The following is a 57,671-nucleotide window of genomic DNA, read 5'->3' as shown; positions in this document are numbered from 1 at the left end:
AACGACTTTCACCCGTCAATAACCTGATCGAAAAGATTCCTTCAGCACGATGCCTGCGGCCGCTTTCGGCGGTCCTTCGCGTACTTGAAGGCAGGTCCGATCGCCGAAATGGGGCGCGCGTCTCACCCGCAGTGCCCATTGAAGGTCTGGATTAGCGGGTTGTTCACGCCCGCGTCGGGACAATGATCCGGCAGGGGAAACAACAGAACGCGAGCAATCGCGGGAGTCCATTTGATGCATTTCTCAAAACCCTTGCTTGGGCTGGGGCTGCTGGCGGCTGTCCCCTTGAGCGCGGCCGCCGCAACTTACAACGTTGGTCCGGGGCGCACCTACACGCAGCTGACGACCCTCTTCAACAGCGTCAATCTTGCGCCGGGCGACATCGTCGAAGTGGACGGCAATGCGACCTATGCCGGCAATATCGTGGTGGGCAGCGACGACAGCGGTACCGAAGCCAGTCCGGTGACGATCAGGTGGCGCCGCGTCGCCGGGGCGACCCGACCCGTGCTGTCGGGGGGTAGCCATACCATCAAGTTCCAGCAGTCGAATCACGTCGTGTTCGAAGGCTTCGAGGTGACCGGCGGAACGAGTTCCTGCATTTTCAGCGAAGCCCACAACGCCACGGTGCGCGATGCATACGTGCATGACTGTCCCTCGCACGGCATCCTGGGCGCCGACCAGAACTCCGGGTCGTTCACGCTCGAATACAGCGAGATCGCCCGCTCGGGACAGGGCGACCGCCGGCATGCGATCTACATGCAGTCCGACGAGGTGGCCTATCCGGACACCGTGTTCAAGATGCGCTACAACTACGTGCACAGCGCCACCGGCGGCGTGCTGGTGCGTGTACGCCACCAGCGTGCCGAAATCCATTACAACTGGATCGAGGGATCGGACCTGCATGAAGTCGAGCTGATCGGACCCGACTGCGAGACGCAGAAGTCCGGCTGGACCGCGGATCTCCGGCGCGAAGATGCCGAACTCGTCGGCAACGTCATCATCCATCGCTCGACGAGCCGTTCGGGCAATGCGTTGCGCATCGGCGGCGATCTCAACGGACGCAACCAGGGCCGCACGCGCCTGGTGAACAACACCATCCTGATGGACCGTTCCGGCACGGCCAACGCCGTACTGGTCCAGCTGGGCCAGGGCTCGCTGGAGATGCACAACAACGTGATCTACCAGCCGGCAGCGGGCAGTGCGCCCAGCATCGTCCGCGAGAATCCCGCGAGCAATGTCGATACGCCCTACTGTGGCCCGCAGAGCAGGGAGCCTTGGTCGGATGGCCGCAAGGTCGCCGGCTCCAACAACTGGGTGCAGACAGCGGCGGCGATGGTGCCGACGGAGTGGACGGGTACCCTGCGGGGGAGCGACCCGATGTTCGTCGATCTGGCGCAGCGCAATCTCCGCCCTCGCGCGGGCAGCCCGCTGTTGAACACGGGCAACAACACCCCCGTCACGCCGGCTGCGTTCCCGTTCCCGTCGCCGCAATTGCTGCCGGCATTCGATCCGCCGTTGCGGACCAAGCTCGCGATCGGGGACGCGCACGCCCGTCTTCTGCTGGAGAACCGCATCGATGTCGGGGCATTCGAACAGTTCGACATTGACCAGGTCTCCGACCCGATCCGGGTGAATGGATCCCAACCGTTGATCCCTTCACGCCCCGCCGGAACGGCGGCACAGCCGGTGACCGCGTCGCAGCCGGCCGTTGCCGCGCCAGCGCCGGCCACGCTGCCGGCCGTCCGCGAGCGGCCGCGCTGGCGACAGGCGCCCGCAGCACGCTATAGAAGGGGCGTCGTTCTCCGCCGCTGACGCAGTGGGTCCGTTTTCCCCAGTTACGACCAGAGGCCGCCCTTCGGGGCGGCTTTTTTCTTGTTCCGCTGTCCGCCAGCGACGGAAAGTCACGTTCGAGGAGATGTGTCGGAGGTAAGAAGACGTGCCGGAGCCAGAGCGATGGTCTTCCCCGGAAGGGGATGGCCGCGTGGCGACGGAATGAAACGTATCGCGGTACGGGCCGGGGGTGCTGGCCGGTACGGCAGCAGGGGACGTCGATGAAGGCAACGCACAAGAGCCGCAAGGACCGGGTCATCCGGTTCCTGTGGTTGGGGGAAGTGGTCGTACTGTTCGCGGCCGTGATGGCAGCGGCGTGGATCCGCTTCCACACCGATCCGGAATACCAGGTGATGTTCCTGGAGCAAACGCCATGGCGGGCCGCACTGGTGGCTTTGGCGATCACCGGCTCCATGACCGCCTTCGGTCTTTACCAGACCCATGTCCGGCATACGCGCATGGACTTCGCGCTGCGCCTTGCGCTTTCGTTCGCGTTTGGCGGCATCGCGCTCGTCGTCCTGTACTACCTGGTGCCCCAGGCCTATCTCGGTCGCGGCGTGCTGGCCATTTCGTTGGGCATCGGGGTGGTCAGTATCGTGGTGGTGCGCATCGGGTGGGTGCGGGTGTTCCATTCGGACGTACTGAAGCAGCGCGTCCTGATTCTCGGCGCCGGCCGCAACGCGGACCTCATCAATTCCTGCATGCGTCGCCGCTCGGACCGTCGCACGTTCTCGGTGGTGGGATTCGTGCCGGTGCCGGGCCAGCCCGTGCATGTACAGGAGGACATGCTGGTCCACATGGGGGACGAAGGACTCCACGCCCTCACGGAACGCCTGCTGATCGATGAGTTGGTGATCGCACCCGATGAGCGTCGCGGCGGGCTGCCCATGGAGCAGATGCTCCAGTGCGTGCAGCAGGGAATTTCGGTGGTGGACCTGTCCAGCTTCTTCGAACGCGAAGCGGGCATGGTGCAACTCAATGCCGTGGATCCCTCGTGGCTCGTGTTCTCGGGCGGCTTCGACTACTCCACGCCACGACGCTTGAGCAAGCGCTTCTTCGATCTGCTCGCCGCAGGCGCGCTGCTGCTGGTCAGCTGGCCGCTGATGGTCCTCGTAGGCCTCGCTGTCTGGCTCGAGTCGGGCGGGCCTGTCTTCTACAGCCAGACGCGCGTGGGCGAGCGTGGGCGCCATTTCACGTTGACCAAGTTCCGCAGCATGCGGGTGGATGCCGAGAAAGGCGGTGTCGCGATCTGGGCGAGCAAGGATGACGACCGCAGCACGCGGGTAGGACGCTTCATCCGCAAGACGCGCCTGGACGAACTGCCGCAGCTCATCGCGGTGCTGCGTGGCGACATGAGCTTCGTGGGCCCGCGGCCCGAGCGTCCGCATTTCGTCGACATGCTCAACGATGAAGTGCGCTATTACGGTGTGCGGCACAGCGTCAAGCCTGGCCTGACCGGATGGGCGCAGCTGCGCTACCCCTATGGTGCTTCGGTGCGCGATGCGGAAGAGAAGCTCAAGTTCGATCTCTTCTACGTCAAGAACCATGGCCTGGTGTTCGACGTGATGATCCTGCTTCAGACCGTAGAGGTCGTGTTGTTCGGCCGCGGCGCGCGCTGAGGCCGCGCCATGCGGAAAGGGAATTCAACCGGCCGGGAGCAATCCGCGCAGGAAGCGTTTCAGGCCGAACGGCAACAGGGCCAGGATCTCGCGACGTTGTCCCCTGTCCCGGGAAAACCGCCAGGCGCGGTTGGCCAGCCTGGCGCCCGCAGCCCAGCGACGGCGTATCAGCATGCCGCGCGCATTGCGGAGATAGGTGCCGGCGAGCGCCGCGTCCAGTTCGCCGTCGTCGAGCGCGCCACGGGCACTGGCGACCGCGGCTTCGACCACGCGGACATAATCGTCGTACGTGCTGCTGGCTGCCGACAGGCCTTCGTGCCCGCGCATCGCGCGGACGAGGGCCTGTTCGACGACGCCGATCGGCCAGTGGCGTGCGACCCTGAGATGGAACTCGAGATCTTCGGCAGTGCGCAATGTCTCATCGAACCCGCCCAACTGGTCCACCACCTGCCGGCGGAGCATGACCGACGCCGGAACCAACGCCGGGTTGTGCAACAACCATCGCAGCGCCCAGCCATCCTCACGGATCACATCGCGGCGATGGAAGACGTCGATATGGCGGTAATCGCCATCGATGCGCTCGACGTCGCAGACGACCATGCCGAAGTCCGGCCTGGATTCGAGGAATGCCACCTGCAGTGCGGTCTTCTCCGGCAGCCACTCGTCGTCGCTGTCGAGCAGTGCGAGATAGCGGCCACGGGCGAGGCGGAGGCCATGGTTGCGCGCAGCCGAGACGCCGGCGTTGGATTGCCATACGTGCTTCACGCGCTCGCCGTAGCGCGCCTGCAGCATGTCGGCCGTGCCGTCGGTGGAGCCGTCGTCCACCACGATGATCTCGTCGATGCGGCGGGTCTGCGCGAGTACGGAATCGATGGCGCGCGGCAACAGGTCCCGGCGGTTGTACGTCGGTATAATCACTGAAACTTCGATGTCGGGCGCCATGCTGAAGGACGTCTCCAAGAAGCTGTTGTATACGAGCGGTCTGCTCGGCCTCTATCACCGGCTGCGCAATGCGGACAGCCTGACGGTGGTGATGTTCCATCGTACCTTGAGTCCGGACGATCCGCGCTGGGCGACCTGCGACCCGGACTACACGCTTGCCACACGCTGGCTTGAGCAGTCGTTGGCCTTCTTCCGCCGCCACTACAGCGTGGTGTCGCTGGAGCAGGTGCTGGCCTCGCGCAGGACGGGCGCAGCCCTGCCGCCGAGATCCCTGCTGATCACTTTCGACGACGGCTGGGCCGACAATGCCCACTACGCGCTCCCCGCGTTGAAGCGGGCTGGCTTGCCGGCGCTGCTGTTCGTGGTGGCCGATGCGGTGGGAACCCGGCAGCCTTTCTTCCAGGAACGCCTCATCGGCGCGTGGCGGCGCGGAGCGCTGGGGGTGCGCGAACTCGCGGCTGCGTTGCCGGCTGGCGAGGCGCCAGGGACCGAGGTCGATGAGACCATAGGCGCCCTGCGCGAAGTGATCGCGCGCCTCGAAGCATTGGAGGCGGATGTCCGCGCGCGCGTGCTGGCGCCTTTCATGGCGCGGCTCGATGATGGGCACCGCCACATGGTCACGGTCGAGGAACTGCATCAGCTTGAAGCCGGGGGCGTGGCCCTGGGCCTGCATGGCAAGACTCATGCACCAATGAAGCTGGCGGATGATCTGGACGCGGAACTTGCCGGTGCACGCGCATCGCTTGCCCGGCAGCTGGGGCAACCGCATGCCAATGCGGAGTCGATGTCGTTCCCGCATGGATCATTCGATGCCGCCATCGCGCAGCGCGCGCGCGAAGCCGGTTACGAGTTGCTGTTCACCAGCGTGCCGGTACTGAATCCCACGACGAAGGGAGTTGGCTGGCTGCTGGGCAGAACGGGCTTCGAAACCGATGCGGTCGTCGATGCCAAGGGGCGGTTCCGCGAAGATTGGCTGGCGCTGTACCTGTTCCGACGCCAGGCGCGTCGCCTGGCCTGAGGCTGCCACGCACGCGCGTCGCGTGCGTGTTATTCGTCTTCGTCCGCCGAGGTCAGGAACAGCGACGCGGCGGCTGCCGGTTCGCCTGACGAGCTCCAGCGCGTGAACACCGGTCTCCGTCCGCGCTCGACGAAATGCAGCGCCTGCCACCCCTCGCGTTGCGCGTCCGATGCGCACATCTCCACCGAGACAGCCGCGCAGCCCGACTTGCGTGCTGCACGAAGCAGCTCCCCCACATGCATCGCCGCCATGCCGTGGGCACCGTCGAGGGACCAGAAGTCGCGTACATGCAGCGTACCCTCGATGCGCTGCACGGCGAACCAGGCCTGCAGGGCACGGTCGCGTGCGCGCTTCACCAGCAGATAGCGGGTGGTCGCCAGCGGACACTCGTCGAAGCGCCAGCGCAGATGGCCGACATCGCGTACCGCCATGACATCGTCGCCCTTGTGGGAGTCCGCCCACACCGCATCGATGCGGGCATCGGCCTGGTCCGCCCATGCCGAGCGCAACGCCGGCCCGCGCAGGCGCGACCATGCATCGCGGAGCGCGACGACCCTGTCGGCGGCCCAGCCCGCAGGTGATGCGAGCCAGCCCGGAAGGCGACTGCGAAGATAGTGGGCATGGCGCAGCACGCGTGCGTAGCGCACCAGATGCGCGGACTGGGCATATCCGATCCGCTTGAACACCGGGGCGGCCTTGGGATTCGGGAAGCCGTAGAGAACATCGAGCGCTTCGTCCGCAGCCGCGATCAATCCCTGCTGCAACATCAGGGCAGGCCCCAACGAACGATGCTGGGGCAGCACGGCGAGGTCGACGAGTACGCCTGCACGCAGTTCGCGCCCCTGCCACACGAGGCGGCGCCTGCCAGCCGATGCCGTGCCCGCATGCGTCTGCGTCGGGACATCGAGCAGCAACTGCAGCAGCGGCTCGCCATGCGGGCAGCGCAGGTAGAACCACTCGTACTTCGCGGTCATCCGGGCGTCCTGGCCCAGGTTTCCCCGCCACAGCGCGAGCACCGTCTCGCGATCGCGCGCCGGGTGACCGGCCTGCACGAGGTACTGCGGGGCGGGGGGGGCGACGTTCATCGCTCAGCCGAGTTCCGGGACGTCGCCGGCCAGCACCGGCGCCATGTGCAGGTACTGCGTGGTGCGGCGCTTGTTGCGGATGTCGTCGTAGACGGCCTGCGCCTGCGCCGGCGTGATGCCCAGCGCGATGGCGAGTTCGCCCGCCGGCCTGTCATGGTTGAGGGCCCACAACGCCAGGTCCATCTGCTGGTAGGGCAGGGCGAAGTAGAACTCGTCCTGGCCCTGGCTCAGGCTGTAGGTGTCGGTGGTCGGTATGGCGGCGCAGACGCGCTCGGGCAGGCCGAGATGGCGTGCCATGCCGTACACCTGCGATTTGTAGAGGTGCGCGATCGGCTTGACGTCCGCCGAGCCGTCGCCGTTCTTGACGAAGAAGCCCTGGTCGTACTCCACGCGGTTGGGCGTGCCGACCACGCCGTAGTTGAGGCGGTCGGCATGGAAATACTCCAGGGTCTTGCGGATGCGCTGCTTGAAGTTGGTGGCAGCGACGATGGTCAGGTAGTCGGCCAGGGCGAGGTCGCGTTCGTGCAATACGCTGTCCGGCGACTGCGCCACCAGGCGGAAACGGTTGATGCGGCCTTCCGTGCCGCCGTCGATGACGATCTTGAACTTCCAGCCTTCGGCATACTCGGGCAGCGTGTTGCGAACGGCTTCGTCGCGCGCGCGGTAGCAGCCGATCGCTGCCAGCGCGGGCGCGATGTCCACCGTCTCGGTCCGCACGCCCAGGTGTTCGGCGAGGATGCGTGCGCGCGCGGCGCTGTCGTCGGAGGAATCACGCTCGGGCAGGATCAGCGTGAAGACGCGATCCGGTCCCAGGGCGCGCACGGCCAGCGCGGCGCTGACGGAGCTGTCGATGCCGCCCGAAATCGCGACCACCAGGCCGCGTCTGTGCAGCTGGCGCGCGGTGATCTCGCGCAGGCGTGCGGCGATGCGGTCGGCTTCGCTCTGGTAGTCGATGTCGAGGACATGGTGATCGAGCTGGCTCATGGCGTGGTGGTCTGCTCCGTCAGTTGGATGCGTCTGACCTTGCCGGATGCAGTCCGCGGCAGGGCTTCGACGAAGGTGATGTGTCGGGGAATCTTGTAGGCCGGCAGGCGTGCACGGCAGTGCGCCTTGATGCGGTCTTCTGCACGCGGGATGCACTCGTCCGCCACCACGAAGGCCTTGATGACCTGGCCCAGCGTATCGTCGTCCACGCCGACCACGGCCACTTCGCGGATGCCGGCAAGCTCCGCGATGACTTCTTCCACGTCGTTGGGGTGCACGCGGTGGGCGCCGGTCTTGATCATGTCGCTGCGCCGGCCCTGCAGGAACAGATAACCATCGGCGTCGACATGGCCGAGATCACCGGTATGCAGCCAGCCATCGCGCAGGACCGACGCGGTGCCGGCGGGGTGGTTCCAGTAGCCCTGCATGATGCCGGGACCGCGCACGCAGACTTCGCCTGCTTCGCCCGTCGCGGCAGGACTGCCGTCCTCGCGCAGGATGCGCCACTGCGTGTCCTGCACGGGGATGCCGACCGAGCCCCGCTTGTCGTCCAGACGTTCCGGCGGAAGCCAGCTGATCCGCGACGTGGCTTCGGTCTGGCCATACATCAGGAACAGGCGCGCATCCGGAAGCACCGCGCGGACGCGGTCGGCGACCGCAGGCGCCATCGCGCCTCCCGCCTGCGTCAGGTAGCGCAGCGAAGACAGGTCGTGGCTGCGGCGCTCCAGCATCTCCATCAACAGCACATAGGTGGACGGAACGCCGGAGAACCCGGTCGCGCGGTGGCGCTGCAGCGCGTCAAGCACCTGGATCGGGAACACCATGCCGGGGCCAAGCACGAGGCACGCACCGCTGGCCAGATGGGTATGCAGCACCGATGCGCCATAGGCGTAGTAGAACGGCAGCACGCTGACGATCACGTCTTCGCGCGTCAGGTCCAGGTAAGCGATGACGGCATCGGTATTGGCGGCGAGATTCGTATGGCTCAGCATCACGCCCTTGGGCTCGCCGGTCGTGCCCGAGGTGTAGAGCAGTTGCGCCAGCGTGTCGTCGGCATCGCGCTGCGGCCAGTCTTCGTCGCCCTTGACCGCGGGCAGGCCGCCGTCCGGCGCCAGCGCGATCGCCTGCGGCGCGGGTGTCGCGTCTTCCCATTGCGCGAAGGTCTGCTCCATGTCGCGATGCCCACTTTCATGCACCACGAAGCGCGCACCGCAGTGGCGCAGCCAGGGCATGAAGTCGCGCGAACGCGCCTGCGCATTCAGCGGTGCGGCGACGCCGCCGGCCAGCCAGATGCCATACAGGGCCACCGCGGCCTCGATCCTGTTCGGGAGCACCAGCGCCACGCGCTCGCCTGCCCGCAATCCGGCCTGGCGCAGGTGATGCGCGAAGCCGGAGGCCTGCGACCAGAACGTGCCGTAGTCGATCGTGCGCTCGCCCTCCATCATCGCGGTGCGCTGCGGCGTGGTACGGGCGATCCGCGCGAGTCGGGTGGCGAGGCGCTCCATGGCGACGGCGTGCGCGACGGGTCAGCCGGCCAGCTTGCGCGAGATGAACGCGTCGACGGTCTGGATGGAGTCGAAATTGGCGGGCGTCATCTCTTCCGCCGCGATCTGCAGCTTGAACGCGTCCTCCAGGAAGAACACCAGCTCGTGGATCCCCGTCGAGTCGATGATGCCGCCCTGGATCAGCGAATCCTGATCGCCCACGGCGGAAGGATCATCCGAGAAGAGAAAGTTCTGCAGGATGAAGGTTTTGATCTGCTGCTTCTGCGGCATGGTTTCCCCAACGCTTCTTGTTCCGTTGCTGCTCACATGAACGGCGGTTCCGCGTATCACCGGCCATCTGGACGGGGGGCTGGCGGACGATCCGCCGGTGCTACCATCGCGGCCCTGCAACCCTGCCGACAGGAGTCCACGATGCGTCTGTCCCTGTGTCTGCTGGTCCTGGCGCTGGCGGCGTGCCGCCAGGCCGATCCCGTCGCGGCGCCCGCCGCACCGCCCCGCTCGATGCAGGATCCGGTGCCAACGGCCTACGCGTCGGAGAAGCAGGATTTCGTGGTGTCGGAACAGGTCGTCGGCCTCGACCATCCCTGGTCGCTCGCCTTCCTGCCCGAGGGCGGCATGCTGGTCACCGAACGGGCAGGACGACTGCGCAGGATCGCCGCCGACGGCAGCGTGTCGGCACCCGTCACCGGGTTGCCGGAGATCTTCGTCGATGGACAGGCCGGTCTGCTGGACGTCGCCCTGTCGCCCGGTTACCCGCAGGACGGTTGGGTCTACCTGGCCTTCGCAGAGCCCAATTTCCGCGGCAACAAGGCGGGGACGGCGGTCGTGCGCGGCAAGCTGCAGGGCGATGCGCTGGTCGAGTCGAGCGTCGTGTACCGGCAGGAGCCCAAGCTCTCGCACGGCACCCACGTCGGTGCACGGCTGGTGTTCGACGACCAGGGCAACCTGTTCGTCACCCAGGGCGACAACCGCGTCGGTGCGGCCACGGCGCAGGAGCTGGACAAGCTGTCCGGCAAGATCGCGCGCATCCGTCCCGATGGCGCGGTGCCCGCGGACAATCCCTTCGTGTCGCGCGCAGGTGCCCGTGGCGAGATCTGGTCGTACGGCCATCGCAACGTGCAGGGTGCGGCCCTGCACCCGGTGACGCGCCAGTTGTGGGCCACCGAACATGGGCCCATGGGCGGCGATGAACTCAACCTGCCCAGGGCCGGCCTCAACTACGGCTGGCCCGTGATCACCCACGGCATCGATTACAGCGGCCGCCCCGTACCGGGTTCGCAGGGTACGGCGGCGCCGGGCATGGAGCAGCCCCATCATGTCTGGGCGAAATCGCCCGGGCTCAGCGGCATGGCGTTCTATACCGGCGACGCGTTGCCGGGCTGGAAGGGCAATCTGTTCCTGGGCGCGCTGGCGGCCAAGGCGCTGATCCGGCTGGAGCTGGAAGGCGACCGCGTGGTGCACGAAGAACGCCTGCTGACCGAACGCAACCAGCGCATCCGCGACGTGCGGCAGGGGCCGGATGGCGCACTTTACGTGCTGGTGGATGCACCGGCACCCGACGGCAAGCTGCTGCGTATCGCCCCCGCGCCTGCGACAACCGCGCCGGCACAGGCCGCGGCGCAGTAGCGCGCGACGGTCAGCCGGCCGCGCTCGCCGCCGGCTTGCGCGCGATGAAATCCACGCTGGTGATGCACAGCTGCTCGGCCGGTACGTGGGCGAACTGCGGGTGCACGGGCATGCCGGCAAGCTGGCGCATGCGTTCGGGCCGTGTCGTGGACGTGTCCAGTTCGATGTCGAACCCATGCCTGCGCGCGCCCTCCACGAACCAGTGCGCGCGCAGCCGGTTCTGGTAGAGAAAGGCGTTGTTCCAGCGTTGCCACTGGGTGTCGGAATACTTCAGGTAGTGCAACTGGTGGATGCTGCGGTCCACGTAGGCGTAGTGGTCGCCGCAATTGACCGAATGGAACATCAGGCCGTGCGGCGACAGGATGCGCATGGCTTCGGCGTACATCGCATCGATCACGTCCGGTGGCACGTGTTCGAGCACGCTGTTGGAGAACACCACATCGACATCGCCGTCCGGAAGCGCGGTACGGGTGGCGTCCGCCGGCGAGCGGTAATGGATCACGCCGCCGCTGGCGGCGTCGAGGTCGGCACCCGCGCGCAGGCGTTCGAGCAGCTGTCGATGGCGTTGTTCGACGTCCGCGAGCGGAACCCCGGCAGCGGTGGCGATGCGATCGAGGAAACGGCCGAGCACGTCCGCGCAGCGCAACGTCAGGTCCATGCGCAGGTGCGGATTGAGATCGTACGTGGTCACCCGCGCGGCACCTGCCAGGTAGCAGGCGAACGGGAATGTCGGATACCACCCGGTACCGATCTCGAAGCAGCGGACGCCGGGCAGCACGATGCCGGCGCCGCGCAGGTGGCCGATCATGATTTCCCAGTCGTCCACCTTGGTCGCGAGTTCACCGTCGAAATCGCGCAGGCCGCCGAAGCGGCGCTGCAGGTGGAAGTGCAGCCCATGCCCACCGGGCAGCGCGCCGAGAACTTTCTGGATGGTGCCCTTGACCCGCCAATCCATGCCTTGATCCCCTCGAGATGTCCGAGTGTGCGTCCTACGCGACCGCGCCGGAAGGGTGTGCCGCCGGAGTGGGCGACAAGCGCGCCTCGACGGTCTGCCGATGCACCAGCATCGTGGAAAGGATGCCCACGAACGCCTGGTTGTCGGCGAAGCCCGTCGCCCGTCCCAGCCGGCACTTCTCCACCAGCCGCGATACCGGCGCGGGGTCGAAATAACCGGCATCGCGGATCGCATCGGGCGACAGCAGGTCGGCGACGTAGTCCAGCGGCTTGCCATCGAAGAAGAAGCTCTGGCTGTCCGGTGCACGGTACGGCTGCTTGGTCCGCTTCACGATGTCCGCTGGCAGCAGTTCCGCCAGGGCGCGCCGCAGCAGGTACTTTTCGGTCATGCCGCGGATCTTGAAGCTGGGCGGCAGGCGGTTGGCGAACTCGATGACGCGATGGTCGAGGTAGGGGAAACGCCCTTCGATCGAGTTCGCCATCGCCACCCGGTCGCCCTGCGACGACAGCAGGTAGCCGGCCAGCAGCGACTTGGCTTCCACGTACTGGTCGCGTGCGAGATCGTTCCATCGCGCCATCTCCGGCGGCAGCGTGTGCTCGTAGGCGTCCAGCGGATCCCAGTGGGCGGCCATGGTCCGCAGTTCCGGCGCCAGGAAGGCGAAGGCACGCTGCGAGGTGGTCCAGCGCGGGACATGCGCGAAGATCGGCCGGTGCAGGTGCTCCATGCCCTGGCCGAAGAACGACTGCGCGAACGCCGGGCTGCTCACCGGCGAGTTCTGCAGGTAGCCGTAGAGCTTTTCCAGCAGGCGCGGGCGCAGGCGGGAGTCGGGCTGGCGCGCCCAGAAGCGCCGCACCTTGGCTTCCTTGAACAGGTCGTAGCCGCCGAACACTTCGTCGGCACCTTCGCCGGTCAGCACGACCTTGTAGCCGTGCTGGCGCACGCTGCCGGCCAGCAGCATCAACGGGACGGGCCCGGTGCGCAGCACGGGTGTTTCCGTGTGGCGGATCAGGCGGGGAAACGCATTGCCGATGTCGCGGCGCGTGCACATCAACGTGGTGTGCTCGGTGCCCAGGTGCCTCACCATCGCCTGCTGGTGCGCGCTTTCATCGAACTCGCCATCCTCGAACGCCACCGAGAACGTGCGCACCGGCGTGTCCGTGAATCCGCGGATCAGCGCGACGATGCCGGACGAATCGAGGCCGCCGCTGAGGTAGGCGCCCACCGGGACGTCGGCGCGCAGCTGCAGGCGCACCGCATCGACCAGCAGTTCGCGCAGTTCCGCCGTGGCCTGCTCCAGCGTGAGCGGGTACCGGGAAGGCGATGTCGCTTCCGCGTCCGGGAACGTCCAGTCCCAGTAGCGGCGCAGGTGCTGGCGCCCGTCGCGCTCCACCGTCAGCACATGGCCGGGCGGCAGGCTCTGCACGCCCTGGTACAGCGTCTCCGGATCCACCGGCGCCCAGTAGGTCAGCGTCTGCAGCAACGCCTGCGGCTCGAGGTGCGCACATTCCGGCAGCACGGCCAGCAGCGATTTCACCTCGGAGGCGAACCACAGGCGACCGCGCTGGCGGGTGTAGTACAGCGGACGGATGCCGGCCCGGTCGCGCGCCAGCACCAGGCGCTGGCGTTCGCTGTCCCACAGGGCGATGGCGAACTGGCCGTTGAGGTGATGGACGAAGTCCTCGCCGTAGCGGTCGTACAGATGCACGATCACCTCGGTGTCGGACTGCGTGTAGAACACGTGGCCCTTGTCCTCCAGCATCCTGCGCAGTTCGACGAAGTTGAAGATCTCGCCATTGAACACCGTCCACACGGTACGGCGCGGATTGTGGATGGGCTGGTCGCCGGTGGAGAGGTCGATGATCGACAGGCGCGCGTGCGCCAGGCCGACACTCGGCGCGACGTGGAAGCCGAAGCCGTCCGGACCGCGGTGCGCCAGTGGCTGGATCATCCGCTCCAGCCAGGGCCGCGCCTCCGTCGAGACGACCCCGGGACCCATGAAACCCGCGATTCCGCACATGTGCTGCTTCCCCTGTCCGTGTTCTTGTCAGGCCTGGCCGGTGGCGCAGTACGCCCGGCCGGCATGCGTTTCGGCGAGCGCTTCCCCGCAGGCATCCAGGGTGTCCCGGGCGACCTGCTCCCAATTGCGGGAGAAGCGCCGCGCGAGTGCGGCTTCGTCCCAGTCCCGTTGCAGTGCCTGCACCAGTGCGGCCGCGAGTGCATCCGCATCGCGGGCCGGCACCAGCACGCCGTTGGCCGCATCCACCACTTCCGGGATGCCGCCGACCGGCGTCGCCACCACGGGCCTGCCGCACGCCAGCGCTTCGACCAGCACGTTGGGATGGCCTTCCGAGTAGCTGGGCAGCGTGACGACATCGGCGGCGACCATCCAGCGCGCCACGTCGGCGGGGGCCTGTGCACCGGCGAGTTGCAGCGGCAACGAAGGATCGGCGGCGAGTGCCGCATCCAGCTCGCCCCGCAGCGGACCTTCGCCCACCAGCACCACGCGGGCGCGTGGCCGCTCCGTCGACAGGCGGCGCGACGCGTGCAGCAGTTCGCGCAGGCCCTTCTCGGCGACGAGACGTCCCACGTACAGCACCACCTCGGCGTCTTCCGCCATCCCGAGCGCACGCCGTGCGGCGCTGCGGTCGCCGGGATGGAACAGGCTGGCATCGCAGCCATTCGGAATGGCGCGGATGCGATGGGGTTCGGCACCGTAGCCGTCGACGGCTACGCGCCCCAGGTCTTCGCTGACCACCAGCAGCCGGCGCGCCGCGCGGACCACGGGTCGGGTCAGGCGGCGGCTGACGGCATCCCGCACGCGCAGATCGGAGCCACGCGCACCCGCGACGAAGGGGACGCCGGCCGCGTGGGCGGCGCGCATCGCGCCGTAGCCGTCCGGATACAACCAGTAGGCCAGCACGACATCAGGCGCAAATGCACGCAACGGCGACGCGAGCGCCCGTGCACACAGGTGGCCGTTGAAAGGGCGGCTGATCGCCGGCAGTGCGGGATAACGGACATAGTCCACTTCGCAGCCGGGCACCCCCTGGGCGTCTTCCGCTGCGCGATACAGGTAGCTGCGGGGTTGCGCCCAGCGCGGATAGGTGGCGACCGGGCTGATCACCTTCACCTCGGCGAGCCGCGACAGCTCGCGCACGGTCTGGTAGACGGGGCGGCCGCGGTTGGGTTCCCCGGCAATCGGGAACTGGGAGGTTACGATCAGGATGCGCATGCAGGAGACGTGAGGGAGAGGCGGCCGCGCTGTCCGCAGCACGGCGTGGTTGGCGTTATGAGAACCGAGTCATGCGGATGCAGGGGAACAGGGTGGGTCACGAAACGTCTACGCCCTCGCGGATGGTGGAACTGGACGCCCTGCGCGGTATCGCCGCTGTCGCCGTGCTGGGTTACCACTTCACAACGCGTTATCAGGAGCAGATAGGCCATGTGGGCGGCATGGCGCTCGACCTGCGGGTAGGCAAGTACGGCGTCTACCTGTTCTTCCTGATCAGCGGCTTCGTGATCTTCATGACACTGGAGCGCACGCGCACCGCCATGGATTTCGTGGTGTCGCGCTTTTCCCGGCTCTTCCCCGGGTACTGGGCGGCCGTCCTGCTCACTGCCGCGGTGGTCTATGCCGCCGGGCTGTCGATGCAGCAGCTTCCGCTGGGCTCGCTGTTGCTCAACTTCACCATGGTGCAGGAGATCCTGGGCGCCGAGCATCTGGATGGCTCCTACTGGACCCTGCAGGTCGAACTGTTCTTCTACGTGCAGATGCTGTTCTGGTTCATGGTCGGCCAGCTCAGGCGCATCCACTGGATCATCGGCGGATGGCTGCTGTTGGCGACGGTCGAGGGCCTGTGCGAGAAACACCACTGGCACTTCTCGTACTGGGTGCGTGAACTGCTGATCCTGCGCTTCATTCCGTTCTTCGCACTGGGCATCCTGTTCTATCGCATGCATCGCCATCCTGGCGAGTGGCGGCTCAACCTGGCGATGGTGCTGTTGGCGCTGCTGGCCATCGCGGTCGGCGAGCGGCCGGTCTTCCTGCCGGTGGCGCTGGCCTGCTGCGTGATCTTCGCCTTGTTCATCCGCGGCGGGCTCGGGTTCCTCGATACGCGGTTGTTCGTGTTCCTCGGTGGCATCTCGTATGCGCTGTACCTGGTACACCAGGCCATCGGTTTCGTGGTGATCCACCAGCTGGAGCAGCGTGGCGTGCCGGCGTTGCTGGCGTGCGTGGTGGCGGCCACGGTGTCGCTGGCGCTGGCAGTGGGCCTGAACCGTGGCGTCGAACGGCCGCTGATGGCGCGGATGCGCGAAGGCTGGCGGCGGCGCGGGATGCGTCTGGAGACGACGTGAGCGATCATCCGGGCACCGGAAACACGCACCGGCACGGGACGCTTGCTTGAACGATCACCGAAAGATCTTTTCCGGCGCCGCGCTCGGCATCATCGGTGGCCTGTCGGGACGCGCGGTGGGCCTGGTCGGAACCCTGCTGATCGCGCGCCACCTGACGCCGGACATCGTGGCCGAAGTGACCGTGGCCACGGTGATCGCGCTGACCGGCAACTGGATCGCCGCGTGGGGGTGCGGCCAGTACGTCGTGGTCCGCGGGGGCGAGGGCAGGGACGCCATCTTCGCCGCGAGCATGGTGTACCTGCTTGCAGGCATCGTCATGATCGCAGCGCTCTGGTGGGCCACGCCGACGCTCGCGCAGTGGCTGCAGGCGCCGCGGGTGGCCGACTACCTGCCGGGCGCACTGCTGGGCATCGGCATACGCCGCCTCGGTGCGATTCCGGACAAGCTGCTCGCACGCGAGTTGCGCTTCGGTCGGATCGCGCTGGGCACCGCGCTGGGCGACGTGGCCTATGCGGTGGTGGCCGTCTCGCTGGTCAGCATGACCGCGCTGGGGGGGCAGGCGATGATCATCGCCTTCATCGTCCAGTCCTGCGTCATCGCCGGCGCGACGATCACGGCGACGCGCCTGCGCGATTGGCTGCAGCCGGTGCGGGTATCCGCTGCGCGGCTGCGCGACATCCTGCGCTTCGGCGCGCCGATCACGGGCGAGATCGTCCTGAGCGAAGGCGCGCGCTACTGGGACAAGCCGCTGATGTTCCGGCTCGTGGGTGCGCACGATGCGGGCAGCTATGGCATGGCGTTCAACCTTGCGCAGTTGCCCGCGGTGTATGTGGGCGGGCACATCGGCACGGTGATGGTGCCGGCGGTGACGCGCGCCCCACCGCAGGAGCGGCCCGCCCTGATGGTGCGTGCGCTGACGTTCGCGGCATTGCTCCTGTTCCCGATGTCGGCAGGGCTGGCGATATGTGCGCCCACCCTGGTCGGTGCGCTGCTGCCCCCGACCTGGTGGCAGGTCGCGCCGCTGTTGAGCGTGCTCGCCATCGCGGCGCTGCCGGGCACGGGCAGCTTCATCCTGTCCGCGTTCCTCGCTGCGCATGCACGCAATCAATGGCTGATGTGGATCGAGGTGGCGACCATGGCGACCCTGGTGTCGTCGTTGTGGCTGCTGTCGAAGGGCGGCGTGCTGCTGGCGTCGGGCGCCATCGGCGTGGCCGCGCTCGTGCAGTGGCTGCTCACGGTGCGTGCCTGCCGCGCCGACGGTCTGCGCCTGCAGGGACTGGTGGGGCCCTGTCTGCGCATCGCACTGGCGTGTGCATTGATGGGCGTGGCCGTGCTGGCCTGGCGCTGGGCCACGCAGGCGCACCTGGCCATCGGCTGGCGGTTGGCGGGTGAAGTGCTTGTGGGCGTGGTTGTGTATGGTGGAGCGATATGGGGTGTCGGGCGCGACCTGGTCGGGGACGCGCTGGCAGGGTTGGGGATGTCGCGTCGGCGGCACCTCGAAGATCGGGTGCGAGAAGGGGAAAGCACACCATGATTCATTTCGATGCCATCGCCTTGCTGCGACGGCCGGCGGCGACGCAATGCACGATGACGCTGTCGGAGGAGCAGCGCTTCGTCGAACTGCGTGAAGCGGACATGGACCGGCTGGTGGCGGCGTACCGCGCCAACGGCATGTCGGGGAAGCCGGAACGGATCCTGCGGCGCTACCGCCACGGCATGCGTTGCTTCGGCATCATCGAGGGCGAAGAACTTGTCGCATGGTTCTGGGCGCTGCATGGCGTGCCGCGTTACATGGACGAGCTTGCCTGGCAGCTGCCGCTGACGCCCTCCCAGGTATGGTTGCGCGATGCGTTCGTGGTGCCCAGGCGGCGCGGGCGGCGACTGCTGGTGGCGATGATGGGGCAGGGCATGAGCGTCGAATCCACGCCGATGGAATATTTCTCCGACGTGAGCGTGTCCAACCGGCCGTCGTTGCGGGCCCACGATGCGATGGGATTCAGTCGCTATGCGACGGTACGTTGCCTGCGGGTCGGCGAGGCATGGTTCTGGCGCAGCCTGCCACCGAAGGAGTTCCCGGCACCGGCCAGGATCAGGCCTGCGCAGCGCCGCCTGCGTCTGACCGCCGAAGAGATCGCCTGGCACCGCGAACAGATCGCCTGACGCGGCGTATCGTCAATCGTCATGCCCGCGCTTGTACGCGAGCGGACGCAGCGGGCGCGCCGCGGCGATCAACCCACGCTGCAGTCCCTTCGCATGCAGGATGCCGGACACCATGGGCTGGCGATCGGGCAGCAGCTCGCCCATGTAGGAATCTTCGTGGGCCTGGCTGTCGAACAGGGCCAGCCCGGGCCATCGCCCGTCCAGCGCCTGCAGCAGGTGCCATTCGTTGAGTTTGCCGGGGCTGGCGTTGGCGAAGTTCGCATCCCAGCCCGTCTTGAAGCCGCTCAACGCGTGGCCGCACAACAGGTTGCTGCTGGACGCCACCACGTGGTCGCCGCACAGGGTTTCGACGAATACCATGTGGCCGCGGTCCGCCAGGCGTGCACTGGCTTCCAGGAAGAACGTGCGCTCCGCGTCGGATGCGAGCATGGAGCTGCCCTGCGCACCCTTCCAGCCCGCATCCTCCAGGGCCAGGTGGCGGGTGGCCGCATCGGCATCCGCCTCACGGCCCTCGAGGATGCGCAGGCTGACGTCGCCGCGTTCCTGCAGCCGCCGGGCCCGTCGACGCAGGTCCTTCGCCACGTTCGGCCGGACCCGCGCGGCCGCCGGCACATCGCCTGGGAAGCGGCGCAGCACCGGCCGCCGCGAGAAGCCGGTCTGGTTCCAGCGCAGTCCTGTTCCTTCGCGCAATGCCGTCCACAGTTCGCCGTCGGCGGCCACGTTGTGCCACACGATCGCGCGCTCGCGCCAACTGCCCCGATGCATCAGGCGGGCGAATTCCCCGGCGATGGCGCTGGCCTCGCCCGGCAGGTGCAGGATGCCGGACTGGAACGCATGCAGGTGCCGGTACGCGCGCCAGTGCGGCATCGGCACGAACAGGTTCGCGGCGCGCCGCTGCAGGCAGGTCAGGGCAAGCAGGTCGCCTCCCCGCTCGATGGTCAGCACCACCGGCGGCGCATCCGGCGTCAGCCAGCGCGCCGCCGCCTGCACGAAACCCGGCAGCAGGAAGGGCACGGAGGCCGCGGTGGCATGCGCCAATCCGTCCCAGGCTTCGATATCGGCCGCGGTCAGTTCGTCGAGCGTCCTCAGCCGCGTGCGCAATACGCTCACGGCAGGATCTCCTGGCCTTTCCGGCGACGGTACAGGTCGACGATGCGCGCACGCCAACCTACGCGATCCACCGACAACCACGCCATGCGTCCTTCGGCCATCGCCAGCGAGCGCTTGTACTCGGCGTTGCCGGCCATCAGTTCGTAGCGGTCGAAGCCAAGTCCGGCGAACTCGTTGATGGCCGTGCTGAGCAGCAACAGCCCCGGGCTTCCGGTGCCGCCGATCTGCCGGTAGTTGATGCCGGCCTGATAGAAGTAGGCGATGCCACGCCAGACCAGGTGGTACAGGTAGCCCACGACGGTGCCGCCGGCCTCCAGGCGCATGAGATGCACGCCGGTCTCCTGCGTGGAGGCCGCGATCAGGGCGCGGTGGAACGCGATGATGCGCGGATCGGCGAACGCGCCCTGCTCGCCGGCGTCCTCGTCCCAGTGCGCCTGGTGCAGGCGGACCAGTTCGTCGAAGAATGCCAGCCGGTCGGCGACCGTCACCGCCGTGCAGCAGGCCAGTGGACCGAACTGGTCGATCAGCTTGCGTGCCGTGCGGCGCAGGTTGGCGCGCGTGCGGCTGCCCGGCACGGTGGTGACGTAATCCTGGTGGCCCAGGCGCAGGCTGGCCAGATCGACATAGGGGGTCGCGCTGCTGGTCCGCTGCAGGCGCAGGCGCGGTGAGCGCAATCGTTCCAGCGGGAGCGCGTCCATGTCGATGCCCGGCAGGTAGAGGGTCAGCCAGTGGCGCTCATGGCGTTCGAAGTGGTCGACGCAGGCGACCAGCACATCGTCCTCGTGTCCCGCGAGCGACAGCACGCCATTGAACTCGACGGTGATGCTGTCGGCCACGCGATCGCCGACCTGGTGCAGGCGCACGTGCTTGAGCCCCAGTGCGAACCAGCGCCGCTGTTCCACCACGATGCCCAGGCCGACCACGCGGCCCTCGACATGCACCGACAGCAGGCGCGCGCGTCGCAGCGGGCACAGGGTGCGAAGCCAGGCGCCGATCCACATCCAGCTCAGGAAGAAGCTGCCACGCGATTGCTGCTCAAGGGCCCGCCATTGCGTTTCCAGCAGGTCCAGCGGGGGCAACTGCTCCACCCGCACGTCATACAGGGCAGACGGCGTCACGCTGTCACCCGAACGTCGCATCCAGTCCCCTCTCCACGCCCACCCGCGGGGTCCAGCCCAGGTCCGTGCGCGCGGCCGTGGTGTCGAAGTTCGCCAGTGGCCGCAGCGAGCGCACGCGATAGCGTGTCAGCGGCACGTCGCGACGCAGGATCCTGCCCAGTTGCTCCACGCCGAAGCCCAGCGTCATGAACATCCAGCGCGGCACGCGCACCACCTTCACCTCGTTGCCGAGCTTGTGCTTGCAGCGGGCCAGGTAATCGGCCTGGGTGATGTGCGAGGTGTCCACCACGTTGAACAGCGGTCGCGCCGGTGCCGGTGCGTCGGCCGCACACAGCAGCGCGTCCACCACATCGTCCACGTACACCAGCGGCAAGGCCTGCGCGCCGTCGCCGACGGCGACCCAGCGACCGGCGAGGGCGATGACCCCGTTCGGGGTGACCTTCTCGGCGCCGGGCCCGAATATCTGGCCAGGACGCACGACGATGGCAGGCAATCCCCGCTGTGCCACGGCGTCAAGCACCATGCGTTCGGCCGACAGCTTGGTCTGCGTGTACGCGCCGCGCCAGTCGGGATGCGGCTCCAGCGGTGACGTTTCGGTCATCACCGCCTTCACGTCGCGTCCCGCGTGGTCGAACACGCTCATCGAACTGACATACACCAGCCGCTTCACGGAAGCGTCGACACAGGCATCGATGATGTTGCGCGTGCCCCAGACGGTGCCGGCCTCGAAGTCGCGCGGTCCGCCGCGCATCGCGGCGCCCACGTGGTAGACCAGCGGCACGCCGTCGACGGCATGGCGCACGATGCGCGGGTCACCAAGGTCGCCGATGACGGTCTGGATATCCTTGTCCTGCGCGAAGGCCGCCACCGGACGGCGCACCAGCACGCGCACCGTCCTGCCCTGTTCGCGCAGGCGGGCCACGACGCGCTTGCCGAGGAAGCCAGCGGCGCCGGTGACCAGCACGTCCGCCGGCGGAAGCGCGGCGTAGCGGGACTCCAGCAGCGCGATGCGCTCCGCATCGGGCGCCGCACAGACCGGTTCCAGCAGCTGCGCGATACGCAACGCGTCCTCGCCAGTGAAGGGCGGAGATGCGTTGTCGCGCGCGGCGCGCGCGAATTCCGCCGCGCCCCGCCGGATGCCGGGAGACGGCTTCAGCATACCGGTGGCGAACCGCACCACGTTCCACGGCACGCGGAACACATCCTTGCATGCGCTGGCGAAGGCGTTGATCACGATGCCGATGAACTTCGGGCCGGGCAGCACCCCGTGGATGCGGCAGGTCTGCAGGAAGCGGTCCACTTCGATCGTGCCGCGCGTGCCGCGCACGAACACGCGGTTCTCCATCGGCCGGGCGTTCCACGACAGCAGCAGGCGGCCCACGCCATCGCGCGCCTCGGCGTGCGCCTGCCATTCGTCGAAGTGCAGGTTGGGGTCGGTGCCGCGGGACTGGCAATCCACGCGCAGTCGGCGCACCGGACCAAGAAAGGCTTCCAGGGTGTACAGGCCATGCACGCCCAGGTCGCGGAACGGATACGAGCCCTGGGTGACCGAGCCCGGCAGCGGACCCCCGGCATACGGCGGATACTCCGAGTTGCGCACGATCTCCACCGACACCACCTCGCCGATGCGTCCGTCGCGCACCGCCTGCAGGGCCTGCATGAGCACGGGATCGAAAAGATCGGAATGGTTCACGCCGAGCTGCAGCTTGCGCGTGCGTGCGGCGGCGATCATCGCCTCGCAATCGTCGACGGTATCGGCCATCGGCTTTTCCACCAGCACATGGCAGCCCATGTCCATCGCGCGCAGGGCGATGGCGGCATGGAACGCGGGCGGCGTCAGGACATAGACGGCCTGCGGATGCTGGTCCGCCAGTTCGTCCAGGTGGGCCGCGACGCGCGGCACCTTGAAGCGGTCGGCCAGTGCCTGTGCCGCCGTGAGGTTCGGGTCGCAGATGCCGACGATGTCGACGAAGTCCAACTCGGCCAGTGCGGCGAGGTGATGGGTGGCGACATAACCTGCACCGACGATGGCGACACGCAGGCGGGTGGAAGCGGGAACGGTCATGGGGCGGGGGTCGTCATGAAGGTATGTTGTCGGTGATCGAGCGCGTGGGTGACGGTGGCCAGCACGTCCTCGACCCGGCGGTCCCAGGTCTGGGCCGCAACGGCAGCAACGCGGTCGTCGGCGGCCTCGCGGCTGTCGTCGGCCAGTGCCTGTTCGAGCGCGGCGAGGAAACCGGCGTGGTCTTCCGCGATGCGGACCCACTGCGCGAACTTCGCGATCTCGGGGTTGTAGGTACTCACCACGGGCTTGCCGGTGGCCAGGTACTCGCGCAGCTTGAGCGGGTTGGCGTTGGCGACCTGGCGGTTCATCCGGTACGGGATGATGGCGGCGTCGAACGCCTTCGCCCATTGCGGGAGCGTGGGGTAGGGTTGGGGGCCGGCCAGCCGCACATTGGGCAGTGCGCGCAGCGGAGACACATCGACGGCAGGGTGGCCGACCAGCAGGAAGCTCCACTGCGGGCGCTGTTGCGCCAGCCACGCGATCAGCTCGATGTCGATCCATTCGTGGATCGAGCCGATGTAGCCGATCACGGGTCCCTTCAGGTCGCGCGCGCCCTCCGCCACGGGCGTGGCCGGCATGCGCGCGGTGAGGAACAGGTCGAGATCGACGCCGTGCGGCGCGTACGTGGCGGTGGGATTGAGGGCCTGCTTGAGGGGCAACAGCGACGGGGGCGCGACGAACAGCTGGTCGGCCTCGCGGCTGAGCGCTTCGTCGCGCTGACCGATCAGGTCGGCATCCACGCCGGGATGCGCCGCATAGTCGTCGATGCAGTAGTACACGCAGAAGTCCTCGCCCAGACGGTGCGCGAGGAAGCCCGGGTGGGGGACGACGAACCACGACAGGTAACGGGTGATGCCGACCTTGCGCAGCGCGCGACGCACGGCCCAGCGGCTGAAGAGCCGGTTGAAGGCTTCCACGCCGGGAATGCGCCGGAACGGCAGCTGCGGCACGGTGCAATGCCAGAAGCCCGCGCGGATCGGCACCGGCGGCCGCAGCGCGGCAACCAGCTTGCGCCACGCACGCTTGAGGTCGCGCCCGGAGGTGTTCGGTGCACGCATGCCGGGGGAGTCGACGTAGAGCACGGGCATGTGGTTCGCCAGGCGCGTGGCGACGTGATGGCTGCTGGTCCGGTTCTCCGCGTTCCAGTCGTTGCCGAAATAGACCACGCCACGCCCCTGCAGCGCGGTGGAGGCATCACTCATCGCGCCACCAGCCGATGAGCCAGGCGGTACCGCCATGGTGGATCCACGTCTTCTGCAGGCCGGGAATGGCCTCGACATGCGGCCCCACGCGTCCGCACGCCGGTGCGAAGAACGTCACCACGCCGCAGCGCCCCAGGTGCCGCATGCGGGCGATCGTCGCGGCGGGATCGCTCAGGTAGTAGAGCACCTCGCAGGCGGTGACCAGGTCGAAGCGGTGCCGCTCGTCGCCCCACGGTTGCTGGAACAGGTCGGCGGCGGCGAAGTGCGCCTGCGGCAGGCGCAGACGCGCACGTTCCACCGCGGCCGGACTCACGTCGAGGCCGTACTGTTCGTCGCTGAGGTGGGCGAGGTGCTGGGTCTGGTGCCCTTCGCCGCATCCGATCTCGAGTATCGAACCCACGCGGCCGAACGCCTGCTCGATGACGCGGTTGGTGGCTTCGAAGCGCGTGCGCTCCATGGCCGAGTCCATGTTCCATGGGTCCTCGACGCGATAGGCCAGGTCCAGGCGCGCGTGGTTGTCGTTGCCGCCCACGCCGCGCAGCGCGTACTTCATCCACAGGCGACGCTGGGCTTTCTTCAGCAATCGGGCGGTATCACTCCACATTCGCGTGTCCTCTGTCCTTGTCCGCTCAGCCGCACGCGGCCGGGCCGCGCGGGCCCTCGGCCGCTTCATGTGCCGAATCCCGTCCCGCCGGCAGCGGGCGCGTGGGCGCGCTGTACCAGCCGGTGATCCTGTCGCATTCGACGTCGACCCATGAAGGGCCGTAGTGCCAGCGCGCAGCGTGCTCGGTGGTCGGCTCGCCCAGGATCCGGCGTGCCTGCTCCGTGTCCATGCCCAGTTCGAGTTGCCGCGCTGCACGCGGCTGCCAGGCGGCCGCGGAGGCATCGCCGGGACCGGCAGGGTCGAGGGTGGGGACGGAGGTGCGGTTGGCGCCCAGCCAGTACAGCAACGCTGCCACCAGCGCACCGATCAGCAGGTAGCGGCGGGAACGGGGGGGCGACGATGTTTCGTCGTAGGCGGGCATGTCCTGGGCGACGGGTTCGGGCTGGGCCGGGGTGTGCACGCTGCGCTGTGGTGCGGACGCGCCCGGCAGTCGTCCGTGCACCCGATGGAAGTCGAGGGTCGCTTCGTACAGACGATTCAGGCGCTGCAGCCGCGGCAGGTCGGAGGCGTCTCCCTGCATGTCCGGATGCAGGGCGGCCACGCGCCGGCGATAGGCCTGCTTGAAGGCGGCCATGCCGCATTCCGCGTCCAGCCCCAGTTCTTCGTACATGCTGACGAAGTCGGTATCGTCCGACATTGGTGACGCGCCCCTGTATCGCCGTCGGCGCCTTCTCGGCGCGTGATGTCTGCTTTCCCTGCTATACGCGTTCCGGGGCCTGATCCGGCCAGTCCCGGGGCTGGCCGCGCGCGCCGGCTTTCTACGTATCCACAGCATCAGGCAAGGTTGCCGAACTGCGGAAGATGATGGCCAGGGGATCATCGATGAGCGTCGCGGCGCGCGTAGGTCGCCGACAGTTGCTGGCACGCTGGTGCCATCGGCTGGGCGCGCTGCCATTGCTGAAACGCGTGAGGCCGGTGGCGCATGGAGAAGTGCGCGTACTGGCGTACCACCGCGTGCTGGAATCGTCCGATCCCCAGGGGTTCAGCTTCGATCCCGAGTTGATCAGCGCATCGGCGGACGTCTTCCGCCAGCAGATGCAGCACCTGAAGGCGAACTTCGTGCCGATGCGCTTCGATGAGGTGCTGGACCACATCGAGCGCCGCAGGCCCTTGCCTGCGGGCGCGACGCTGGTCACCTTCGATGACGGCTACGACGACAACTACCGTATCGCATTCCCGATCCTGCGCGACCTGGGCATGTCGGCGATGTTCTTCGTCTCCACGGGCCACATCGATTCCGGCAGGCCCTACGCCTACGACTGGCTCGTGCACATGCTGTGTTCGGTGCCGGCCGGCGAGCGCGTGCAGGTGCCTGAGCTCGGTATCGACTGGGTGGTGGAAGCCGCCCTGGCGGACCGCCGCCGGCAGGCAGCCGACCTGCTGTACCGGATGAAGTTGCTGGATGATGAGGGGCAGGCGGCCCTGGTGGCCCGCCTGGAAGCCGCCTGGGGGATCCCGCGCGCTGCGGGTCACCCGGACTGCCGGCCGATGACCTGGGACCAATTGCGCGAGATGCAGCGTGGCGGCATGGAGATCGGGTCGCATGGCGTGGACCACCGCATGCTGGCGAAGCTGCCACGGGAGTGCATGGTGGCCGAGGTGCGCGACTCCAAGTCGGCCCTGGAGCGTGAGCTGGGCGTGCCTGCGCTCGTCATCTCGTATCCGGTGGGTGGGCCCGATGCGTTCAACCATGACACGGTCGAGGCGGTCCGCACGGCGGGCTTCGGGCTGGCGTGCAGCTACGTGGCCGGTGTCGGCCGGCTGGGGCCGCGCACGCAGTTCTCGCTGCCCAGGCTGCCCGTGGAGCGGCACATGGACATGCCCTGGTTCCAGGCGATGATGGCCTTGCCGGAACTGTTCACCTACGCCTCGCGATTGCGCACGGGCTGAGGCAGGGAGCGACAGGGGACCATGTTCTTTTTCTTGTTGGTGTACTTGATCCTGGTGCTGATCAGGCCGCAGGACTACCCGGCGGTGGCCGAATCGCCCGGGCCGCCGCTGCAGTCCATCGCGCTGGTGCTGGCGGCCGGCCTGTGGGTGTTGTCGCAGCGCAAGTCGTTCAACCAGCCGCAGTACCTGCTGATTCCGGTCTTCCTGTTCATCGCCATGGTCTCCAAGGTGGTGAATGGCTGGGCGGGCGGTGCGCTGTTCGTGTTCTTCGTGTTCGCGCCCGTGCTGCTGGCCTATGTCCTGCTCGCCAACGCGGTGGATACGCGCAAGCGCATGCAGGCGACGATGGGGGTGTTCATCGTGTGCGCGTCGGTGCTGGCGGTGCATGGCATCGACCAGGCCAGCACCGGCATCGGCTGGACAGGGGTCGAGCTCTCCCAGGGCACGCGCATCCAGTACGTGGGCATCTTCAACGACCCCAACGACCTGGGCATGCTGTTCGTGATGTGCCTGCCGATGGCCTTCTACCTGAGTGCGCAGGGCGGCTGGCTGGGGCTGAAGCGGCTGTTCTGGTGGACGACGATCGTGTTGCTGGTCTGGGGCTGCTACCTGACCAATTCGCGCGGCACGCTGCTGGCGCTGGTGGCCATGCTGGGCGTGTACGTCTGGCGCACGCGCGGCATGTTCCTGGCGGGCCTGATGGGCGCCGGCGCACTGGGCGTCCTGATGATGTTGCCATCGCGCATGCAGGAGATGGACGTGTCCGAAGCCTCCGCGATGGGACGCGTCGAGTCCTGGTACGAAGGCATCCAGATGTTCATCGGCAGCCCGGTGTTCGGCATCGGTGCAGGTGGTTATTCGGACCTGCATGAACTGACCGCGCACAATTCCTTCGTCCTGGTGCTCGCCGAAACGGGCATCGTGGGCTTCACCGTCTGGCTGGCGATCGTGGGTTACTGCTTCCGCATGATGCTCGCCATCGTGAACCGTGGCGACGACATCATCGACGACGTGCCGCTGGACGTACCCGACGAGATCGCGCTGCAGGAATGGAAGACGGACAAGGCGTTGAGCCTGTGCCTGCTGTTGTCGCTGACCGGCTTCTTCACCGCGGCGTTCTTCCTCAGCCGCAGCTACGTGATCATCCTGTACCTGCTGGTCGCGCTGGTGGTCGGCCACTACACGCGCATGCGTTCCACGTACCCCAGCCTGCCGCAATTCTCGCTCGACAAGGACATCATCCGCTGGCCGATCATCGCTGTAATTGGCGTTATCGGGCTGTATCTGACCGTGAAGGTCCTGTTGGCCCTGGCATGAACTCCCGCTCGCGCACGCTCAACAACACCTTCTTCTCCTCGGTGGGCATGTACACCGAGTACGTGCTGGGCATGCTCACGTCGATCATCATCGCCCGGCACCTCGGCCCGGACGGATTCGGCACCTACAGCCTGGTGATCTGGCTGGTGGCGATGGGCGTGGCGACCACCAATTCGGGCACGGCCAGTGCGGCGATCAAGTTCATCGCCGAACTGCGCGGGTCGGGGCACGTGGAACAGATCCCCTACGTGCTCACCTACCTGCGGCGTGCGCAACGGGTGTTCATGCTGTTCGTGTTGCTGGCGGGCGCGGCGCTGTTCATCTTCGCAGGCGACCATGTCGCACCCGGCATGAACCACACGCTGCTGCTGGGGTTCCTGATCCTCGGCGTGGTGCTGCGCTCGTCGTACATGTTCAACATCGGCGTGGCGAAGGGCTTCGAGAACTTCCGCGCGACCGCCATCGTGGCGCTGGTGTCCACCCCGATCAACCTGCTGCTCGTCATCGCGGCGTGGCAGCTGGACGCGCCGGTGGAATGGCTGCTGGCCGTGTTCTCGCTGTCGGGCATCGTCTTCTACGTGATGTCGCTGCGGCAGATCCGTCCGCTGCTCCCGCCACGCCAGCCCGGCGTGGTGCTGCCCCCGATACTGCGCGCGCGGATAAGTCATCACATGCGCTGGACGGCGCTGACCGTGTCGGTCAGCTTCCTGGTGGCCAGCGAGGTGGAGGTGATGTTCCTCAACCTGTACGCGGACAGTCACGACGCCGGACAGTTCAAGGTGGCCTACCAGCTGGCAGTCGGCGCGGCGGCGCTGGTGCCGGGCGTGTTCGGTGCGCTGCTGCTGCCGATGATGGCGAGTGCGCTCAGCCAGGGCAGGGAAGTCGCGGCGCGGCGCTTCGCCGGCACCACGCATTACCTGTCCCTGCTGGCGACGCCGCTGATGGCGTTCGGCCTGGTGTTCGGCGACGACGTGATCCACCTGCTGTACGGGCCCGAATACTGGGCGGCGGGTCCGCTGTTCTCCGCCTGCCTGTTCGCCACGTGCCTGACCACGATGGCGCAGGGGGCCTCCAGCATGCTGGTCAGCGCGGACCGGCAGCGCAGCATCCTGGTACTGGCGGTGACCAGTGGCGTACTGAAGCTGGCGCTTTCCGCCGTGCTGATCGCGCACTTCGCCCTGGTGGGCGCGGTGATCGGCTACCTCATCGTGGCCCTGGTCAACGCCACGCTGTACATCTCGCTTGCGATCCGGGTCAGCCATGCAAGGTTGGCATGGGGCGGGCTGGGGCGCGTGTTGCTGGCGGGCGCGCTGGCGGCGGCGCTGGCGTGGCCGCTGCGCGGGCATCTGGTGCCCTGGGCGGCCGTCCTGCTGGGTGGCGTGTTGCTGGTGCTGTCGTATGCGCTGTTCACGCTGCTGCTGCGCTGCTGGAGCCGTGACGACATCGAGCACCTGCAACTGCTGCACGGCCGCTTCGCCGCTGGCCGGCCACGCCTGGGTGCGCGCCTGCTGGCGTGGGCGCACGAACGTGCAGGGGAACGCGCCTCATGACGGGTCTCTACGAATCCCTGTTCCGCCACGTGCTTTTCCCCGCGTACGAATCCGGCCTGCGCGGACGCAAGACGCTGTCGTATCTGCGCGAGTACGAACAGCAGCAATGGCTGGCGCCGGAACAGATCGATGCGCTGCAGTGGCAGAAGCTGCAGGCCCTGCTACGCCATTGCTGGGAGCACGTGCCGTACTACCGGGAAACCTGGGCCGGGCTTGGCATTGCCGCACCGGAGGACATCCGCGATCCCGCGCACTACGCTCGATTGCCTGTGCTGGACAAGCCCACGATCCGCGCCAACTTCGAGCGCTTGATCGCCGGCCCGCAGCGTGCCGGCCTGCTTTACAAGACCACCGGCGGCTCGACGGGCGAACCCTTGAAGTTCGGCTACACCCGCGACAGCTACGAACGTCGCGTGGCGATCATGTGGCGTGGCTACGGATGGGCCGGCGCCCGGCTGGGGCAGCGCTCCCTCTACCTGTGGGGCACGCCGCTCGGCGCGCAGAAGCGCAAGGACCTCCTTTTCCATGGGGCGTTCAACCGCCGCATGCTCAATGCCTTCGAAATGGACCGCACGCGCATGGCGGAGTACGCCGATGCGATCGACCGTTTCCAGCCCGAGACCATCGTGTCCTACGTGGCGCCCATCGTGGAGATGGCGGACTGGCTGATCGCCACCGGTCGCCGGGTGCATGCGCCGCTGCGCATCCTGGGCGCCGCCGAGGCGCTGCATGACACGCAGCGCGCACGCATCGAACAGGCCTTCGGCGCGCCGGCCTACAACACCTACGGCTGCCGCGAATTCATGCTGATCGCCGCCGAATGCGAGCACCGCGATGGCCTGCACGTCAACGCGGACCATCTGAAGGTGGAGCTTGGCCATGGCGAAAGCGTGGGCGGAGAAGGCCCGCGCGAACTGGTGATCACCGACCTGCACAACCTGGGCATGCCACTGCTCCGGTATGTCAATGGCGACCTGGCCACGCCCGGCCACGGCCAGTGCGCATGCGGACGCGGACTGCCAAGGCTTGCGCGCGTGGACGGGCGGAAGCTGGATGCATTGCGCACGCGCGATGGCCGGTTCGTGCCGGGCGAGTACGTGGTGTATGCCTTCCTGGGCGCGACCGGCATCCGGCGCTACCAGGTGGTGCAGAAACAACTGGATGCGTTCGAGATCCTGATCGTGCCGGACGCAGGCTTCGACGCTGGCGTCATCGAGCAAGTGCGGGGCGAACTGGTCAAGGTCGTGGGCGACAGTGTCGCCCTGAACTTCCGCCTCACGGACGAGATCCCGCTGACACCCAGCGGCAAGCAGCGTGTCACCGTGTCGGAACTCGGAGGGTAGGAAGAGCGTGGAGATCGTGCATTTCGTCGAGAACCTTGATCGGGGCGGCCTGGAACGCACCGTGGTGGACCTGATCGCGAGCCAGCGCGAGGCGGGCCACCAGTGCCGGGTCATCTGCCTGTTCAAGCTGGGCCTGCTGGCCAGGGAACTGCTGGCCAGCGGTGTCCGGGTGGATGCATGCGGCAAGCAACCGGGCCTGGACCTGCGTGCGCTGCGTCGCGCACGTGAACTGCTGCGGCAGTCGCCCGACGCGGTCATCCACACGCACAACGCGATGGCGCACTACTACGCCGTCATCGCGTCGCTGGGTCTTCCGGTGAAGTGCCGCATCAACACCCGCCACGGCATGGGAGGGCGCTCGCGCAGCGGTCGCCAGGAATGGCTGTACCGGCAGAGCATGCGCTTCACCGACTACGCGGTCGCGGTGTGCGAAGCGGCGCGCGAGCGGTTCGCCGAGGAGGGCGTGCATCCGCGGCATGGCCTGCTGGCCGTGCCGAACGGCATCCGGCTGGAGCGCTTCCGTTCCGCTGATCCGGATGCACGCCGGACGCTCGCTGCCGAGCTTGGCTGGCCGGCGGGCAGCCGGATCATCGGGACCGTGGGGCGCCTGCAGCCGGTGAAAGACCACGCGCTGCTGCTCCGCGCCTTCGCCAAGGTCCGCGTGCAGGTGCCGGAAGCCGTACTGGCCATCGTCGGCGATGGCCCCTTGCGCGAGGCACTGGAAGCCCAGGCCACCCAGGCCGGATTGGCGGACGCCGTCAGGTTCCTCGGCGACCGCCATGACGTGCCGCGCCTGCTGATGGGCATGGAAGTGTTCGCGCTGTCGTCTTCCAGCGAAGGCTATTCGATCGCGCTGCTGGAGGCGTGCGCTGCCGGGCTTCCCATCGTGGCCACCGATGTGGGCGGCAACCGCGAGATCGTCCGCGAGGGCGTGAATGGCCGGCTGGTGCCGTCGGGGGACGCGGCAGCGCTCGCCACGGCATTGATCGCGCTGCTGCGCGGCGGCGACCGTGCCGCGACGATGGGCCGGGCAGGCCAGGCCTGGGCGCAGGCGGAAGCTTCGTTCCGCACCATGGCCGAGCGGTACCATGGCCTCTACGAGGATGATGGCCAGGACATGTCATCCGGTGCGATGGCCGTGCAGGGACGCCTCTCATGAACCCCTGGGTTTCCCGGTAACCTGATCGCCATGAATCCGCGCCCACGACGACTGAAACTGCTGCGGTTCCTGCCGAACGGCTGGTTGTCGACCGCCGGCCCGAGCGGGGAGCGGCGCGCGTTGTACCTGACGTTCGACGATGGCCCGCATCCCGCCCACACACCGCCGTTGCTGGATCTGCTGGCGGAGCATGATGCCAAGGCCAGCTTCTTCCTGGTGGGGCGCGAGGTGGAACGGCACGATGCGCTCGCGCGCCGCATCGCCTCGGAAGGGCACACGCTGGGCAACCATTCGTACTCGCATCCGGTCTTCGAATCGCTGACGCTGGGGCAGCAGATGGAGGAGATCGATCGCACCGAGAAACTCCTGCAGGGCATCGATGGCCGCGCACGCCACGCATTCCGGCCACCCCGCGGCGTGTTGAGCGTGCCGATGCTGGCGCGGCTCGTGGGTCGCCGGCACCGCATCGACTACTGGTCGTACGACAGCCTGGACTACAGCCGCCGTCCGGTGCCGGAGCTGCTCGAGACGATCGGGCGCCATCCGCCGCGCGGTGGCGACATCATCCTGATGCACGATGACAGCGAGCATTCGCTCGAACTGCTGCAGCAGCTGATACCCGCATGGAAATCCCAGGGCTTCGATCTCCGCGCCCTGCCGCACGTGCATTGATCCATGCCGCACACCGGCGAGGGATGGCCGGTGCATCCGCGTTGTCGCGTTTTCTGGAGTGACGATGGCGCGACCACGCGCCGGCAACGACAGGGGGATGCTTGGACGGTGTGATGTGGCTGGCGGGACTGGCCGTCGTGATCATGGCGACCGTGCTGGCGGTCTGGAAGTTGCTGCGTTCGCGCAACATGGAACTCTGGATCGGCAGCTACCTGCGTCGCCCGCGCATGCGCGCCGTGGACGGTCCGGTGCATGTGATGTTCTGCTTCGTCGACCACTTCGAGCCCATGTGGCATGGCGCCGATGAAGCGACGCAGCGCGAGCGCGTGGACCGCTGGTGCCGCGATTACCGCACGCTGGCCGGACGCCACCGGGATGCGGATGGCCGGCCGCCCCAGCACAGCTTCTTCTATCCCGAAGAGGAGTACGTGCCGGAATACCTCGACAAGCTCTCCGCGCTGTGTACGGAAGGCTATGGCGAGATCGAAGTGCACCTGCACCACGACAACGACACCGAAGCCAACTTCAAGGAAGGCATGTCGCGCTTCTGCCGCGTGCTGCACGAGCGTCACGGCGCGCTGCCGCGCGATCCGGCCACGGGCGAACTCCGCTTCGGTTTCATCCACGGCAACTGGTGCCTGGACAATTCCCGGCCCGACGGTCGCTGGTGCGGCCTGGACAACGAGCTGATCCTGCTGCGGGAGTTGGGATGCTACGCCGACTTCACGCTGCCCTCCGCACCCAGCGACACCCAGACCAGCACCATCAACAGCATCTACTACGCCACCGACGATCCGCATGCGCCGAAGTCGCACGACCAGGGCGTGCCGGTCCGCGTCGGTGGACGGGCGAGTGGCGACCTGATGCTCATCCAGGGGCCGCTTGGCCTGAACTGGAAGGATCGACGCATGGGCATCATCCCGCGCATCGAGAATGCCGATGTGCGCAGGGGCCAGCCGCCGACGCCGCAACGGGTGGATGCCTGGGTGCGCGCGGGCGTCCACGTGCAGGGCAGGCCCGACTGGCTGTTCGTGAAGATCCATACCCACGGCACGCAGGAAGGCGACATCGATACGCTGCTCGGTCCACCGGTCGATGCGATGCACGATTACCTCGAATCCGCCTACAACGATGGCAAGCGGTACGTGCTGCATTACGTCACCGCGCGCGAGGCCTACAACATCGTCAAGGCGGCAGAGGCGGGCATGCAGGGCAATCCCGGCGATTACCGCGACTACGCATTGCCCGCTCCGCGTGCTTCATGGGCAGGTGGCAAGGTGGCACAGGCGGCCGCGTGACGGGCATCCGGCCAGATTCCGCTGTGGATGCGCCGACGGTCAGCGTGGTGATGCCTGTGTACAACGCAGAGGCCACGATGCGCCGGTCCATCGATTCGGTCCTGCAGCAAAGCCACGCGAACCTGGAGCTGATCCTGGTCAATGACGGGTCACGCGACGGTTCGCCGGCGATCATGGACGAATACGCAGCGCGCGATCCGCGCGTGGTGGCGATCCACCAGGCCAACGGAGGGGTCGCCGCTGCACGCAACCGGGGGTTGCAGGCCGCACGCGGAAGCCATGTCGCGTTCCTGGACAGCGATGACTGGTGGACACACGACAAGCTCGCCCTGCAGCTGGAACACATGCAGCGTACCGGTGCACGCGTGTGCTACACCGCCTACCAGCGTGTCGGCGAGGACGGCAGGCCGTTGGCGACCGTGCTGCCCCCGGCGCGCGTGGACTATGCCGGCATGCTCTACAGCAACCGCATCGGCAACCTGACCGGCATCTACGAACGCTCACTGGGCGAGGTGGCGTTCCAGAAGATGGGGCATGAGGACTACGTGTTCTGGCTGGATCGCGTGCGCCGCGCCGGCCATGCCGAACGCGTGCCGGATGAGCGGCCGCTGGCGTACTACCTCGTCCGCGAAGGTTCGGTGTCGTCGAACAAGTTGCGCGCCGCCGGTTGGCAGTGGCGGATCTACCGCGACATCGAGAGTCTGCCGTGGCCGCGGTCGGCGTGGTGCATGCTGCACTACATCGCGCACGCGCTGCTCAAGCGACGTCCCGTCTCAAGGCTGGCGTGAGCATGGCATCGTCTTCCCCCGTGACGGTTCCGGACTACGCCGTGGTGATCCCGGCCTACCAGGCCGCCGGCACGCTGGCGCGCGCGCTGGACAGCGTGGTGGCGCAGACCTTGCCGCCACGCCAGATCGTGGTGGTGGACGATGGCTCCCCGGATGGCGAGGAGGTGGCGCGCATCGTGGCGGGCTATGGCGGCGTCGTCGACCTGCTGCGACAGCCCAATGGTGGGCCTGCCAGCGCGCGCAATGCAGGCGTGCGCGCGACCTCGGCTGCGTGGGTGGCGTTCCTGGATGCGGACGACACGTGGTTGCCGCACAAGATGCAGGCGCAGATGCCATTGGCGACGGACCCGCGTGCCGGTCTGCTGCATGGGGGTGCGCGCGAGGATCGCCTGGCGCTGCCGGCGGACATGGATTTCGACCTGCTGTGGCGCTGCAACCGGATATGCACGTCGATGAGCGTGGTGCGCCGCGATGTCTTCGATACTCTCGGTGGCTTCTTCGAAGCGCGCGAGCTGATCGGTGCGGAGGACTACAGTCTGTGGCTGCGCATCGCGCACGCGGGCTGGCGGTTACGTGCCTGCGCTGGCCTGGTGGGGCACTACACGCCCGTGGAAGGCAGCCTGACCAGCCGTATCGAACGCTGCGCCGCTGCGGAAATCCACAACGCCGAGACGCTGGGCGATCAGTTGTCGCTGCCTGCGGCCATGGTGGGATGGAAGGTGCGGGCGATCCGCACGGAATTCGCCCGCCACCTGATCCATGCGCGCCGGTTGCGGCCGGCACGTCGCCTGCTGCTGCCGGCGCTGTTTGCACGGCCGACACTGGAACGCATCGGCCTGATGTCGATCAGCTGCGTCCCCGTTCCCGTGCTGGACATGCGCCGCCGCCTGCGCGCGCGCGGGCGGCGGCCTCACGCCTGCCCCTGAAGGGCGGGTCAGATCTCGCTCAATTCGACGACGTAGCCAGTGGTGCCGCCCTGCACGTCGATGCGGAAGCGCGCGCCGTCCTCGACGTACTTGCCCGAGCTGAAATTGCTGTTGATCGTGGCGTTGGCCGGCTCCAGCACGCGCACGCGCAGGCGGCCTGCGGTGGCTTCGCGGCTGTTCACCAGCGTCGGCGCGACCGGCACGTTCACCTGGAACGTCGCGGTGGTGCCGCTGGTGATGCTGAAGGTGTCTCGGACGGTCAGGCGGCGGTTGGCGAAAGTGAAGTTGCGGCGCCAGTTGGTCACGGCGTCGCTGTTGCAGAACGCCGGCGTCAGGTTGGCATCTGCCGTGAACGCGCCGCCGCTGCCGGGATTGACCGTGAGCGTCGAGGCCCGCGTGGTCGATTCGCACTGGCGCGCCACCGTGCCATTCCGGACGAAGCGCACCAGATTGTGCACATCGGTGCCCTGGTTGATGCCGCTGTGGCTCCAGATGTTGGCCGTGACCGCCAGCCAGTCGCCGGAGAACAGCGTGAACGAACCCTGGTCCTGGTGGGCGTGGCTCTCGTTGTAGGGACCGGCGACGATCGCCAGCCACATCGCGTCACGCGTCCAGCCGGTGCGTGCGAACAGGTGTCCGGTGCCTCGGGCGTGGTAGATCAGCTCCGGCGGTACGGCGGCCGTGGTGCCGGTGGGCAGCAGGTCGTAGCGATAGTTGAAGCCCGAGCCCATGCGTGCGATGGAGATGTTGTTGAGCCACCAGGTCGCCTGGTTCTGCACGACCGGATTGGTCGCCACCGAACGCGCTTCCAGCATCAGGCGGCGGTGGTAGTCGTAGATGTCGGGAACCGAGCTGCGCGCCTGGTCGCCGATCGGCGCGAAGCGATCCAGCGTGGGGACCGTGGCGTGCACCCAGTACGGAATGCTGTCGGACGCGTGGCTGTTGGCGTTGGCCAGATCGGTGCCGGTCGCATCGCGCCAGATGCGGTACAGCGAGAACAGCCGCATGTGCGAGGTGCCATAACCGGTGCCTTCGCTGCTGCCGCCACCGGGCAGCCGGGCGAAGTAGGTCTGCAGCGCAGGCAGCTTGTTGTCGCGCAGGAAGTTGAACCAGGTGCCGTTGCCGCTGGCCAGCGCCCAGTACATCGTCGCTTCGACGAAGCTGTAGTAATAGTTGTTGCCGGGATTGTTCACCGACCAGCCGGACCACGGATGGCTGCGACCGCCCCACTGGGCGTTGTTGTAGTTCCACACGTTCCACACCGCCTGCTCCGCATACGCGGACCAGCGGGTGCGCTGGCTGGCGGTGATGCTGCCGCCGCAGGCGGTCATGGTGGACGCCAGATCGGCGATCATCGGGCCCACCTCAAGGTAGGAATCCCCCGCCACGGCTGGACGGCCGCCGGAAGCGATCGCGGATTCCGCGGCGCTGACCTGCGCTTCGACCATGCTGACGGCCAGCGTGCAGTACTTTGCTTCAGGCGAGATCTGGTACATCAGTGCGGCCTCGGCAGCACTGAAGCCGTAGCCGCGGTTGCCGGCGACGGCCGCATCCACCCAACCCTTGAAGCGGGTGTAGGCAGCGGACGACTTGTCGACCGCCGGCACCGGCATGGGCAGGTTCACCAGCCGTGGCCGGGAGGAATTCGAACTGATCCGCCCGCCGCTGCTCAGGACCGGGGTTGAATCCACGGTGGGCGCTACCGGCGTGAGGACGACGGGGTTGGCCGTGCTGGTGCTGGTGGGCGTGCCGGTGGCAGCGCGTTCGCGCGCACGGCGGGCCAGCCGGGTGTTGGCGGAAGCGCGCGTCCAGAAGCGCAGGACGTGGTCGCGCGTATCCTGGCGCAACTCGGCGAATTCATCTTCGGCCTGGATCCATGCATGGGATGCAAAGGCCTGGGCACGAAGCCCGAACAGGCCGCTGGCGGCGCTGGCGGCAGTCAGGGCGGTAAGCGACGCAGCGCCCAGGAACAGGGCGAAGGGCAGCCGGCGGGTGCGGCGGGGGGAAACGGACGTGCGCGACAAGGGGGTTCTCCTGGCAAGAAAACCGCGCACGAACGAATTGGAAGACGACAGCCCTCGAGGCTGGTGACTACCCGCTGCAGCGCCCCCTCGCTACATGCGATCCGCGCAACGGCGGGCGGATCATAACGTGGGGGTTCCGTCAAAACGGACGGGCTGGGTCACAGAACGGCAGGTTGGTTCAGCGGGCGGCAGGGGAGGTCACGGGCCCGTGAGGGTGCATTTGAGACTCACCGCACTCTTTGCGGCGCCTGCCTTGCCCGACGCGACCCGGCTCACTTCTCGCTGAGCTCGACCTTGTAGCCGGTCTGTCCGCCCGAGACATCCACCCGCCAGCCCCGACGGAACTCCTGCGCGTCATCGTCGCTCCAGGTGTGGACGCGCAGCGTCGCATTCGCGGGCTCCAGCACGCGGATGCGCAGCCGCCCGGCGGTGGCCTCGTTGCCCTGGACGGTGGGGCGCTCCGGGACATTGACCTGGAAGATCGCACGGGTGCCCGCGCCCAGCCGGAAATCGTCCTGCACCAGCAGCTTGCGACCACCGAACTCGATGCGTCGCTGCCAGGACTGCAGGGCCGGATTGTCGCGATACACCGGGGTCAGGTCGGCCGTGGCGGTGATGCCGCCATCCGGTCGCGGCGTCACGGTCACGCGGGAGCGCGAGCGCGGGGTTTCGCACTGGTGCACCACCACGTCACCGCGCGGCGCCGCGCATTGCTGTGCGTCCGCGTTGGCGCGTTCGAAGCGCACCACGTTATGGACCGGCGTGCCTTGCTGGATGCCGCTGTGGCTCCAGATGTTCTCGGTCACCGCGAGCCAGTCGCGGGCGAACAGGGTGAAGCCACCCTGCTCCTGGTGCGCGTGACTCTCGTTGTAGGGGCCGGCGACGAACGACATCCACATCGCATCCTTGCCCCAGTCGCTGCGTGCGAAGAGGTGGCCGGCACCTTCCGCGTGGTAGACCAGGGCCGGGGGCGGATCGCCGCCATCGCCGGCCGGCAACAGGTCGTAGCGACTGTTGAAGCCCTGGCTCATGCGCGGCACCGAGATGCTGCGCAGCCACCAAGACGACATCGCGCGCGCATCTGTATCCGTCGTCAACTGGCGCGCTTCCAGCACCAGCCGGCGGTGGTAGTCGAACAGTTCGGGTATCGAACTGCGCGCCTGGTCGCCGATCGGGGCGAAACGGTCCAAGGTGGGCACCGTGGCATGTATCCAGTACGGAATGCTGTCGCGCGCATGCGTGCTGGCCGTGGCCAGGTCCTCGCCCGTGCTGTCCTTCCACAGGCGGTAAAGACCGAACAGACGCATCTGCGCAGCGCCATAGCCGGTGCCTTCGCGGCTGCCGCCGCCCGGCAGCTCGGCGTAGTACGCCTTCAGCGGCGGCAGGCGACGCGTCTTGAGCTCGTCCATCCAGGTCTTGCTGCCGCTGACCAGCGCCCAGTACATGGTCGCTTCGATGAAGCTGTAGTAGTAGTTGTTGCCGGGATTGTCGATGGACCAGCCAGTCCATGCGTGGGTGCGGCCGCCCCACTGCGCCCGGCTCGGGTTCCAGACGTTCCACACGGCCTGCTCCGCCAGGGCGGACCAGCGCTGCCGCTGCGCGGCATCGATCATGCCGGTGCAGGCGTGCAGCGTCATCGCCAGGTCCGCGATCCTGGGGCCGACTTCCAGATACGAATCGCCGGCGATCGCGGGGCGCGAACCGCCTGCGATCGCGCTTTCGGCTTCAGCGACTTCCTTTTCCACCATGCGGACGGCGAGCTTGCAGTACTTCTCGCCACCACTGAGCAGGAACATCAGGGCGGCGTCGCTGGCGCTGAAGGCATAGCCCGGGTTGCCCGACACGGCGGTGTCCACCCAGTTGCGGAAGCGGCCGTACTCCGGCGACCTGCGATCGACGAACGCCAGGTCGATCTTCAACTGGTCCGTGCCTGCCGGTGCAGCCGGGGCGACGGGCGCGGCGGTCGCCTGTGGCGCGCCAGCGGAAGCCTGCGGCTCCCGGGGTTCCGGTGCGGAGCTCGCCTCCGGTGCGTCGGCTGCACCGCAATGGCCGATAGCGGCCGCCAGCAGTGCCAGCGTCAGCAACACCGCACTGGGGATGCCATGCGTCTTCAATCTGGAGGGCGTGGCGCGCATGCCGGACACCTCAACGGTTGGAATAGGCGATGCTCAGGTAGATCAGGTTCTGCGAGACGCTCTGGCCAACGTCGGTGCTGTCGCGCTTGTAGCGTTCGGCGTGCAGGCGTGCCGACCAGCGGGGCGCCCATTGGTATTCCAGGCTCGCGCCCACGCGCGACGTTTCGTCCTTGCGGTTGAGCTGCGTGTAGTCCAGGCGTTCCCAGGTGGCGTAGCTTCCCAGCGTCAGCGAACGACGGATCAGCCATTGCAGGTCGAAGCGCGCGCCGCGGGTCTTCTGGTCGAACGTGTCCGAATCCACGTAGTCGCGCTTCTGCACGTAAGGGGTCAGCGAAAAGGTCAACCGCGTGCCCGTGTACTGGTAGCCGAGGTCGATGCTGCGGACCTCGTACGGCGATGCATTCACCACTGCGTCGCCGGTCAGGACGTTCTCCGGCACCGTGGCCTCGGACTGGATGCCGGTCAACGCGTCGGTCGCGGTGTCCGAAAACTGGCTGGACACCGCCGCGATCAGCTGGCTGTGCGGCGACAGGTTCCATTGGGCATCCGCGCGCAGCAATGGTTCCGAGCGCGACTCGCCCTGCCGGTAGTCGATGCGCGAATAGCCCAGGTCCGCACCGAGTTCGAAGTTGGCCAGCGTGCGGACATAGCGTCCGTAGATGTCGTAGCGGTTGTAGTCGCGTGCCACGATGTCGTCGTCGAAGTCCACGCGCTGCGCCTGCAGGTTCAACGACACGCGGCTGGTGGGCGAGAGTTCCTTGATCGTGCGGACCGCAGCGGCGAGGCGCTGCGAATTGAACTCGTCGGTCACCTCGGCATCGCTGTGCACGTAGCGGAGTTCGGCCTGTCCATGCAGCGAGGAGGTCCAGTTGAACAGCACCGTCGGACCGGCGGAGAACACGTTCACCTGCTGGCGGTTGCCCGGGCCATCGGGCACCAGCGAATCCACCGGTTGCACCGTCAGGTTGTCCTCCACCACGAAGAACAGGCGCTGCGGAATGGCGACCCAGTTCATGCGCCCGGAGAGCGTGCCGTCGACGGTGTCGGCGAAGATGTCGTCCTCGTAGTCGCGGTACTCGGCGCGCCCGTCCAGGTTCAGCTGCAGCGCCGAGATGTTCTCGGTGATGCTGAAGCCGACGCCGGCACGCAGGTAGCGCTGCTCGATGGGGTCGGCCGGCACCATCGTCACGTTGCTGTTGCGCTCCATGCCGAGGTCCACGGTGTAGTCGACGCGTGCGGCGAACGCGTGGCCGGAGAACGTGGCCAGCACGGAAGCCGCGATGACGGAAACGCGAAGGCGGGTGACGCGCATGCCGATGCTCCTTGGCTGCTTCACGGGATTTCGTTGAACACCACGCCGGCCACCTTGTCGGCCGGGAAGCTGCCGATGGCCTTCTCCAGCTTCTCCGGCGTGACCTTGCCGTAGCCCGCGACCAGGACCACGAGGTCGGCGAGCTCGGAGAGGATGCGCGCATCGGGCGAACCGAGGACCGAAGGACTGTCGAGGACGAGGTAACGGTCGGGATAACGGCTGCGCAGCGAATCCATCATCGCGCGCATGCGGAACGAGCTGAAAGCCTCGCCCGTCGTTTCGCGCTGGCGGCCGCTCGGTATCAGGCGCAGGCGCGGTACGCCGGTGCGGTAGAGGATGCGGGCGAGATCGGTGTCGCTGTCGTCCAGGTAGTCCATCAGCCCGCCGTGTCCGGCATCCACGCGCAGCGCGGTGTGCTGCGTCGGATGCAGCGCGTCGCAGTCCACCAGCAGCGCGCTCTTGGTGTCGTCGAACGCGAACGCCGTGGCCAGGTTGCGGGCAACGAAGCTGCCCCCGCAGCCGTGGCTTACCGGCGCCACCAGGGTGACGAAGTTCCTGTCGCCGCCCAGGGCGAGCAACCGGGTACGCAATTCGCGGAACGCATCGGCCTGTTCGCGCACGGAATCGTTGCGATGGATGACGCGACGCTCTTCCAGTTCGCGTGGCGTCAATGCCGTGGGCTCGTCCATCAGGGCCAGCGAGCGGGAGGTGTCGGCGCGGTAGGGCACGCCGTGCAGTCGGTCGTTGTCCGGGGTCACTGGCTTTTCCATTGTGGCGTGTTGGGTCATGGGGGTGGCCTCAGGCGGCGAGTTGCTTGAGGCCGAACACGAGCCCATACGCGAGCACGACGATCAGGAGGATGCCGACGCTCATCGCGTTCCTCGTCATTTCCTGGCGACGGTCGCGCGGCGAGTGGTAGGTCGGCACCACGGTCAGCAGCGGGCGGTCCGTGAGCCGTTGTACCTGGTGCGCCGAGCGGATGCGCGGATCGAAGCGCGCACGCAGGAACACCAGGCCGAGCGGAATGCCTACCGCCATCAGCAGCCCGCCGATGGCGAAGTGCATGAAACGCAGGCCCGTCGGCCGCAACGGCATGGTGGCGGGATCCTGCACGCGCAGGGTCAGGCCGCGTTCCTCGCGGTCCAGCTGCATGGAGACGCGGGCGTTCTCGCGCCGGCGCAACAGGTCCTGGTAGATGTCGCGGTTGACCTCGTAGTCGCGCGTGAGCTCGGCCAGGGCGCTTTCCGAGTCGGCGATGCGCCGGCTGCGGTTGAGTTCGTCGTTCAGCATCGACTCCGCGATTGCCATGCGCGACGCGGTCGCGGCCACTTCGCGGCGTGTCTGTGCCTGCTGGCTGCGCAATTCCTGGTACAGCGGATTCATCTGGGCTTCGTCGAACGGGCTCCCACTCTGCGGTGCGGAGGCGCGACGGTTCTGTTCGTTGACCATGGACTGCTGCAGATCGGCCATCTGGTGGCGCACGCGCACGACGTCCGGGTGCTGCTCGGTGTAGTTCAGCAGCAGGCGGTCCAGCTGGCCCTGCAGCTCCAGCAACTGCCCGCGATACAGGCTCTCGCGCGTCTGCACGGCGGTGACCGCGGATTCGCCGGAGAGCTGCGAGGCGATCGCGCTTTCGCGCGAGCGCTGTTCCAGCAGCGACATGCGGGTCTGTTCGACCGTGGTACGCAGCGAGCTGATGCGCGTATTGGCATCGGTCGCGCTGCCGGGCTGGGCGTCGGTGTTGGCCGAGCGGTACATGCGCAGGCGCTCCTCGGCTTCCAGCAGCTTGGCGTGGTAGTCCTGCACCTGCTTGTTGATGAACTCGTAGGCCTCGCGGCTTTCGCGTTCCTTCGCCGCCAGGCTCTCCTTGATGAACATCTCGCTCAGGCGCTCCGTCACCTGGTAGGTGCGCTTGGCATCGCTGTCGCGGTAGGTGATCTGGATCAGGTTGGGGCGCGGGCTGGTGATCGCGATGCGGCCCTTGATCTGTTCCATCAGGCGGTCCTGCTGGACGGCATTGGGGACGTCTTCCAGCCAGCCGCCGGTTTTCAGCGCATCCTGCAGGACCCGCTGGCTGTAGATCACCTGCCGGGCCATGCCGGCGCGGTCCACGACGCCGGTCGCCACGGCGCGGCCTTCCAGCAGGGGCTGGATGATGTCGCTTTCCTGCGCCAGGATCGTCGTCGAGGCCGTGTAATTCTTCGGCAGCACCAGCAATCCGACCAGCAGCGTCAGCAGGGCGACGCCGGCGAAGATGCCGACCAGGGCCACACGGTGGCGGCGCGCTTCGCGCAGCAGGATCGGGGCCAGTTCGTTCGGCGACAGCGCGCCCGCGGGCGAGGCCGGCGCGGCGTATCCGCGCCGCGCGGGGAGATTGCTCTGGCTCATCAGAACGTGCGCTCGGGAACGGTGATGACGTCGCCGGGCGATACCGTGTAGTTGGTGCTCAGGTCGCCACGGTTGAGGATGCGGTCAAGCCGGACCGCGTAGGTCTGGGTCTGCTCGGCACCCTTGCGGTGCAGATCGGACCGGTCGGCGGCGGCGAACTCGGTGATGCCACCAGCGGCCAGCACGGCATCCAGTACTGTCATGCCGGGGCGATAGGGCAGCGACACGGGCTGGCGGACGGCGCCGGTGACGCGTACCCGGGACAGGTATTCGTGGCTGCGCAGGTCGGTGAGGATCACCGCCACCTGCGGATCGCGCACGTAGGTGGCCAGGCGTTCCTGGATGTCCTTGGCGACGTCACCGGGTGTGCGGCCGCCGGCGGGCACGTCGCCCACCAACGGAACCGAGATCATGCCGTCGGGACGCACCGGCACGGTGATGCCGAGTTCCGGATTGCGCCACACGGAGACCTGCACGATGTCGTCCACGCCGATGTGGTACGCGTCGGTCCCCAGCGTGCTCGTCGCAGGCGGTGGCGTCTCGCTGCCGGAGGACGTGGCGCACGACGCCAGCAGCATGGAAAGGGCGGTGGCGGCAAGGCCGGCAAAGAGGCGGTTCATCGGAAGATCCCCTGGAGTTGCTGATGCCGGTAACAACGGCGGCGACAGGGGAATCCGGCCACTGCGGAGCGCCTTGCAAGCGCTCCTCGTGGGATTTAGGCGGCGTAGAACGTCCGGTACCAGTCCACGAACTGGCGCACGCCGGTCTCGATCGGCGTCGTCGGCGAATAGCCCGTGTCGCGGCGCAGCGCCTCGACGTCGGCTTCGGTGTCGGGCACGTCGCCAGGCTGCATCGGGAGCAGGCGTTTCTCCGCCTTGCGACCCAGGCAGTCCTCCAGCACCTCGATGTAGCGCAGCAACTGCACCGGCTGGTGGTTGCCGATGTTGTAGACGCGGTACGGAGCGCTGGACGAACCCGGGTTAGGCAGCAGCGGGTCGTACGCCGGGTCCGGGCCGGGCACGGTGTCCAGCGTGCGCACGACGCCTTCCACGATGTCGTCGACGAAGGTGAAGTCGCGGCTGTGGTGGCCGTGGTTGAACACGTCGATGGGCTTGCCCTCGAGGATGTTCTTCGTGAACAGGAACAGGGCCATGTCCGGTCGGCCCCACGGGCCATATACGGTGAAGAAGCGCAGTCCGGTGGTGGGCATGCCGAACAGATGGCTGTAGGTATGCGCCATCAGCTCGTTGGCCTTCTTGGTGGCCGCGTACAGGCTGACCGGATGGTCGACACTGTCTTCCACCGCGAACGGCAGTTTCCGGTTGGCGCCGTACACCGAACTGGACGACGCATAGACGAGGTGTTCGACGCCGCGGTGCCGGCAGGCTTCCAGGATGTTGGTGAAGCCGACGATGTTGCTGTCGATGTAGGCGTGCGGGTTCTCCAGCGAGTAGCGCACGCCGGCCTGCGCGGCCAGGTTCACCACGCGCTGCGGCTTGAATTCGTCGAAAGCCGCCTCCAGCGCCGTGCGGTCTTCCAGTGAGCCGTGCACGAAACGGAAGCCCGCCTTCGGCAGGAGCCGCGCCAGGCGGGCCTCCTTCAGCGTCGGATCGTAGTAGGCGTTGAGGTTGTCGTATCCCAGCACCTCGTCGCCGCGATCGAGCAGGCGATGGCTGAGGTGTGAGCCGATGAAGCCGGCAGCGCCGGTGACCAGTACGCGCATCAACAGGGTCCCGTGGAGATCGGATCGCTTACAGGCAGTCGTCGACGGCGTGGCGGGGCAGGGCCCGCTTCACGTCGAAGAGCACGGCACCGGGTTTGCCGAGCGCGCGCACGCCATCGGCGCCACGTTCGGTGAATTCCCGGTGCGCAACCGCCAGGATGATGGCATCGTACCGGCCGGGCTGCGGCTCCGCCACCAGGTCCAGACCATATTCGTGCCGCGCTTCATCCGCGTTGACCCACGGATCGTGTACATCGACCTCGGTGTTGTAGCTGCGCAGCTCCGACACGATGTCCACCACCCGCGTATTGCGCACGTCGGGGCAGTTCTCCTTGAAGGCCAGGCCCAGCACCAGCACCCTGGCGCCGGCAGTGGGCAGGTTGCGCTTGGCCATCAGCTTGGCGACGCGGCGGGCGACATGGCTGCCCATGCCGTCGTTGATGCGCCGCCCGGCCAGGATCACGTCCGGGTGGTAGCCGATCTGTTGCGCCTTGTGGGTCAGGTAGTACGGGTCCACGCCGATGCAGTGGCCACCGACCAGGCCGGGGCGGAACGGCAGGAAGTTCCACTTGGTGCCGGCGGCTTCCAGCACCTCGTGGGTGTCGATGCCGAGGCGGTGGAAGATCAACGCCAGCTCGTTGATCAGCGCGATGTTGACGTCGCGCTGGGTGTTCTCGATGACCTTGGCCGCTTCCGCCACGCGGATGCTGCTGGCCTTGTGCGTGCCGGCGGTGATGATGCTGCCGTACAGCGCATCCACGAAGTCGGCGACCTCGGGACTGGAGCCGGAGGTGACCTTCATGATCGTCTCCAGCCGATGCTGCTTGTCGCCGGGGTTGATGCGCTCGGGGCTGTAGCCGGCGTAGAAATCCCGGTTGAAGACCAGTCCGGATTCACGCTCGATGATCGGCACGCAGACTTCTTCGGTCGCGCCCGGGTAGACGGTGGATTCGTAGATGGCGACCGCGCCCTTGCCGATGGCGCGGCCGACGGCGCGGCTGGCCGATTCCAGCGGATGCAGGTCGGGGCGCTTGTAGTCGTCGATCGGGGTGGGAACGGTGACGATGAACACGTTGCAGCCCGCCAGCGCGGCCGGATCGTCGCTGAAGCCCAGCTGCGGGGTGTCGCGCAGCTCTTCGGCGGTGACCTCCAGCGTATGGTCATGATGGTCGCGCAGTTCGGCCACGCGCTTGCCATTGATGTCGAATCCAAGCGTGGGAAACCTGCGGCCGAAGGCGACGGCCAGCGGCAGGCCGACATACCCCAGTCCAATCACGGCGATCCTGGCCTGGTCCAGGGTAGGCAGTGGTGCGTTCATCGATGTGGAGATCCCCTGTGTGTCGCGTGTGTCGCGCAGTCTATACGGTGGCGCGGCGGGCGTTCGCCCGGTTTCCGGCCTGGTGTCGAGTCGATCAACGTCCAAAGTACGCCCGGGAGGACACGCGGAAGAATTGGCCTGAATGCCGCGTTGCCTGCGTATCAGGAGATGATCGTCCATCCGGAACATGGGCGACACGCGACCGGGGGAGTCGAGATGCGGATCCTGTTGTGCGGTGGCGCCGGCTACATCGGCGCACACACCTACGTGGTGCTGGTGGAGCGCGGCCATGACGTGGTGGTGGCCGACAACTTCAGCAACAGCTCGCCAGGCGTGCTGGCCCGCCTGCAGCAGATCACCGGTCATCCGGTGCCCTTCCAGCCGTTGGACCTGCGCGACCGCGAGGCGGTCGCCTGGTTCTTCGCGCGCCAGCAGTTCGATGCCGTCGTGCATTTCGCCGCGCTGAAATCAGTGGGCGAGTCCTGCGAGCGACCTCTGGACTATTTCCACAACAACATCGGCGGCACGCTCAACCTGCTGCACGGGATGCAGGCCGCAGGCGTCAGGCGGCTGGTGTTCAGTTCCTCCGCCACGGTCTATGGCGACCCCGCCAGCGTACCGGTGCGCGAAGACGCGCGCCTGCAGGTCACCAATCCGTATGGCCGCACCAAGCTGGTGATGGAAGAGCTCATCGGCGATCTGTGCGGCAGCGATGCGGAATTCCATGCCGCCAACCTGCGCTACTTCAACCCGGTGGGTGCCCACGCATCGGGCCTCATCGGCGAAGATCCGACCGGTGTTCCCAACAATCTGATGCCGTACATCTGCCAGGTGGCGGTAGGGCGGCGCGACCGGCTGAGCGTATTCGGCGGCGACTGGCCGACCCTGGACGGCACCGGCGTGCGCGACTACATCCATGTGATGGACCTCGCCCGTGCGCACGCGGATGCGCTGGATTTCCTCGTGCGCGAGCGGCGCAACCTGACGGTCAACCTGGGCACCGGCCAGGGTGTCAGCGTGCTGCAACTGGTGAAGGCATTCGCGGATGCGGCCGCACGGGACATTCCGTACGAAGTCGTTGCCAGGCGGCCTGGCGATGTCGCGGAGGTGTACGCGGATCCGTCGCTGGCCCGTCAGACGCTCGGTTGGCATGCCGAACTCGGGGTGGAGGCCATGTGCCGCGATGCGTGGCGCTGGCAATCGCAGAATCCGCAGGGCTATCCGGCCGCGTGATTGATGCGCCGAACGTGACCGGGTTGGCATAAGCACGCGCGCGACGGCCTGTCGCGGGCTGGCACAGGGGCTGCGATTGGCTGAGAATCGGGTCAACTCATAACGCCTGGACCCGCTTGTCCCCTGACGCTGCGCGCGACATGGCGGAACAGAACCGCTCACGCTATGGCCTGCGCATGTACCGGATGCGCGCGCTGGGGCTTGGGCTGGGCGCGATATGCGTGGGGGCCGTGTTTTACGAACATTCGGCGTCGCCCGCCCTGTGGGCGTTGCTGGTCGCCAATGGCTTCCTGTGGCCGCACCTGGCCTATCTGCGGGTCAAGCTGAGCCGCGATGAACCGATCCAGGCCGAATTCCAGAACCTGACCTTCGATGCGGCGATGGGCGGCTTCTGGATCGCCGCCATGCATTTCGATGCGCTGCCCAGCGTGCTGCTGGCGGTGATGCTGACGATGGACAAGGTGATCATCGGCGGTGGACGCTTCGGCATCCGCACGCTGGGCACCATGCTGCTGACCTGCCTGGCGGCCAGCGCGGCGTGGGGTTTCAGGTTCGATCCCTACACCAGCTACCCCGTGGTCCTGGCCTGCCTGCCGTTCCTGGCCATCTATCCGATGGCGATCGGCGTTGCCACCCACTCGCTGTCGCGCAAGGCGCGGCAACAGAAGGACCTGCTGGAGAAGATGGCGCGTTTCGATGCCGCCACCGGACTGATGAACCGGCAGCAGTGGCTGCATGCCGCCACCACGGAGCTGAAGCGCTTCCAGCGTTCGGGCCGGACGGCGGTGCTGGTGCTGATCGATATCGACCGCTTCAAGGACATCAACGACGGCTACGGCCACACGGTCGGGGATGAAGTGGTGGAAGAGTTCGCGCGATTGTTGAAGGCCTGCCTGCGCGATGTGGACACGGGTGGCCGTTATGGTGGCGATGAGTTCGGCGTCGTCATGCCCGATACGCGCTGGGAAGAAGCGATCGTGGCGGCGGAGCGGCTGCGGCGGCAGGTGGCCGCCTGTGCCTTCTCCGCACGCGGCCTGCGCTGCACCGTCAGCATCGGGCTGTCCGAAGCGCATCCGGGCATCGCGACGGTGTCGGACTGGATCAACAGCGCGGACAGTGCGCTCTACCGCGCCAAGGCGCAGGGACGCGACAGCATCGTCGTGGGTTGCTGATCCGCGATCAGGACAGCAGGGCGTCGATCACGGCGCCAGGCTGCTTCATCCAGGCGAAGTGATCCGCACGCGTGCCCAGCGCCGCATGATGCAGCGTGGTGACGCGGGCCGCGCTTGCGGGCATCTTGGCCGCAAGCGCGCGCAGCGAACTTTCCGGCGCCAGCCAGTCGTCGTCGAACAGCACGCCATGGAGGGGAGCCTGGACCTGGCGCATGCCGGCTTCCAGATCCGTCGGCAAGCCGGCGGCACGATAGCGACCGCTCAGGCCCACGCGCGCCCAGTCGCGGATCAGGCTGCGTGCTTCGTCGCCGCCAAACCCCAGGCGACGACCCGGCAGCGCACCGCATGCGCGCGCCAGCCAAGGCGCGAACTGGTAGAAGAACGGCAGTGCGAAGCCGCGTGGCGTGGGGAACGCGCGCCAGTAAGGCGTGCCGCTGCCGACCAGCCACAGCGCTGCGAACGCGTCGGGGTGCTGGCCGAGATGGCAGGCCGCGAGTTGCCCACCCAGGCTGTGCCCGCCGATCACGTGCGGCACATCGGGCACCTGCCGGCGAAGTTCTGCATGACTCGATGGCAGGTCCATGCCCAGCAGCTCGCGGTAGCCCCAATCGTGGCGGCGGTCGGCGCGCAGCGAGCTGCTGCCGTTGCCGCGCCATTCGTGCACGAACACCGCCATGCCGCGCGCGGCCAGGCCCTCCGCGAACGGCATGTAATGCCGCGCCGCCACACCGAGGGCGGGGACCCACAGCACGGCAGAGGTCGCCTGTGCGGGGATGCGCGCCATCAACGCATATGCATGGCCGTCTGGCGTGGTCAGCGGAATGTCCTGCGCTGAGACCATGGGCATGTCGATGTCGTCCATCAGAAGGGTGCGGCGCCGAAGTGATCCAGCACGAGGATGTCGCTGCGTCCCGGGCGGTAGCCGCCCCGAAGTGCGGCGTGCACGTAGTCGGATGCGGCGAGGCAGGCGTCCTTCATCGTCATGCCCTGCGCCCGACGGGCCGCGATGGCGGACGCCAGCGTGCAGCCGGTGCCATGGGCTTCAAGTGCAAGGCGCGGATGTGCCGTTTCCGCTACGCCTTCCGCATCCGCGTACAGGTCGATGACGTCCCCTTCGCCGGGCAGATGACCGCCCTTGAGGAAGACGGCACGCGCGCCCAGCGCCAGCAGGTCCCGTGCCGCGTCGCGCATCGCCTGGGCATCGGGGATCGCGCGTCCCAGCAGCAGTTCGGCTTCGGGAAGATTGGGTGTCAGCACGTCGGCCAGCGGCAGCACCTGGCGGCGCATCGCGTCCAGCGCGCTGTTTTCCAGCAACCTGGCGCCACTGGTGGCGACCATCACCGGGTCGACGACCACCGTGTCGGGGCGATGCCGGACGAGTGCTTCGACCACGGTGCCGATCACCTCGGCGGTGGCCAGCATGCCCAGCTTGACCGCGCGGATATCGAAGTCCTCGAAGCACGCATCCAGCTGCGCGCGCAGGAAGTCCATCGGCGGCACGTTCACCGCGGTCACGCCGCGCGTGTGCTGCGCGGTCAGCGCGGCGATGGCCGAGAGGCCGTGCACACGATGTGCGGCGAAGGTTTTCAGGTCGGCCTGGATGCCGGCGCCGCCACCGGAATCGGAGCCGGCGATGGTCAGGGCGGAAACCACGGAGGGAAGCGTCATCCGCAGATTGTGCCATCCGTACGCCAGCGTGCGGGTGGCCGGGTCAGGCGGACGGTCGCCGCGCCTGCATCCACTGGCGGTACACCACATAACCCACACCCGTGCCGCCGGTCAGCAGGGCGGGCGCCAGGAGGGCGTCGTAACCGAAGTGGCGATACAACCACGCGCCCAGCACGCCGCCGCCCAGGAAGCCGGAGATGATGAGGCCGCTCAGGGTCAGCCGCCGCACCGGCAACGGCATGCCACGCAGCAGGTGCCCCAGCCCGATGCCCAGGTCGGTGAACATGCCGCTCAGGTGCGTGGTGCGCACGGCCGCGCCGCTGTACGTGGTGACCATCGCGTTCTGCAAGCCGCACGCCACGGCGGCCAGCAGGGCGCCCCAGATCTGTTCCTGTTTGAAGAGCGGGATCGCGGCCACCAGCAGGAGCGCTTCCAGCGTGAGCACCACGCCGTAGCGGCGCCCGAGTTTCAGCGTCTGGTCCTGGATGATCAGGCCGCTCAGCATCGCGCCCAGGCAGAACGCGATCAGCATCCCCCACAGGTGCGTCACTGCGCGCAGGTCGCCCTGCGCGAGGGCCGCGCCCAGCAGGCTGGTGGTGCCGGTCAGGTGGCTGACCGCCTGATGCTCGAAACCGAGGTAGCCGATGACGTTGACCATGCCGGCCACGCAGGCCAGCAGGACGGCACCGATCCAGACCCAGCGGGGAAGGTGCAGGCCCATCAGTCGTACGTGAGCAAGGTCGGCGCGCCGGTTGCCGCGCGGCAGGTGTTCATCGCATCGCCTCCATGAAGGTATCCATGAACTTCGCGCGCGGGCGCTTCGCGCAAGTGCTGGCCACCTTGTCCGGCGCGGACGGCAGGCGTTTGATGGCATCGGGCGCCATCGTGCCCTTGGTCGCCACCCAGATGCCGGAGACCAGATCGAACACGCGCATGTCGTGGGCGGTCGCGTGGGGCTTCAGGGTGCGGTACTGGGCGAAGTCGTGGTTGAACTCCTCGCATGTCTTTGCCGGAAGCGTCTGCATGCTGTCCAGCGAGAATCCGATGGGCACGCGTACGGGTACGGGCAGCGCATCCGCATCGCGCGGCTTGCTGGCGAGTCCCGCGACGACGGTCAGCGCCGCGCCATCCAGCACGGCCGACCCCGATGACGTTTCCACCTGGGCGTCGACCCACTTCCCGGTCGCCAGGACCTCGGCCCGGATCATCACCTCGCCGGAGAGACGCTGCACCCTGGCTTCCGCCGGAAAGGCATCGCTGTGGGGAAACAGCGCGATCTCCCTCAAGGTCTGCACCGACTGCGCACCGGAGTGCGCAGCAGCCGGGGCCTGCGCCAGGACATCCTGTCCCGAGCAGGCCGCCGCCACCAGCAGGCACGCCGCTCTCCAGCGGGTGCCAAGGCTCACAACACTTCCGACGCGTAATCCGCCAGGCGCGACCGCTCGCCACGCCGCAGCGTGATGTGCGCGCTGTGCGCCCAGTTCTTGAAGCGGTCCACCGCATAGGTCAGGCCGGAGGTCGTTTCCGTCAGGTAGGGCGTGTCGATCTGTTCCACGTTGCCCAGGCAGACGATCTTGGTGCCCGGGCCGGCACGGGTGATGAGCGTCTTCATCTGCTTGGGCGTGAGGTTCTGTGCTTCGTCCAGGATCAGGTAGCGGCTCAGGAACGTGCGCCCGCGCATGAAGTTCATCGAGCGGATCTTGATGCGCGAAGCGAGCAGGTCGTTGGTCGCCGCGCGCCCCCACGCACCGCCTTCCTGGTTGTGCGTCAGCACCTCCAGGTTGTCGGTCAGCGCGCCCATCCACGGGGTCATCTTTTCCTCTTCCGTGCCGGGCAGGAAGCCGATGTCCTCGCCCACGCTGACCGTGGCGCGCGTCATGATGATCTCGCGGTAGCGCTGCTGGTCCATCGTCTGCGCCAGGCCAGCCGCAAGCGCGAGCAGCGTCTTGCCGGTGCCGGCCGTGCCGAGCAGGGTGACGAAGTCGACTTCCGGGTCCATCAGCGCGTTGAGCGCGAAGTTCTGCTCGCGGTTGCGCGCATTGATGCCCCACACCGCATGTTGGCTGTGGCGGAAGTCATCGACGATCTGCAGCGTCGCCTTGTCGCCTTCCACCCGGCTGACGCGGAACTCCGATTCGTCATCGCCTGGCAGGTACAGGTACTGGTTGGGATACCAGCCCGCGCCCTCGGTCATGGTGACTTCGTAGTACGTGCGGCCCTTGTCGGTCCACGACCGCAGGTCCTTGCCATGGCGTTGCCAGAAATCCTCCGCCAGCGGATCCGCGCCGGTGTACAGCAGGCTGAAATCGTCCAGCGCGCGGTCATTCTCGTAATCCTCCGAAACGATCCCGGCGATCGCCGCCTTGATGCGCAGGTTGATGTCCTTGGAGACGAACACTACCGGGATCTCCGGCTCGCTTTCCTTCAGCGCGAGGATGGCGCCGAGGATGGCGTTGTCCGGGATGACCGCGCCGAAGCTCTTGCCCGCGTCGAAATGGCTTGTCTGGAAGCGCAGCAGGCCCGCACTCTGCGAGCCACGCAGCTGCAGGCTGTTGGGCTGGATCAGCGGAATGCCGGCCGCCAGGTTGTCCAGCCCGGAGGCTTCGACCAGTTCGTTGAGGAAGCGGCTGACCTGCCGCGCATTGCGGCTCGCTTCCGACGTGCCTTTCTTGCCGTTGTCCAGTTCCTCGATCACCTGCATCGGCAGGAAGACATCGTGTTCCTCGAACTTGAACAACGCGGTGGGGTCGTGCATCAGCACGTTGGTGTCCAACACATAGATACGCTTGCTACGGGTCATTCGGGCAACCTCATCGAGGAAGATGTGTGAACACGGGCGACTTTTCCGCGGACAGCAGCGAACCACCATGACCCGCCGCGGCGCGGGATGGTGGATGGGGTGGAGGGGAATTCGGTCACTGGGCCTGGTGGGCCTTCAGGGCGTCCAGCACGGCGTCGGCATGGCCGGGAACCTTCACGCCGCGCCATTCCTGTGCGATGCGGCTGTCGGGCGAGATCAGGAAGGTGCTGCGCACCACGCCCAGCACCTTGCGGCCGTACATGTTCTTTTCGTGGATCACGTCGAAGGCCTTGCACAGCGCTTCGTCGGCATCGCTCACCAGCGGGAACTTGAACCCTTGCTTCGCGCAGAAGTTGTCGTGCGATTTCACCGAATCGCGCGAGACGCCCAGCACCGTGGCGCCTAGCTTCTTGAACTTCGGCAGCAACGCATTGAAGTCCAGGCCTTCGGTGGTGCATCCCGGCGTGCTGTCCTTCGGATAGAAGTACAGCACCAGCCAGTGGCCGGCATGGTCGGCGAGGGTGGCGGTCTCGCCGCCGGACAAGGCCAGCGGCAGTTTCAGTGTCGATTTGGGCAGGGCGTTCGCGCTTTTCGCCGTCATCGTCAGAACTTCATCGGATCCATGATCGCGTCCAGGTTCAGATGGTCGCAGAATTCAAGGAAGTCGTCGCGCAGCGCGGCGATGTGCATGTTGGCCGGCACGCCGATGGTCACCTGCGCCGAGAACATCTCCGCGCCCGTCTGCATGGCGCGGTAGCGCGTGCTCTGCAGGTTCTCGATGGTGATGCCCTGGCGGTCGAAGAAGTCGGCCAGCTGGAACAGGATGCCCGGCTTGTCCGCGGCCACCACTTCCACGATGTAGGGCAGCAGGTTGGACTGCACCACCTTGGGACCGGTGCGGTAGAACACCAGCTTCAGTCCCTCGTCGCGCTCGAGCCGCGTGAGCATGGTTTCCAGCTTCGCCACCGCGTCCCACGACCCCGTCGCCAGCGCCGTGACGGAGACGTCGCGCCCCACCGTGGACAGCCGGGCATCCACCAGATTGCAGCCGCTGTCGGCGATGCGGCGCGTCACCGACAGAAGCGGCGACTCCGGATGCGTCGTATAGGCGGTGATCAGGAGGTGGTTTTCGGTCGGCGAAGGCCGGGGCGTGGAATCGGTCAAGAGAGCTTCCGGCGTTGCGGTCAGGCTGAATGGCGGCCGGGCAGCGTCCCGGCGACGCAGGCAGCATACTTGCCCGCCCTTTGAGCCCGCAAGTAACATGCGGCCGACATTGCAGGCGAACCGGGACAACTGCGCTTGTGGGCGCCACCGGACGCCGGCCACCCCACCGAGAGCCATCCCTTGCATCTTTCCGGCAGCATCACCGCACTGGCCACGCCGTTCCTGGCGTCGGGCGAACTCGACCTGGAAGCCTGGCGCTCGCTGCTCAAACAGCAACTGGATGGCGGCACGCAGGGCGTGGTGGTGGCGGGATCGACCGGCGAGGCGGCCGCGCTCACCGACGATGAGTACGACACCCTGCTGCGCATTGCGGTGGAAGAGGTGCGCGGGCGCATTCCCGTCCTGGCCGGCACCGGCCAGATGAATACCGCCAAGACCATTGCCGCCACGCGCCGGGCAGCCGCAGCGGGCGCACAGCTCGCGCTGGTCGTCACGCCGCCCTATGTGCGCCCCACGCAGGCCGGGCTGGTGGCGCATTACCGCGCGGTGGCCGACCAGGGCGGATTGCCCGTAGTGCTCTACAACGTGCCTGGCCGCACCGGATGCGATCTGTTGCCGGAAACGGTGGCCGAGCTTGTCGACCATCCGAATATCGTGGGCATCAAGGAGGCGCGCGCCGAACCCGAACGCATGACGGCCCTGCTGGCGCTGCGCAAGGAGGGCTTTGCGGTCCTGAGCGGCGACGACCCGACGGCATCCCGCGCCATGCTGGCCGGTGCCGATGGCCTCATCTCGGTGGGCTCGAACGCCCTGCCGCGCACCTTCCGCCGGCTGTGCGACCTTGCACGCGCAGGCGAGGCGGCTGCAGTCGCGGCGTTGGATGCGCAACTGCAGGAGATCTATGCCTTCCTCGGCGTGGAATCCAACCCCATCCCGGTGAAGGCGCTGCTGCAGCGCGCAGGCTTCGGCCATGGCCTGCGCCTGCCGCTGCTTTCGCTGTCCTCCACCCATACCGATACTGCCGATCGTCTCGCCACCGTGGCGCAGGCGCTGGAAGCACAATCCAACCGCGACATCCTCGCGGCCTGAACCCAGGAGATCCTCATGCGTCTTTCGTCTTCCCTCGTGCGTCCGCTTGCCCTGGTGCTGCTGGTCGTTTCCGTCGCCGGCTGCTCATGGTTCAAGAAGGGCGCGAAGGGCGACTATGCGCTGGCGCCTGAAGCGCGTCCGCTGGAAGTGCCGCCGGACCTCAACCTGCCCAACACCAGCGGCGCCATGCAGATTCCGGCGGCCGGCGCGGCCACGGCAGCCACCGCCGCACCCGCAGCAGCGGGCGGCTTTACCGTCGCCGGCACCCGTGACGAAGTCTTCACCCGCGTGGGCGAAGCGCTCGCCGGCGTGGACGGCGCCACCATCGCCAGCCGGGCCCAGTTGCTGGGCACGTACGACGTCAGCTACGAGGGCGCCAGCTTCCTCGTTCGTGTGTCGGGCGTCGAAGCAGGCGCCTACGTGACGGCGGTCGATCCGCGCGGCCTGCCGGCCACGTCGCCGGCCGCAACCAAGCTGCTGGCCGCGCTGAAGGCCAAGCTGGGCGGTTGAGCAATCCGCTGCGGCGGGTGAAAGATGTGCTGTCGTCGTCCCAGCGGGACCCATCTTGATCCTGCCCGTGCACTCCGACTGCCACGGCAACGGCAACATGGATCCCGGCGTTCGCCGTGATGACGAAAAAGGCGCCTCGCGGCGCCTTTTTTTTACTTGTGGTGGACCCGCCAACTTGCCGATGACAGTCGAGCCGCCCGTCGCGCTGAAGGCCAAGCTGGCCGATGGGCAGCCCACTGCGGCGGAGATAGTGATGTTTGCCGTCGTCCCAGCGAACGCTGGGACCCATCTTGATCCTGCCTGTGCATTCCGACTGCCACGGCAAAGGCAACATGGATCCCGGCGTTCCGAAAAGGCGCCTCGTAGCGCCTTTCCCATGTACTTGCGGCGGGCCCGCCAACTTGCCGACGACAGTCGGGTTGCTCGCCGCGCTGATGAAGGCCAAGCTGGCCGATGAGCAGTCCGTTGCGGCGGAGATAGCGGTGTTTGCCGTCGTCCCAGCGTACGCTGGGACCCATCTTGATCCTGCCTGTGCACTCCGACTGCCGCGGCAAAGGCAGCATGGATCCCGGCGTTCGCCGGGATGACAGAAAAGGCGCCTTGCGGCGCCTTTTCCATGTGTGCGTGGTGCCGCAGCGTGCGCCCGTCAACGCTCCAGCAGCGGCAGCTTGTCCGGCTTGCCTTCCCATTCCTTCGCATCCGGCAGCGGATCCTTGCGCGTGGTGATCACCGGCCATGCCCGGGAAAGTTCCGCGTTGAGCGCGACATAGCCTTCCTGGCCCGCCGGCACGTCATCCTCCGGGTAGATGGCATTGATCGGACACTCGGGTTCGCACAGCGTGCAGTCGATGCATTCGTCCGGATCGATCACCAGGAAGTTGGGGCCTTCGTGGAAGCAGTCCACGGGGCAGACTTCCACGCAGTCGGTGTACTTGCACTTGATGCAGTTTTCGGTGACGACGAAGGGCATGAGGTTCGATGTGCAGCGGCGGAAACCGCACAAGTTTAAATCACCGCGTCATCGAGGATGGAAATGTTTCTTGGCGGCCCCCTGTGCTTGCGCGCGAATCCTGGCCGGGAAACGCGACGGAGCGTCCATCCATCTCTTGCTGCGTGGCGGCGCTTCAGGTCGCGGCGTTCCAGCGGGGGGGAAGCAAAGCGGGTTATCCGCCTTATAGTTCCATCAGTAGAACGACCTATTGGTTTTGGTTGGCTTTATCCCATCCGTGTCGAGGATCATGCTGCAGGCCTCACCACAGACCGGAGCACCGCCATGATCATCCTGCGCCCCGCCACCTCCCGCGGCCATGCCAACCATGGCTGGCTGGATTCGTGGCACAGCTTTTCCTTCGCCGAGTACTACGACGACAAGCACGTGCACTGGGGCCCATTGCGCGTGATCAACGAGGACCGCGTGGCGGCCGGCCGCGGTTTCGGCCAGCACGGCCACCGCGACATGGAGATCATCAGCTACGTGCTGGAAGGCGCCCTGGGCCACAAGGACTCCATGGGTACCAGCTCCAGCATCGTGCCGGGCGACGTGCAGCGCATGAGTGCCGGGACGGGCGTGCAGCATTCGGAGTTCAACTACAGCGAAACCGGCACCACGCATTTCCTGCAGATCTGGATCATCCCCGACAAGCAGGGCGTGGCGCCGTCGTACGAAGAGAAACGCTTCGCCGCCGAAGAGAAGCAGGGCCGCCTGCGGCTGGTGGTCAGCCCGGACGGGGCCGATGGCTCGATCAGCATCCACCAGGATGCGCGTCTGTATGCCGGTCTGTTCGACGGTGACGAGGCCGCGGTGCTGCGCCTGGCCGAAGGACGCCTGGGTTACGTGCACGTGGCGCGTGGCGAAGTGACCGTGAATGGCCACACCCTGTCGGCGGGTGATGCGCTGCTTTACGAAGGCGAGCCGCTGGTCAGCGTGGGCCAGGGCATCGGCGCGGAAGTGCT

At 67.4% G+C, this 57,671-nt stretch carries 51 protein-coding genes (1 of these 51 running past the window's edge); 21 read left to right on the top strand and 30 right to left on the bottom strand.

The window, feature by feature from the left end:
• Window positions 1–234 precede the first annotated feature (234 nt).
• Window positions 235–1,812, top strand: coding sequence for a right-handed parallel beta-helix repeat-containing protein (locus OY559_RS13260; protein ID WP_277726716.1), 1,578 nt, complete (start codon window positions 235–237; stop codon window positions 1,810–1,812).
• Window positions 1,813–2,051: 239 nt separating this feature from the next.
• Window positions 2,052–3,449 carry a TIGR03013 family XrtA/PEP-CTERM system glycosyltransferase gene (locus OY559_RS13255; protein WP_277726715.1) on the top strand — a complete coding sequence of 466 codons (1,398 nt, stop codon included), beginning with the start codon at window positions 2,052–2,054 and terminating at the stop codon, window positions 3,447–3,449.
• Window positions 3,450–3,473: 24 nt separating this feature from the next.
• On the opposite strand, the gene OY559_RS13250 is transcribed toward OY559_RS13255, so the two are convergent.
• Window positions 3,474–4,391: a glycosyltransferase family 2 protein gene (locus OY559_RS13250; protein WP_277726714.1), complete on the bottom strand. Its 918-nt coding sequence runs from the start codon at window positions 4,389–4,391 to the stop codon at window positions 3,474–3,476.
• Between OY559_RS13250 and OY559_RS13245 the strand changes: the two genes are divergently transcribed.
• Entirely contained in the window at window positions 4,390–5,409 is a 1,020-nt protein-coding gene (locus OY559_RS13245; protein WP_277726713.1) for a polysaccharide deacetylase family protein, read from the top strand. The two genes, OY559_RS13250 and OY559_RS13245, sit on opposite strands and share 2 nt — an antisense overlap.
• A 29-nt stretch (window positions 5,410–5,438) precedes the next feature.
• On the opposite strand, the gene OY559_RS13240 is transcribed toward OY559_RS13245, so the two are convergent.
• Genes OY559_RS13240 through OY559_RS13225 form a run of 4 tightly spaced genes read right to left on the bottom strand, consistent with a single transcriptional unit; the run spans window position 5,439 to window position 9,289 of the window.
• Window positions 5,439–6,494, bottom strand: a complete 1,056-nt coding sequence (locus OY559_RS13240) for a GNAT family N-acetyltransferase (RefSeq protein ID WP_277726712.1) — start codon at window positions 6,492–6,494, stop codon at window positions 5,439–5,441.
• A gap of 3 nt (window positions 6,495–6,497) precedes the next feature.
• Window positions 6,498–7,478 (bottom strand): NAD(+) synthase, encoded by a 981-nt coding sequence (gene nadE, locus OY559_RS13235; RefSeq protein WP_277726711.1) that lies wholly within the window; start codon window positions 7,476–7,478, stop codon window positions 6,498–6,500.
• A complete protein-coding gene (locus OY559_RS13230) occupies window positions 7,475–8,983 on the bottom strand; it encodes a class I adenylate-forming enzyme family protein (protein WP_277726710.1) in 1,509 nt (502 codons plus the stop codon). Before OY559_RS13230 ends, nadE begins: the two co-directional genes overlap by 4 nt.
• Before the next feature lie 21 nt (window positions 8,984–9,004).
• Complete coding sequence (locus OY559_RS13225) at window positions 9,005–9,289, bottom strand: acyl carrier protein (protein WP_277726709.1); 285 nt, start codon at window positions 9,287–9,289, stop codon at window positions 9,005–9,007.
• A gap of 105 nt (window positions 9,290–9,394) precedes the next feature.
• Here OY559_RS13225 and OY559_RS13220 point away from each other — a divergent pair, with 105 nt between their 5' ends.
• The gene (locus tag OY559_RS13220) at window positions 9,395–10,609 is read left to right on the top strand and encodes a PQQ-dependent sugar dehydrogenase (RefSeq protein ID WP_277726708.1); all 1,215 of its coding nucleotides are present in this window, start codon (window positions 9,395–9,397) and stop codon (window positions 10,607–10,609) included.
• A gap of 10 nt (window positions 10,610–10,619) precedes the next feature.
• Here the strand turns inward: OY559_RS13220 and OY559_RS13215 are convergent, their stop codons facing one another.
• The 3 genes from OY559_RS13215 to OY559_RS13205 are packed head-to-tail and all read right to left on the bottom strand — an operon-like array spanning window position 10,620 to window position 14,796.
• Window positions 10,620–11,564 (bottom strand): class I SAM-dependent methyltransferase, encoded by a 945-nt coding sequence (locus tag OY559_RS13215; protein ID WP_277726707.1) that lies wholly within the window; start codon window positions 11,562–11,564, stop codon window positions 10,620–10,622.
• Window positions 11,565–11,598: 34 nt separating this feature from the next.
• A complete protein-coding gene (gene asnB / locus OY559_RS13210) occupies window positions 11,599–13,560 on the bottom strand; it encodes an asparagine synthase (glutamine-hydrolyzing) (RefSeq protein ID WP_277726706.1) in 1,962 nt (653 codons plus the stop codon).
• A 48-nt stretch (window positions 13,561–13,608) separates the two neighbouring features.
• Entirely contained in the window at window positions 13,609–14,796 is a 1,188-nt protein-coding gene (locus OY559_RS13205; RefSeq protein ID WP_277726705.1) for a glycosyltransferase, read from the bottom strand.
• Between the two features lie 92 nt (window positions 14,797–14,888).
• On the opposite strand from OY559_RS13205, the gene OY559_RS13200 reads away from it, so the two are divergent.
• The 3 genes from OY559_RS13200 to OY559_RS13190 are packed head-to-tail and all read left to right on the top strand — an operon-like array spanning window position 14,889 to window position 18,080.
• Window positions 14,889–15,920: an acyltransferase family protein gene (locus OY559_RS13200; RefSeq protein ID WP_277726704.1), complete on the top strand. Its 1,032-nt coding sequence runs from the start codon at window positions 14,889–14,891 to the stop codon at window positions 15,918–15,920.
• A 46-nt stretch (window positions 15,921–15,966) separates the two neighbouring features.
• Window positions 15,967–17,454 carry an oligosaccharide flippase family protein gene (locus tag OY559_RS13195; RefSeq protein ID WP_277726702.1) on the top strand — a complete coding sequence of 496 codons (1,488 nt, stop codon included), beginning with the start codon at window positions 15,967–15,969 and terminating at the stop codon, window positions 17,452–17,454.
• On the top strand, window positions 17,451–18,080 hold the full coding sequence (locus OY559_RS13190) for a hypothetical protein (RefSeq protein WP_277726701.1): 630 nt from the start codon (window positions 17,451–17,453) through the stop codon (window positions 18,078–18,080). Before OY559_RS13195 ends, OY559_RS13190 begins: the two co-directional genes overlap by 4 nt.
• 12 nt (window positions 18,081–18,092) lie before the next feature.
• On the opposite strand, the gene OY559_RS13185 is transcribed toward OY559_RS13190, so the two are convergent.
• From OY559_RS13185 to OY559_RS13160, 6 genes are read right to left on the bottom strand one after another with little or no spacing between them, the layout of a single operon-like run.
• Entirely contained in the window at window positions 18,093–19,190 is a 1,098-nt protein-coding gene (locus OY559_RS13185) for a GNAT family N-acetyltransferase (protein ID WP_277726700.1), read from the bottom strand.
• On the bottom strand, window positions 19,187–20,308 hold the full coding sequence (locus OY559_RS13180; RefSeq protein WP_277726699.1) for a GNAT family N-acetyltransferase: 1,122 nt from the start codon (window positions 20,306–20,308) through the stop codon (window positions 19,187–19,189). The genes OY559_RS13185 and OY559_RS13180 overlap by 4 nt, the downstream gene beginning before the upstream one ends.
• A gap of 4 nt (window positions 20,309–20,312) precedes the next feature.
• A complete protein-coding gene (locus OY559_RS13175) occupies window positions 20,313–22,373 on the bottom strand; it encodes an NAD-dependent epimerase/dehydratase family protein (RefSeq protein ID WP_277726698.1) in 2,061 nt (686 codons plus the stop codon).
• Entirely contained in the window at window positions 22,370–23,575 is a 1,206-nt protein-coding gene (locus OY559_RS13170) for a glycosyltransferase (RefSeq protein ID WP_277726697.1), read from the bottom strand. The genes OY559_RS13175 and OY559_RS13170 overlap by 4 nt, the downstream gene beginning before the upstream one ends.
• Window positions 23,568–24,179: a class I SAM-dependent methyltransferase gene (locus tag OY559_RS13165; protein WP_277726695.1), complete on the bottom strand. Its 612-nt coding sequence runs from the start codon at window positions 24,177–24,179 to the stop codon at window positions 23,568–23,570. The genes OY559_RS13170 and OY559_RS13165 overlap by 8 nt, the downstream gene beginning before the upstream one ends.
• 25 nt (window positions 24,180–24,204) lie before the next feature.
• Window positions 24,205–24,876, bottom strand: coding sequence for a hypothetical protein (locus OY559_RS13160; protein WP_277726694.1), 672 nt, complete (start codon window positions 24,874–24,876; stop codon window positions 24,205–24,207).
• Window positions 24,877–25,061: 185 nt separating this feature from the next.
• On the opposite strand from OY559_RS13160, the gene OY559_RS13155 reads away from it, so the two are divergent.
• From OY559_RS13155 to OY559_RS13115, 9 genes are all read left to right on the top strand, one after another.
• The gene (locus OY559_RS13155; RefSeq protein ID WP_277726692.1) at window positions 25,062–26,129 is read left to right on the top strand and encodes a polysaccharide deacetylase family protein; all 1,068 of its coding nucleotides are present in this window, start codon (window positions 25,062–25,064) and stop codon (window positions 26,127–26,129) included.
• Between the two features lie 21 nt (window positions 26,130–26,150).
• Entirely contained in the window at window positions 26,151–27,446 is a 1,296-nt protein-coding gene (locus OY559_RS13150; RefSeq protein ID WP_277726690.1) for an O-antigen ligase family protein, read from the top strand.
• Window positions 27,443–28,996 (top strand): oligosaccharide flippase family protein, encoded by a 1,554-nt coding sequence (locus OY559_RS13145; RefSeq protein WP_277726688.1) that lies wholly within the window; start codon window positions 27,443–27,445, stop codon window positions 28,994–28,996. The genes OY559_RS13150 and OY559_RS13145 overlap by 4 nt, the downstream gene beginning before the upstream one ends.
• Window positions 28,993–30,339, top strand: a complete 1,347-nt coding sequence (locus OY559_RS13140; RefSeq protein WP_277726687.1) for a phenylacetate--CoA ligase family protein — start codon at window positions 28,993–28,995, stop codon at window positions 30,337–30,339. The genes OY559_RS13145 and OY559_RS13140 overlap by 4 nt, the downstream gene beginning before the upstream one ends.
• A gap of 7 nt (window positions 30,340–30,346) precedes the next feature.
• Window positions 30,347–31,498 carry a glycosyltransferase gene (locus OY559_RS13135; RefSeq protein WP_277726684.1) on the top strand — a complete coding sequence of 384 codons (1,152 nt, stop codon included), beginning with the start codon at window positions 30,347–30,349 and terminating at the stop codon, window positions 31,496–31,498.
• A 30-nt stretch (window positions 31,499–31,528) separates the two neighbouring features.
• Entirely contained in the window at window positions 31,529–32,170 is a 642-nt protein-coding gene (locus OY559_RS13130) for a polysaccharide deacetylase family protein (RefSeq protein WP_277726683.1), read from the top strand.
• Window positions 32,171–32,280: 110 nt separating this feature from the next.
• The gene (locus OY559_RS13125; RefSeq protein WP_277730005.1) at window positions 32,281–33,468 is read left to right on the top strand and encodes a hypothetical protein; all 1,188 of its coding nucleotides are present in this window, start codon (window positions 32,281–32,283) and stop codon (window positions 33,466–33,468) included.
• 23 nt (window positions 33,469–33,491) lie between these two features.
• Entirely contained in the window at window positions 33,492–34,256 is a 765-nt protein-coding gene (locus OY559_RS13120; protein ID WP_277726682.1) for a glycosyltransferase family 2 protein, read from the top strand.
• A 2-nt stretch (window positions 34,257–34,258) separates the two neighbouring features.
• On the top strand, window positions 34,259–35,182 hold the full coding sequence (locus OY559_RS13115; RefSeq protein ID WP_277726679.1) for a glycosyltransferase family 2 protein: 924 nt from the start codon (window positions 34,259–34,261) through the stop codon (window positions 35,180–35,182).
• A gap of 8 nt (window positions 35,183–35,190) precedes the next feature.
• On the opposite strand, the gene OY559_RS13110 is transcribed toward OY559_RS13115, so the two are convergent.
• From OY559_RS13110 to OY559_RS13075, 8 genes are all read right to left on the bottom strand, one after another.
• Window positions 35,191–37,206: a heparinase II/III family protein gene (locus tag OY559_RS13110; RefSeq protein WP_277726677.1), complete on the bottom strand. Its 2,016-nt coding sequence runs from the start codon at window positions 37,204–37,206 to the stop codon at window positions 35,191–35,193.
• 272 nt (window positions 37,207–37,478) lie between these two features.
• Entirely contained in the window at window positions 37,479–39,341 is a 1,863-nt protein-coding gene (locus OY559_RS13105; protein ID WP_277726675.1) for a hypothetical protein, read from the bottom strand.
• A gap of 10 nt (window positions 39,342–39,351) precedes the next feature.
• The gene (locus OY559_RS13100) at window positions 39,352–40,653 is read right to left on the bottom strand and encodes an outer membrane beta-barrel protein (protein WP_277726674.1); all 1,302 of its coding nucleotides are present in this window, start codon (window positions 40,651–40,653) and stop codon (window positions 39,352–39,354) included.
• 20 nt (window positions 40,654–40,673) lie between these two features.
• Window positions 40,674–41,441: a P-loop NTPase family protein gene (locus tag OY559_RS13095; RefSeq protein WP_277726673.1), complete on the bottom strand. Its 768-nt coding sequence runs from the start codon at window positions 41,439–41,441 to the stop codon at window positions 40,674–40,676.
• 10 nt (window positions 41,442–41,451) lie between these two features.
• The gene (locus OY559_RS13090) at window positions 41,452–43,041 is read right to left on the bottom strand and encodes an XrtA system polysaccharide chain length determinant (RefSeq protein ID WP_277726672.1); all 1,590 of its coding nucleotides are present in this window, start codon (window positions 43,039–43,041) and stop codon (window positions 41,452–41,454) included.
• On the bottom strand, window positions 43,041–43,661 hold the full coding sequence (locus tag OY559_RS13085) for an XrtA/PEP-CTERM system exopolysaccharide export protein (protein ID WP_277726671.1): 621 nt from the start codon (window positions 43,659–43,661) through the stop codon (window positions 43,041–43,043). The genes OY559_RS13090 and OY559_RS13085 overlap by 1 nt, the downstream gene beginning before the upstream one ends.
• A gap of 95 nt (window positions 43,662–43,756) precedes the next feature.
• Window positions 43,757–44,764: an NAD-dependent epimerase gene (locus OY559_RS13080; RefSeq protein ID WP_277726670.1), complete on the bottom strand. Its 1,008-nt coding sequence runs from the start codon at window positions 44,762–44,764 to the stop codon at window positions 43,757–43,759.
• A gap of 28 nt (window positions 44,765–44,792) precedes the next feature.
• Complete coding sequence (locus OY559_RS13075) at window positions 44,793–46,082, bottom strand: nucleotide sugar dehydrogenase (protein ID WP_277726669.1); 1,290 nt, start codon at window positions 46,080–46,082, stop codon at window positions 44,793–44,795.
• A 216-nt stretch (window positions 46,083–46,298) separates the two neighbouring features.
• Between OY559_RS13075 and galE the strand changes: the two genes are divergently transcribed.
• Both galE and OY559_RS13065 read left to right on the top strand, forming a co-directional pair.
• A complete protein-coding gene (gene galE, locus OY559_RS13070) occupies window positions 46,299–47,315 on the top strand; it encodes a UDP-glucose 4-epimerase GalE (RefSeq protein ID WP_277726668.1) in 1,017 nt (338 codons plus the stop codon).
• Between the two features lie 116 nt (window positions 47,316–47,431).
• Complete coding sequence (locus OY559_RS13065; protein WP_277726667.1) at window positions 47,432–48,487, top strand: diguanylate cyclase; 1,056 nt, start codon at window positions 47,432–47,434, stop codon at window positions 48,485–48,487.
• A 7-nt stretch (window positions 48,488–48,494) separates the two neighbouring features.
• Here the strand turns inward: OY559_RS13065 and OY559_RS13060 are convergent, their stop codons facing one another.
• From OY559_RS13060 to OY559_RS13030, 7 genes are all read right to left on the bottom strand, one after another.
• Window positions 48,495–49,349 (bottom strand): alpha/beta hydrolase family protein, encoded by an 855-nt coding sequence (locus OY559_RS13060; RefSeq protein WP_277726666.1) that lies wholly within the window; start codon window positions 49,347–49,349, stop codon window positions 48,495–48,497.
• Window positions 49,349–50,155, bottom strand: a complete 807-nt coding sequence (thiD, locus tag OY559_RS13055) for a bifunctional hydroxymethylpyrimidine kinase/phosphomethylpyrimidine kinase (RefSeq protein WP_277726664.1) — start codon at window positions 50,153–50,155, stop codon at window positions 49,349–49,351. The genes OY559_RS13060 and thiD overlap by 1 nt, the downstream gene beginning before the upstream one ends.
• Window positions 50,156–50,198: 43 nt before the next feature.
• Window positions 50,199–50,876 carry a YoaK family protein gene (locus OY559_RS13050; protein WP_277726663.1) on the bottom strand — a complete coding sequence of 226 codons (678 nt, stop codon included), beginning with the start codon at window positions 50,874–50,876 and terminating at the stop codon, window positions 50,199–50,201.
• Between the two features lie 49 nt (window positions 50,877–50,925).
• Window positions 50,926–51,561, bottom strand: coding sequence for an energy transducer TonB (locus tag OY559_RS13045; RefSeq protein ID WP_277726662.1), 636 nt, complete (start codon window positions 51,559–51,561; stop codon window positions 50,926–50,928).
• Window positions 51,558–52,955: a PhoH family protein gene (locus OY559_RS13040; RefSeq protein WP_277726661.1), complete on the bottom strand. Its 1,398-nt coding sequence runs from the start codon at window positions 52,953–52,955 to the stop codon at window positions 51,558–51,560. The genes OY559_RS13045 and OY559_RS13040 overlap by 4 nt, the downstream gene beginning before the upstream one ends.
• Window positions 52,956–53,070: 115 nt before the next feature.
• The gene (locus tag OY559_RS13035; RefSeq protein WP_277726660.1) at window positions 53,071–53,556 is read right to left on the bottom strand and encodes a peroxiredoxin; all 486 of its coding nucleotides are present in this window, start codon (window positions 53,554–53,556) and stop codon (window positions 53,071–53,073) included.
• A 2-nt stretch (window positions 53,557–53,558) separates the two neighbouring features.
• Complete coding sequence (locus OY559_RS13030) at window positions 53,559–54,119, bottom strand: glycine cleavage system transcriptional repressor (RefSeq protein ID WP_142124317.1); 561 nt, start codon at window positions 54,117–54,119, stop codon at window positions 53,559–53,561.
• Between the two features lie 180 nt (window positions 54,120–54,299).
• On the opposite strand from OY559_RS13030, the gene dapA reads away from it, so the two are divergent.
• Both dapA and OY559_RS13020 read left to right on the top strand, forming a co-directional pair.
• Window positions 54,300–55,208, top strand: a complete 909-nt coding sequence (gene dapA / locus OY559_RS13025; protein ID WP_277730004.1) for a 4-hydroxy-tetrahydrodipicolinate synthase — start codon at window positions 54,300–54,302, stop codon at window positions 55,206–55,208.
• A gap of 15 nt (window positions 55,209–55,223) precedes the next feature.
• The gene (locus OY559_RS13020; protein ID WP_277726659.1) at window positions 55,224–55,718 is read left to right on the top strand and encodes a hypothetical protein; all 495 of its coding nucleotides are present in this window, start codon (window positions 55,224–55,226) and stop codon (window positions 55,716–55,718) included.
• A 646-nt stretch (window positions 55,719–56,364) separates the two neighbouring features.
• Here OY559_RS13020 and fdxA read toward each other — a convergent pair.
• Window positions 56,365–56,688, bottom strand: a complete 324-nt coding sequence (gene fdxA, locus OY559_RS13015; RefSeq protein ID WP_056881145.1) for a ferredoxin FdxA — start codon at window positions 56,686–56,688, stop codon at window positions 56,365–56,367.
• Between the two features lie 303 nt (window positions 56,689–56,991).
• On the opposite strand from fdxA, the gene OY559_RS13010 reads away from it, so the two are divergent.
• Window positions 56,992–57,671, top strand: partial view of a pirin family protein gene (locus OY559_RS13010; RefSeq protein WP_277726658.1) — the 5' portion only. It continues 28 nt past the right edge of the window; the window shows 680 of its 708 coding nt (coding positions 1–680); it begins with the start codon at window positions 56,992–56,994; the stop codon falls past the right edge of the window.

It is taken from the genome of Pseudoxanthomonas sp. SE1 (assembly GCF_029542205.1).
Taxonomy (GTDB): Bacteria; Pseudomonadota; Gammaproteobacteria; order Xanthomonadales; family Xanthomonadaceae; genus Pseudoxanthomonas_A.
This window is presented reverse-complemented; position numbering and strand designations above follow the sequence as displayed.

Coding starts and splice junctions, on each gene's coding strand:
- OY559_RS13260 (WP_277726716.1), top strand. CDS start 235: ATGCATTTCTCAAAACCCTTGCTTGGGCTGGGGCTGCTGGCGGCTGTC.
- OY559_RS13255 (WP_277726715.1), top strand. CDS start 2,052: ATGAAGGCAACGCACAAGAGCCGCAAGGACCGGGTCATCCGGTTCCTG.
- OY559_RS13245 (WP_277726713.1), top strand. CDS start 4,390: ATGCTGAAGGACGTCTCCAAGAAGCTGTTGTATACGAGCGGTCTGCTC.
- OY559_RS13250 (WP_277726714.1), bottom strand. CDS start 4,391: ATGGCGCCCGACATCGAAGTTTCAGTGATTATACCGACGTACAACCGC.
- OY559_RS13240 (WP_277726712.1), bottom strand. CDS start 6,494: ATGAACGTCGCCCCCCCCGCCCCGCAGTACCTCGTGCAGGCCGGTCAC.
- nadE (WP_277726711.1), bottom strand. CDS start 7,478: ATGAGCCAGCTCGATCACCATGTCCTCGACATCGACTACCAGAGCGAA.
- OY559_RS13230 (WP_277726710.1), bottom strand. CDS start 8,983: ATGGAGCGCCTCGCCACCCGACTCGCGCGGATCGCCCGTACCACGCCG.
- OY559_RS13220 (WP_277726708.1), top strand. CDS start 9,395: ATGCGTCTGTCCCTGTGTCTGCTGGTCCTGGCGCTGGCGGCGTGCCGC.
- OY559_RS13215 (WP_277726707.1), bottom strand. CDS start 11,564: ATGGATTGGCGGGTCAAGGGCACCATCCAGAAAGTTCTCGGCGCGCTG.
- asnB (WP_277726706.1), bottom strand. CDS start 13,560: ATGGGTCCCGGGGTCGTCTCGACGGAGGCGCGGCCCTGGCTGGAGCGG.
- OY559_RS13205 (WP_277726705.1), bottom strand. CDS start 14,796: ATGCGCATCCTGATCGTAACCTCCCAGTTCCCGATTGCCGGGGAACCC.
- OY559_RS13190 (WP_277726701.1), top strand. CDS start 17,451: ATGATTCATTTCGATGCCATCGCCTTGCTGCGACGGCCGGCGGCGACG.
- OY559_RS13175 (WP_277726698.1), bottom strand. CDS start 22,373: ATGACCGTTCCCGCTTCCACCCGCCTGCGTGTCGCCATCGTCGGTGCA.
- OY559_RS13170 (WP_277726697.1), bottom strand. CDS start 23,575: ATGAGTGATGCCTCCACCGCGCTGCAGGGGCGTGGCGTGGTCTATTTC.
- OY559_RS13165 (WP_277726695.1), bottom strand. CDS start 24,179: ATGTGGAGTGATACCGCCCGATTGCTGAAGAAAGCCCAGCGTCGCCTG.
- OY559_RS13160 (WP_277726694.1), bottom strand. CDS start 24,876: ATGTCGGACGATACCGACTTCGTCAGCATGTACGAAGAACTGGGGCTG.
- OY559_RS13155 (WP_277726692.1), top strand. CDS start 25,062: ATGAGCGTCGCGGCGCGCGTAGGTCGCCGACAGTTGCTGGCACGCTGG.
- OY559_RS13150 (WP_277726690.1), top strand. CDS start 26,151: ATGTTCTTTTTCTTGTTGGTGTACTTGATCCTGGTGCTGATCAGGCCG.
- OY559_RS13145 (WP_277726688.1), top strand. CDS start 27,443: ATGAACTCCCGCTCGCGCACGCTCAACAACACCTTCTTCTCCTCGGTG.
- OY559_RS13140 (WP_277726687.1), top strand. CDS start 28,993: ATGACGGGTCTCTACGAATCCCTGTTCCGCCACGTGCTTTTCCCCGCG.
- OY559_RS13130 (WP_277726683.1), top strand. CDS start 31,529: ATGAATCCGCGCCCACGACGACTGAAACTGCTGCGGTTCCTGCCGAAC.
- OY559_RS13115 (WP_277726679.1), top strand. CDS start 34,259: ATGGCATCGTCTTCCCCCGTGACGGTTCCGGACTACGCCGTGGTGATC.
- OY559_RS13105 (WP_277726675.1), bottom strand. CDS start 39,341: ATGCGCGCCACGCCCTCCAGATTGAAGACGCATGGCATCCCCAGTGCG.
- OY559_RS13100 (WP_277726674.1), bottom strand. CDS start 40,653: ATGCGCGTCACCCGCCTTCGCGTTTCCGTCATCGCGGCTTCCGTGCTG.
- OY559_RS13095 (WP_277726673.1), bottom strand. CDS start 41,441: ATGACCCAACACGCCACAATGGAAAAGCCAGTGACCCCGGACAACGAC.
- OY559_RS13090 (WP_277726672.1), bottom strand. CDS start 43,041: ATGAGCCAGAGCAATCTCCCCGCGCGGCGCGGATACGCCGCGCCGGCC.
- OY559_RS13085 (WP_277726671.1), bottom strand. CDS start 43,661: ATGAACCGCCTCTTTGCCGGCCTTGCCGCCACCGCCCTTTCCATGCTG.
- OY559_RS13080 (WP_277726670.1), bottom strand. CDS start 44,764: ATGCGCGTACTGGTCACCGGCGCTGCCGGCTTCATCGGCTCACACCTC.
- OY559_RS13075 (WP_277726669.1), bottom strand. CDS start 46,082: ATGAACGCACCACTGCCTACCCTGGACCAGGCCAGGATCGCCGTGATT.
- galE (WP_277726668.1), top strand. CDS start 46,299: ATGCGGATCCTGTTGTGCGGTGGCGCCGGCTACATCGGCGCACACACC.
- OY559_RS13060 (WP_277726666.1), bottom strand. CDS start 49,349: ATGGACGACATCGACATGCCCATGGTCTCAGCGCAGGACATTCCGCTG.
- thiD (WP_277726664.1), bottom strand. CDS start 50,155: ATGACGCTTCCCTCCGTGGTTTCCGCCCTGACCATCGCCGGCTCCGAT.
- OY559_RS13050 (WP_277726663.1), bottom strand. CDS start 50,876: ATGGGCCTGCACCTTCCCCGCTGGGTCTGGATCGGTGCCGTCCTGCTG.
- OY559_RS13040 (WP_277726661.1), bottom strand. CDS start 52,955: ATGACCCGTAGCAAGCGTATCTATGTGTTGGACACCAACGTGCTGATG.
- OY559_RS13035 (WP_277726660.1), bottom strand. CDS start 53,556: ATGACGGCGAAAAGCGCGAACGCCCTGCCCAAATCGACACTGAAACTG.
- OY559_RS13020 (WP_277726659.1), top strand. CDS start 55,224: ATGCGTCTTTCGTCTTCCCTCGTGCGTCCGCTTGCCCTGGTGCTGCTG.
- fdxA (WP_056881145.1), bottom strand. CDS start 56,688: ATGCCCTTCGTCGTCACCGAAAACTGCATCAAGTGCAAGTACACCGAC.